The 54,727-nt window shown below is 46.8% G+C and carries 62 protein-coding genes and 8 tRNA genes (2 of these 70 only partly in view); 34 read left to right on the top strand and 36 right to left on the bottom strand.

From position 1 onward, the window contains the following. Positions 1–138 carry the end of a fatty acid metabolism transcriptional regulator FadR gene (gene fadR / locus ACN0UY_RS03880; RefSeq protein ID WP_339880032.1) on the top strand. It extends 573 nt beyond the left edge of the window, so the window shows 138 of its 711 coding nt (coding positions 574–711); its start codon lies beyond the left edge, outside the window; it ends in the stop codon at positions 136–138. Between the two features lie 37 nt (positions 139–175). Here the strand turns inward: fadR and ACN0UY_RS03875 are convergent, their stop codons facing one another. Continuing rightward, a complete protein-coding gene (locus ACN0UY_RS03875) occupies positions 176–1,252 on the bottom strand; it encodes an NADH:flavin oxidoreductase (RefSeq protein ID WP_417665450.1) in 1,077 nt (358 codons plus the stop codon). A 135-nt stretch (positions 1,253–1,387) separates the two neighbouring features. Next, positions 1,388–1,969 (bottom strand): superoxide dismutase [Fe], encoded by a 582-nt coding sequence (gene sodB, locus ACN0UY_RS03870; protein WP_417665449.1) that lies wholly within the window; start codon positions 1,967–1,969, stop codon positions 1,388–1,390. A 235-nt stretch (positions 1,970–2,204) separates the two neighbouring features. On the opposite strand from sodB, the gene grxD reads away from it, so the two are divergent. Both grxD and ACN0UY_RS03860 read left to right on the top strand, forming a co-directional pair. Then, positions 2,205–2,543, top strand: a complete 339-nt coding sequence (gene grxD, locus ACN0UY_RS03865) for a Grx4 family monothiol glutaredoxin (protein WP_417665448.1) — start codon at positions 2,205–2,207, stop codon at positions 2,541–2,543. A 27-nt stretch (positions 2,544–2,570) separates the two neighbouring features. Further along, positions 2,571–3,176: a peroxiredoxin gene (locus ACN0UY_RS03860; protein ID WP_417665447.1), complete on the top strand. Its 606-nt coding sequence runs from the start codon at positions 2,571–2,573 to the stop codon at positions 3,174–3,176. A 93-nt stretch (positions 3,177–3,269) separates the two neighbouring features. On the opposite strand, the gene ACN0UY_RS03855 is transcribed toward ACN0UY_RS03860, so the two are convergent. Then, complete coding sequence (locus ACN0UY_RS03855; RefSeq protein ID WP_417665446.1) at positions 3,270–3,812, bottom strand: GNAT family N-acetyltransferase; 543 nt, start codon at positions 3,810–3,812, stop codon at positions 3,270–3,272. A 27-nt stretch (positions 3,813–3,839) separates the two neighbouring features. Here ACN0UY_RS03855 and ACN0UY_RS03850 point away from each other — a divergent pair, with 27 nt between their 5' ends. From ACN0UY_RS03850 to ACN0UY_RS03840, 3 genes are read left to right on the top strand one after another with little or no spacing between them, the layout of a single operon-like run. Further along, complete coding sequence (locus tag ACN0UY_RS03850) at positions 3,840–4,388, top strand: DUF924 family protein (protein WP_417665445.1); 549 nt, start codon at positions 3,840–3,842, stop codon at positions 4,386–4,388. Further along, positions 4,388–5,182: a DUF429 domain-containing protein gene (locus ACN0UY_RS03845; protein WP_417665444.1), complete on the top strand. Its 795-nt coding sequence runs from the start codon at positions 4,388–4,390 to the stop codon at positions 5,180–5,182. Before ACN0UY_RS03850 ends, ACN0UY_RS03845 begins: the two co-directional genes overlap by 1 nt. A gap of 12 nt (positions 5,183–5,194) precedes the next feature. Next, positions 5,195–5,485, top strand: coding sequence for a DUF6768 family protein (locus ACN0UY_RS03840; protein WP_417665443.1), 291 nt, complete (start codon positions 5,195–5,197; stop codon positions 5,483–5,485). A gap of 1 nt (position 5,486) precedes the next feature. Here ACN0UY_RS03840 and ACN0UY_RS03835 read toward each other — a convergent pair whose 3' ends face one another. Next, positions 5,487–6,185 carry an aspartate/glutamate racemase family protein gene (locus tag ACN0UY_RS03835; RefSeq protein WP_417665442.1) on the bottom strand — a complete coding sequence of 233 codons (699 nt, stop codon included), beginning with the start codon at positions 6,183–6,185 and terminating at the stop codon, positions 5,487–5,489. A 14-nt stretch (positions 6,186–6,199) separates the two neighbouring features. Then, positions 6,200–7,591, bottom strand: a complete 1,392-nt coding sequence (dbpA, locus tag ACN0UY_RS03830; protein ID WP_417665441.1) for an ATP-dependent RNA helicase DbpA — start codon at positions 7,589–7,591, stop codon at positions 6,200–6,202. A 188-nt stretch (positions 7,592–7,779) separates the two neighbouring features. Here dbpA and ACN0UY_RS03825 point away from each other — a divergent pair, with 188 nt between their 5' ends. From ACN0UY_RS03825 to ACN0UY_RS03810, 4 genes are all read left to right on the top strand, one after another. Further along, the gene (locus tag ACN0UY_RS03825) at positions 7,780–8,283 is read left to right on the top strand and encodes a GNAT family N-acetyltransferase (RefSeq protein ID WP_417665440.1); all 504 of its coding nucleotides are present in this window, start codon (positions 7,780–7,782) and stop codon (positions 8,281–8,283) included. A gap of 114 nt (positions 8,284–8,397) precedes the next feature. Continuing rightward, a complete protein-coding gene (locus ACN0UY_RS03820) occupies positions 8,398–8,994 on the top strand; it encodes a DUF1294 domain-containing protein (protein ID WP_417665439.1) in 597 nt (198 codons plus the stop codon). 429 nt (positions 8,995–9,423) lie between these two features. Further along, the gene (gene nadS, locus ACN0UY_RS03815) at positions 9,424–9,714 is read left to right on the top strand and encodes a NadS family protein (protein ID WP_417665438.1); all 291 of its coding nucleotides are present in this window, start codon (positions 9,424–9,426) and stop codon (positions 9,712–9,714) included. Positions 9,715–9,786: 72 nt separating this feature from the next. Then, entirely contained in the window at positions 9,787–11,058 is a 1,272-nt protein-coding gene (locus tag ACN0UY_RS03810) for a DEAD/DEAH box helicase (protein ID WP_417665437.1), read from the top strand. 60 nt (positions 11,059–11,118) lie between these two features. On the opposite strand, the gene ACN0UY_RS03805 is transcribed toward ACN0UY_RS03810, so the two are convergent. The 4 genes from ACN0UY_RS03805 to ACN0UY_RS03790 all read right to left on the bottom strand — a co-directional run bounded on the left by ACN0UY_RS03805 (position 11,119) and on the right by ACN0UY_RS03790 (position 14,066). Then, positions 11,119–11,496 (bottom strand): hypothetical protein, encoded by a 378-nt coding sequence (locus tag ACN0UY_RS03805; RefSeq protein WP_417665436.1) that lies wholly within the window; start codon positions 11,494–11,496, stop codon positions 11,119–11,121. A 28-nt stretch (positions 11,497–11,524) separates the two neighbouring features. Beyond that, positions 11,525–12,364, bottom strand: a complete 840-nt coding sequence (locus ACN0UY_RS03800) for an alpha/beta hydrolase (RefSeq protein WP_417665435.1) — start codon at positions 12,362–12,364, stop codon at positions 11,525–11,527. Between the two features lie 177 nt (positions 12,365–12,541). Beyond that, positions 12,542–13,174, bottom strand: coding sequence for a hypothetical protein (locus ACN0UY_RS03795; protein ID WP_417665434.1), 633 nt, complete (start codon positions 13,172–13,174; stop codon positions 12,542–12,544). Beyond that, entirely contained in the window at positions 13,167–14,066 is a 900-nt protein-coding gene (locus ACN0UY_RS03790) for a DUF4747 family protein (protein ID WP_417665433.1), read from the bottom strand. The genes ACN0UY_RS03795 and ACN0UY_RS03790 overlap by 8 nt, the downstream gene beginning before the upstream one ends. A gap of 433 nt (positions 14,067–14,499) precedes the next feature. Here ACN0UY_RS03790 and ACN0UY_RS03785 point away from each other — a divergent pair, with 433 nt between their 5' ends. Together ACN0UY_RS03785 and ACN0UY_RS03780 are read left to right on the top strand one after the other, a co-directional pair. Then, on the top strand, positions 14,500–15,549 hold the full coding sequence (locus tag ACN0UY_RS03785) for a hypothetical protein (RefSeq protein WP_417665432.1): 1,050 nt from the start codon (positions 14,500–14,502) through the stop codon (positions 15,547–15,549). A 341-nt stretch (positions 15,550–15,890) separates the two neighbouring features. Beyond that, positions 15,891–16,439: a hypothetical protein gene (locus ACN0UY_RS03780; RefSeq protein WP_417665431.1), complete on the top strand. Its 549-nt coding sequence runs from the start codon at positions 15,891–15,893 to the stop codon at positions 16,437–16,439. A gap of 125 nt (positions 16,440–16,564) precedes the next feature. Here ACN0UY_RS03780 and ACN0UY_RS03775 read toward each other — a convergent pair whose 3' ends face one another. Next, positions 16,565–16,720, bottom strand: coding sequence for a hypothetical protein (locus ACN0UY_RS03775; protein WP_153827366.1), 156 nt, complete (start codon positions 16,718–16,720; stop codon positions 16,565–16,567). A 138-nt stretch (positions 16,721–16,858) separates the two neighbouring features. On the opposite strand from ACN0UY_RS03775, the gene ACN0UY_RS03770 reads away from it, so the two are divergent. The 7 genes from ACN0UY_RS03770 (at position 16,859) to ACN0UY_RS03740 (ending at position 22,338) form a co-directional block, all read left to right on the top strand. Next, the gene (locus ACN0UY_RS03770) at positions 16,859–17,416 is read left to right on the top strand and encodes a hypothetical protein (RefSeq protein WP_417665430.1); all 558 of its coding nucleotides are present in this window, start codon (positions 16,859–16,861) and stop codon (positions 17,414–17,416) included. Positions 17,417–17,521: 105 nt separating this feature from the next. Then, positions 17,522–18,193, top strand: coding sequence for a DUF4328 domain-containing protein (locus ACN0UY_RS03765; RefSeq protein ID WP_417665429.1), 672 nt, complete (start codon positions 17,522–17,524; stop codon positions 18,191–18,193). A gap of 82 nt (positions 18,194–18,275) precedes the next feature. After that, entirely contained in the window at positions 18,276–18,578 is a 303-nt protein-coding gene (locus ACN0UY_RS03760) for a hypothetical protein (protein WP_417665428.1), read from the top strand. Positions 18,579–18,594: 16 nt separating this feature from the next. Then, on the top strand, positions 18,595–19,602 hold the full coding sequence (locus ACN0UY_RS03755) for a hypothetical protein (RefSeq protein WP_417665427.1): 1,008 nt from the start codon (positions 18,595–18,597) through the stop codon (positions 19,600–19,602). A gap of 1,067 nt (positions 19,603–20,669) precedes the next feature. Further along, a complete protein-coding gene (locus ACN0UY_RS03750) occupies positions 20,670–21,284 on the top strand; it encodes a dual OB domain-containing protein (protein WP_417665426.1) in 615 nt (204 codons plus the stop codon). An 8-nt stretch (positions 21,285–21,292) separates the two neighbouring features. After that, positions 21,293–21,733, top strand: a complete 441-nt coding sequence (locus tag ACN0UY_RS03745) for a DUF488 family protein (protein WP_417665425.1) — start codon at positions 21,293–21,295, stop codon at positions 21,731–21,733. Further along, positions 21,733–22,338 (top strand): DUF4326 domain-containing protein, encoded by a 606-nt coding sequence (locus ACN0UY_RS03740; RefSeq protein WP_417665424.1) that lies wholly within the window; start codon positions 21,733–21,735, stop codon positions 22,336–22,338. Before ACN0UY_RS03745 ends, ACN0UY_RS03740 begins: the two co-directional genes overlap by 1 nt. A 97-nt stretch (positions 22,339–22,435) precedes the next feature. Here ACN0UY_RS03740 and ACN0UY_RS03735 read toward each other — a convergent pair whose 3' ends face one another. The 4 genes from ACN0UY_RS03735 to ACN0UY_RS03720 all read right to left on the bottom strand — a co-directional run bounded on the left by ACN0UY_RS03735 (position 22,436) and on the right by ACN0UY_RS03720 (position 26,647). Next, positions 22,436–22,789: a VOC family protein gene (locus ACN0UY_RS03735; RefSeq protein WP_417665423.1), complete on the bottom strand. Its 354-nt coding sequence runs from the start codon at positions 22,787–22,789 to the stop codon at positions 22,436–22,438. Further along, positions 22,789–24,036: a hypothetical protein gene (locus ACN0UY_RS03730; RefSeq protein WP_417665422.1), complete on the bottom strand. Its 1,248-nt coding sequence runs from the start codon at positions 24,034–24,036 to the stop codon at positions 22,789–22,791. Before ACN0UY_RS03730 ends, ACN0UY_RS03735 begins: the two co-directional genes overlap by 1 nt. A gap of 60 nt (positions 24,037–24,096) precedes the next feature. Next, positions 24,097–24,492 (bottom strand): HNH endonuclease, encoded by a 396-nt coding sequence (locus ACN0UY_RS03725; protein ID WP_417665421.1) that lies wholly within the window; start codon positions 24,490–24,492, stop codon positions 24,097–24,099. A 223-nt stretch (positions 24,493–24,715) separates the two neighbouring features. Further along, entirely contained in the window at positions 24,716–26,647 is a 1,932-nt protein-coding gene (locus ACN0UY_RS03720; RefSeq protein WP_417665420.1) for a serine hydrolase, read from the bottom strand. Between the two features lie 118 nt (positions 26,648–26,765). Between ACN0UY_RS03720 and ACN0UY_RS03715 the strand changes: the two genes are divergently transcribed. Next, positions 26,766–27,203 (top strand): nucleoside deaminase, encoded by a 438-nt coding sequence (locus tag ACN0UY_RS03715; protein ID WP_417665419.1) that lies wholly within the window; start codon positions 26,766–26,768, stop codon positions 27,201–27,203. 7 nt (positions 27,204–27,210) lie between these two features. Here ACN0UY_RS03715 and ACN0UY_RS03710 read toward each other — a convergent pair whose 3' ends face one another. The 11 genes from ACN0UY_RS03710 to rsxA form a co-directional block, all read right to left on the bottom strand. Further along, positions 27,211–27,807 carry a DUF2238 domain-containing protein gene (locus ACN0UY_RS03710; RefSeq protein ID WP_417665418.1) on the bottom strand — a complete coding sequence of 199 codons (597 nt, stop codon included), beginning with the start codon at positions 27,805–27,807 and terminating at the stop codon, positions 27,211–27,213. A 24-nt stretch (positions 27,808–27,831) separates the two neighbouring features. Next, entirely contained in the window at positions 27,832–28,527 is a 696-nt protein-coding gene (locus ACN0UY_RS03705) for a hypothetical protein (protein ID WP_417665417.1), read from the bottom strand. Between the two features lie 101 nt (positions 28,528–28,628). Next, complete coding sequence (gene rnt / locus ACN0UY_RS03700) at positions 28,629–29,261, bottom strand: ribonuclease T (protein WP_417665416.1); 633 nt, start codon at positions 29,259–29,261, stop codon at positions 28,629–28,631. Further along, positions 29,258–29,662, bottom strand: coding sequence for a lactoylglutathione lyase (gene gloA, locus ACN0UY_RS03695; protein WP_417665415.1), 405 nt, complete (start codon positions 29,660–29,662; stop codon positions 29,258–29,260). The genes rnt and gloA overlap by 4 nt, the downstream gene beginning before the upstream one ends. A 9-nt stretch (positions 29,663–29,671) precedes the next feature. Further along, positions 29,672–30,310 (bottom strand): endonuclease III, encoded by a 639-nt coding sequence (gene nth / locus ACN0UY_RS03690; protein WP_128351749.1) that lies wholly within the window; start codon positions 30,308–30,310, stop codon positions 29,672–29,674. A 14-nt stretch (positions 30,311–30,324) separates the two neighbouring features. Further along, on the bottom strand, positions 30,325–31,014 hold the full coding sequence (locus ACN0UY_RS03685) for an electron transport complex subunit E (RefSeq protein ID WP_339880245.1): 690 nt from the start codon (positions 31,012–31,014) through the stop codon (positions 30,325–30,327). Between the two features lie 4 nt (positions 31,015–31,018). Further along, on the bottom strand, positions 31,019–31,672 hold the full coding sequence (gene rsxG / locus ACN0UY_RS03680; protein ID WP_417665414.1) for an electron transport complex subunit RsxG: 654 nt from the start codon (positions 31,670–31,672) through the stop codon (positions 31,019–31,021). Next, a complete protein-coding gene (rsxD, locus tag ACN0UY_RS03675) occupies positions 31,669–32,727 on the bottom strand; it encodes an electron transport complex subunit RsxD (RefSeq protein WP_417665413.1) in 1,059 nt (352 codons plus the stop codon). Before rsxD ends, rsxG begins: the two co-directional genes overlap by 4 nt. Further along, positions 32,724–34,322 (bottom strand): electron transport complex subunit RsxC, encoded by a 1,599-nt coding sequence (gene rsxC / locus ACN0UY_RS03670; protein ID WP_417665412.1) that lies wholly within the window; start codon positions 34,320–34,322, stop codon positions 32,724–32,726. The genes rsxD and rsxC overlap by 4 nt, the downstream gene beginning before the upstream one ends. Next, positions 34,322–34,885: an electron transport complex subunit RsxB gene (gene rsxB / locus ACN0UY_RS03665; protein ID WP_417665411.1), complete on the bottom strand. Its 564-nt coding sequence runs from the start codon at positions 34,883–34,885 to the stop codon at positions 34,322–34,324. The genes rsxC and rsxB overlap by 1 nt, the downstream gene beginning before the upstream one ends. Further along, on the bottom strand, positions 34,882–35,466 hold the full coding sequence (rsxA, locus tag ACN0UY_RS03660) for an electron transport complex subunit RsxA (RefSeq protein ID WP_128351744.1): 585 nt from the start codon (positions 35,464–35,466) through the stop codon (positions 34,882–34,884). The genes rsxB and rsxA overlap by 4 nt, the downstream gene beginning before the upstream one ends. A gap of 187 nt (positions 35,467–35,653) precedes the next feature. Here rsxA and ACN0UY_RS03655 point away from each other — a divergent pair, with 187 nt between their 5' ends. Continuing rightward, positions 35,654–36,193, top strand: a complete 540-nt coding sequence (locus ACN0UY_RS03655) for a phosphatase PAP2 family protein (protein ID WP_417665410.1) — start codon at positions 35,654–35,656, stop codon at positions 36,191–36,193. 38 nt (positions 36,194–36,231) lie between these two features. Then, positions 36,232–37,290, top strand: coding sequence for an MJ1255/VC2487 family glycosyltransferase (locus ACN0UY_RS03650; RefSeq protein ID WP_417665409.1), 1,059 nt, complete (start codon positions 36,232–36,234; stop codon positions 37,288–37,290). Between the two features lie 16 nt (positions 37,291–37,306). On the opposite strand, the gene ACN0UY_RS03645 is transcribed toward ACN0UY_RS03650, so the two are convergent. The 3 genes from ACN0UY_RS03645 to ACN0UY_RS03635 all read right to left on the bottom strand — a co-directional run bounded on the left by ACN0UY_RS03645 (position 37,307) and on the right by ACN0UY_RS03635 (position 39,268). Further along, positions 37,307–37,383: transfer RNA gene (locus tag ACN0UY_RS03645), tRNA-Asn, on the bottom strand. A gap of 49 nt (positions 37,384–37,432) precedes the next feature. Further along, positions 37,433–37,509 (bottom strand) — tRNA-Asn (locus ACN0UY_RS03640). A 574-nt stretch (positions 37,510–38,083) separates the two neighbouring features. Beyond that, positions 38,084–39,268, bottom strand: coding sequence for a pyridoxal phosphate-dependent aminotransferase (locus ACN0UY_RS03635; protein ID WP_417665408.1), 1,185 nt, complete (start codon positions 39,266–39,268; stop codon positions 38,084–38,086). Between the two features lie 153 nt (positions 39,269–39,421). Here ACN0UY_RS03635 and ACN0UY_RS03630 point away from each other — a divergent pair, with 153 nt between their 5' ends. From ACN0UY_RS03630 to ACN0UY_RS03620, 3 genes are all read left to right on the top strand, one after another. Next, positions 39,422–40,804: an MATE family efflux transporter gene (locus ACN0UY_RS03630; RefSeq protein WP_417665407.1), complete on the top strand. Its 1,383-nt coding sequence runs from the start codon at positions 39,422–39,424 to the stop codon at positions 40,802–40,804. After that, complete coding sequence (uvrB, locus tag ACN0UY_RS03625; protein WP_417665406.1) at positions 40,788–42,806, top strand: excinuclease ABC subunit UvrB; 2,019 nt, start codon at positions 40,788–40,790, stop codon at positions 42,804–42,806. Before ACN0UY_RS03630 ends, uvrB begins: the two co-directional genes overlap by 17 nt. Positions 42,807–42,926: 120 nt before the next feature. Further along, positions 42,927–43,397 (top strand): DUF2919 family protein, encoded by a 471-nt coding sequence (locus tag ACN0UY_RS03620; RefSeq protein WP_417665405.1) that lies wholly within the window; start codon positions 42,927–42,929, stop codon positions 43,395–43,397. An 87-nt stretch (positions 43,398–43,484) separates the two neighbouring features. Here ACN0UY_RS03620 and ACN0UY_RS03615 read toward each other — a convergent pair. Both ACN0UY_RS03615 and ACN0UY_RS03610 read right to left on the bottom strand, forming a co-directional pair. Beyond that, positions 43,485–43,560: transfer RNA gene (locus ACN0UY_RS03615), tRNA-Val, on the bottom strand. A 30-nt stretch (positions 43,561–43,590) separates the two neighbouring features. Further along, positions 43,591–43,666 (bottom strand) — tRNA-Val (locus tag ACN0UY_RS03610). A gap of 237 nt (positions 43,667–43,903) precedes the next feature. Between ACN0UY_RS03610 and gltX the strand changes: the two genes are divergently transcribed. From gltX to ACN0UY_RS03580, 6 genes are all read left to right on the top strand, one after another. Further along, positions 43,904–45,313 carry a glutamate--tRNA ligase gene (gltX, locus tag ACN0UY_RS03605; protein WP_417665404.1) on the top strand — a complete coding sequence of 470 codons (1,410 nt, stop codon included), beginning with the start codon at positions 43,904–43,906 and terminating at the stop codon, positions 45,311–45,313. A gap of 86 nt (positions 45,314–45,399) precedes the next feature. Further along, the gene (can, locus tag ACN0UY_RS03600; RefSeq protein ID WP_128351735.1) at positions 45,400–46,032 is read left to right on the top strand and encodes a carbonate dehydratase; all 633 of its coding nucleotides are present in this window, start codon (positions 45,400–45,402) and stop codon (positions 46,030–46,032) included. A gap of 176 nt (positions 46,033–46,208) precedes the next feature. Further along, a tRNA-Ala gene (locus ACN0UY_RS03595) sits at positions 46,209–46,284 on the top strand. 48 nt (positions 46,285–46,332) lie between these two features. Then, positions 46,333–46,408, top strand: a tRNA-Glu gene (locus ACN0UY_RS03590). Positions 46,409–46,450: 42 nt separating this feature from the next. Beyond that, positions 46,451–46,526: transfer RNA gene (locus ACN0UY_RS03585), tRNA-Glu, on the top strand. A 99-nt stretch (positions 46,527–46,625) separates the two neighbouring features. Beyond that, positions 46,626–46,701 (top strand) — tRNA-Glu (locus ACN0UY_RS03580). 106 nt (positions 46,702–46,807) lie between these two features. Here the strand turns inward: ACN0UY_RS03580 and ACN0UY_RS03575 are convergent. Then, positions 46,808–47,431, bottom strand: a complete 624-nt coding sequence (locus ACN0UY_RS03575) for an arylesterase (RefSeq protein WP_417665403.1) — start codon at positions 47,429–47,431, stop codon at positions 46,808–46,810. A gap of 2 nt (positions 47,432–47,433) precedes the next feature. On the opposite strand from ACN0UY_RS03575, the gene ACN0UY_RS03570 reads away from it, so the two are divergent. Together ACN0UY_RS03570 and ACN0UY_RS03565 are read left to right on the top strand one after the other, a co-directional pair. After that, positions 47,434–48,114, top strand: a complete 681-nt coding sequence (locus tag ACN0UY_RS03570) for an ABC transporter ATP-binding protein (RefSeq protein WP_417665402.1) — start codon at positions 47,434–47,436, stop codon at positions 48,112–48,114. Further along, the gene (locus tag ACN0UY_RS03565) at positions 48,104–50,626 is read left to right on the top strand and encodes an ABC transporter permease (RefSeq protein ID WP_417665401.1); all 2,523 of its coding nucleotides are present in this window, start codon (positions 48,104–48,106) and stop codon (positions 50,624–50,626) included. The genes ACN0UY_RS03570 and ACN0UY_RS03565 overlap by 11 nt, the downstream gene beginning before the upstream one ends. Before the next feature lie 7 nt (positions 50,627–50,633). On the opposite strand, the gene ACN0UY_RS03560 is transcribed toward ACN0UY_RS03565, so the two are convergent. The 3 genes from ACN0UY_RS03560 to ACN0UY_RS03550 are packed head-to-tail and all read right to left on the bottom strand — an operon-like array spanning position 50,634 to position 52,346. After that, positions 50,634–51,491, bottom strand: a complete 858-nt coding sequence (locus ACN0UY_RS03560) for a serine aminopeptidase domain-containing protein (RefSeq protein WP_417665400.1) — start codon at positions 51,489–51,491, stop codon at positions 50,634–50,636. A gap of 1 nt (position 51,492) precedes the next feature. After that, on the bottom strand, positions 51,493–51,792 hold the full coding sequence (locus tag ACN0UY_RS03555) for a YciI family protein (protein ID WP_128351730.1): 300 nt from the start codon (positions 51,790–51,792) through the stop codon (positions 51,493–51,495). Continuing rightward, the gene (locus tag ACN0UY_RS03550) at positions 51,792–52,346 is read right to left on the bottom strand and encodes an inner membrane-spanning protein YciB (RefSeq protein ID WP_417665399.1); all 555 of its coding nucleotides are present in this window, start codon (positions 52,344–52,346) and stop codon (positions 51,792–51,794) included. Before ACN0UY_RS03550 ends, ACN0UY_RS03555 begins: the two co-directional genes overlap by 1 nt. A gap of 117 nt (positions 52,347–52,463) precedes the next feature. Between ACN0UY_RS03550 and ACN0UY_RS03545 the strand changes: the two genes are divergently transcribed. Further along, complete coding sequence (locus ACN0UY_RS03545; RefSeq protein WP_417665398.1) at positions 52,464–53,369, top strand: TIGR01777 family oxidoreductase; 906 nt, start codon at positions 52,464–52,466, stop codon at positions 53,367–53,369. Here the strand turns inward: ACN0UY_RS03545 and trpA are convergent. Further along, a complete protein-coding gene (trpA, locus tag ACN0UY_RS03540; protein WP_417665397.1) occupies positions 53,341–54,150 on the bottom strand; it encodes a tryptophan synthase subunit alpha in 810 nt (269 codons plus the stop codon). The two genes, ACN0UY_RS03545 and trpA, sit on opposite strands and share 29 nt — an antisense overlap. Then, positions 54,147–54,727: the 3' end of a tryptophan synthase subunit beta gene (gene trpB, locus ACN0UY_RS03535; protein WP_417665396.1), read on the bottom strand. Its footprint extends 625 nt past the window's final position; 581 of the gene's 1,206 nt are visible here — the last part of the coding sequence; its start codon lies off the right edge, out of view — the gene reads right to left on this strand; the stop codon is at positions 54,147–54,149. The genes trpA and trpB overlap by 4 nt, the downstream gene beginning before the upstream one ends.

The raw sequence follows: 54,727 nt of genomic DNA, 5'->3' as shown, positions 1-54,727 counted from the left end.
TACTACGCTGACTTAGGTGAAATGGCGGCAGATTCGCGCCGTGATGATGCTGTTATGTTAGTGCGTGAATACGGTTACCAGTCTGGCCGTATCTGGCACAGTATGCGTGGTGATATTCCGGATAACCTGGTCGAATAACCGCAGTTATTCGCGCCAAGCTATCCGGCATTTAGTGTTATTCGACGCCTTGTTCAGCGCGCCATTTCCACTCGTTTTCTAAAGTGGCTTTTGGCAGCAACATTTGAAAGTCTAAATCGGCCAAGGTGTCGCCCGCCTTAAAGCGCTCTGGGAAGTCAGGGTTCGCTAATGCTTTTTTACCTAACGCCAGTAACGCATTCGGGAACTGCGCCGCATAGTCCGCGTAATTGTTTTCATCAATACCACCATTAATGATCAAGCCGACGTTCGTTTCGGCTGCAACCACTTCAGCTAGCGTTTTTTCACTGCCGTCGGCAAAAGGCTTGCGGTCAACTGAAGTGTCTGTGGTATGAATGAAGTCGATACCGGCTTCTGCAAGAACGCGCACCAGTTTCACTGCAGCAGCTTCGCCTTCAGGCCACTGATAGTCGTTGTCGGTTACGGTGATTTGACCAATACGGATGCCAACCAGAAAGTCATCGCTCACGGCCGCCCGAACTGCGCGAACCACTTGTTCAACGTAGGCAATGCGCTTGTCTAACGAGCCACCAAATTCATCGGAGCGTTGGTTAAAGTGGGTGCTAAGGAATTCATTCAGCAAGTAACCGTTGGCGGCATGCAACTCAACGCCGTCAAAGCCAATCTCTTGCGCTTTTTTAGCTGAGGCAACAAATCCGTTTAGCGCATGTTCAAGATCGCTTTGCGTGGCTTCTGTGGGCTCTAACCACCCTGGTACGTCGCCATATAGGTTTAACGGTTCGCCTTTCGGTTGCACAGTGCTCGGTGCAATCGGCTGATCAACATAGTTGTTGTGCTGCATTTGTGCACCAGCGTGCATCAATTGCATGATTGCTTTACTGCCAGCCTCATGAATGCGCTCGACAATACCGCGCCATGCGTCGGCTTGAACTGCGTTTATGATACCAGGTTGATTCATATAGCCTTGTGAGGCGCGGTCATCGGTGTAGACACCTTCGGTAATCACCAAACCGAAGCCACCCTTAGCGAAGCGTTCGTAGTAATCGCCCATTAATTCAGTTGGCACGCCATGCTCATCAGCGCTGGTGCGCGTCATTGGCGCTACGGTAAAACGATTGGGTACATCAATAAACATAAGCCCTCACTTGGTATTAGGTTGTACAACAGTAAGTGGGGATGATTACGGCGTTTACAAGGATATTGATCAGAGCGGGGGCAATAAAAAACGGCCAAAACCGCAAAGGCTTTGGCCGTTTTAGACGATTAAGACTTACGCGAAGTTTTTCGCAACAAAGTCCCAGTTCACCAAGTTCCAGAACGCGTTCAAGTAATTAGGGCGCGCGTTACGGTAATCGATGTAGTAGGCGTGTTCCCACACATCAACGGTTAAAATTGGTGTTACTGATGAGTCAGTAAGTGGGGTTTCAGCGTTGCTGGTGTTTACGATAGCTACTGAACCGTCAGCTTTTTTCACTAACCAAGTCCAGCCTGAACCGAAGTTGCCAGCAGCTTGCGCGCTGAATTCTTCTTTGAACTTATCAAACGAACCGAACGCAGCGTTGATTGCATCAGCTACTGCACCTGTTGGCTCGCCGCCGCCATTTGGGCTTAAGCAGTTCCAGTAAAAGGTGTGGTTCCAAACCTGAGCTGCGTTGTTGAATACGCCGCCTTTGGTTGTTTTGATGATGTCTTCGAGCGACTTGCCTTCCATGTCGGTGCCTTTCACCGCATCGTTCAGCTTGGTCACGTAGGTTTGATGATGCTTACCATAGTGATACTCGATGGTTTCAGCTGAGATGTGTGGCTCAAGTGCGTTTTTCTCATAAGGCAATGCTGGTAATTCAAATGCCATGTCGACTCTCCGTTGTTGTTGAGAATGGTATTTTTAGAAGCTGTTTCAAATAGACGAAACGTTTCGAAATCAATGGCATTTTACCATTGAATTAGAAACATGCCGTCACTATATAGTTAAATTGAGGCACAAAAGTTTATTTCAAGGGTGAATTTCACCCTTTTTGCCGACTGTTAAGTATAGACGATTATGGTAAAATACGTGCCGTTTCGAACGCTCAATACCTGAGGTAGTCATGGAAACTGTTGAAAAGATTAAGCAACAAATCGAAGAAAACCCAATTTTGTTGTACATGAAAGGTTCACCGAAGTTGCCAAGTTGCGGCTTCTCTTCGCAAGCGTCACAAGCATTAATGAGCTGTGGCCAAGCGTTTGCGTTCGTGGATATTCTGCAAAATCCAGAAATTCGCGCCGAATTACCGAAATATGCCGATTGGCCAACCTTCCCGCAGCTGTGGATTGAAGGCGAGTTGGTAGGCGGTTGTGATATCATTTTGGAAATGTTCCAAAAAGGCGAATTACAAGAATTAATTAACGAAGTGGCTGCGCGTCATCCGGCGCCAGAAGCTGACTAAACTTTAACAACTAGATGGAGATAAACCATGGGTGTATTAGTAGGCCGTAAGGCTCCTAACTTCACTGCAGCAGCAGTTTTGGGAACAGGCGAAATCGTTGAAAACTTTAACTTGCACGAGCAAATTAAAGGCAAAAAAGCGGTAGTATTCTTCTACCCACTAGATTTTACCTTTGTTTGCCCATCTGAGCTGATCGCATTTGATCACCGTTTAGAAGAATTCAAAAAGCGTGGCGTTGAAGTTATTGGCGTGAGCATTGACTCTCAGTTCACTCACAATGCATGGCGTAACACGAAAGAAGCAGACGGCGGCATCGGCGAAGTTAAGTATCCATTGGTTGCTGACGTTAAGCACTCTATCTGCCGTGCATACGACGTTGAGCATCCAGAAGCTGGCGTTGCATTCCGTGCGTCATTCTTGATTGATGAAGACGGCTTGGTTCGTCACCAAATCGTAAACGACCTACCTTTAGGCCGTAACATCGACGAAATGATTCGTTTAGTTGACGCGTTGAACTTCCACCAGAAACACGGCGATGTATGCCCAGCTGGTTGGAAAGAAGGCGACGAAGGCATGAAGGCTGACACGAAAGGTGTAGCTGACTACTTGTCTAAGAACGCTAGCAAGCTGTAAAGGCAGAAAGCGTTAGTCGTTATTCGTTGTTCGTTATTCGAAAAAGCGAAAAAGCGAAAGACTGAAAAAAAGGTCGCCTTCGGGCGGCTTTTTTTATTGGTTTAGATTGATCATCATTATGGTTGTTTTAATACCGAAATGGTCGGCTGTATGAAGTTTTTTGAAGCCATGTTTTTCGTAGAGTGCAATATTCATAGGTTCAGCTTGAAGATATAGGTTTTGTACATCAAGCGCTTCAGCCACTGTTTTGGCATTTTGAATGAGTTTAGAGGAAAGCCCTAAGCCACGAAATGTTGAAGCGATAAAAATACCTCCAAGCCAATGCGTATATTCCGGAAAATTTTTATTCTCGCGGTATTTTAGCTCAGCCACGCCAGCAAGTTTGTCATCAACAAATAACACAAAACTCAAGGGAATCTGGTCTTTATTGTCTATCTTTTGCAGCACCACTTCATGCATATCTTCAAGTGTAATATTTTCATCGTGCGCACCCCATTCATTGTAATACCACCCTGCAATTGCATGTGATACTTCGGGTACGTCAGCAAGATATTTTATGGTGATGTTCTGGTCTATAAGCATGATGAAGTTAATTGGTTTAGGTGAACTTGTGCGCTTGCTTATGAAGGGGTACATTCAGACAAGCACGTAGGAATTTATATCATGAAATTACACGACTTTGCTGATGTTTTAAATTTTTGGTTTAGCGAACTTACGCCGCAGCAGTGGTTCGCTAAAAGTGACGCGCTAGATGCAACCATTACTCAGAAGTTTGGTGACATGCTGGGCGCTGCAGTACAGGGTGAGCTATGGCAATGGCGCAGCAGCGCACGCGGGCGCTTAGCCGAAATTATTGTGCTAGACCAGTTCTCGCGCAATGTATATCGCGATACGGCTGCTGCATTCGCACAAGATGCGATGGCTTTAGTGCTCTCGCAAGAAGCTATTAGGCTGGGATGTGATAGTGATTTTAATGCCGCTGAAAAGGCTTTCTTATATATGCCTTATATGCACAGTGAGTCAGCGGTTATTCACCGGCAAGCTGTTGAGTTATTTAATCAACCAGGCTTAGAAAACAATTACGACTTTGAGTTAAAGCATAAGGAAATTATTGATAAGTTTGGTCGATACCCTCATCGAAACGCACTATTAGGGCGCGAATCAACTGCGGCCGAGCAGGCATTCTTGCAAGAGCCAGGGTCGTCGTTTTAATGAAACGTTCCGTTTTCATCGGTGTTGATGTTTCTTGTGCGGTGAAAAAGCGTATTCCGATTGTTTTCGCTGAGAAGCGCGAAGGGCGGTTGATTCCGTTGCCAGTGAAAGAGTCGCCGTTTCAGGCTCCGTATGGGCATGGGAATAAGCTGGTTATTGAGCATGACTTTAATGTGGACTATGCAAAGCGGGTGCGACAGTATGTTATTGACGTGTGTAACTATTATGAGGCAACCCCGCAGCGTATTGGTATAGACTCGCCGCTGCGCCCACGCGCTGAAAAGCTCGACTATCGCATCGCTGAGCGCGAGTTAAACCAAGCCGGTATCCGCTGCTATAAAACGCCTTCCAAAATTGAATTTGATGAAATTATAAACAAGGTGCGTCATCATTTGTCGCAGGGTGGCGCGGTTTCACGTATCCCTCATGCCATGCAACTGTGGATGCTAGCAGGATTCGAGATTTCCCGAGAATTGGCGAATGTTGCCCCGATTATTGAGACGTTCCCACAGGCTAATATTCGCAGGCTGATACCCAACGTGCCACACAAAAGCGGAAAGGGCATACCTCAACTACAATTAGAAGCGATAGCCCGCCACACCAACTGGCCCGCCACTCAAGCCGAATGGGCGCAGTTAAAACAGATTAGTGCGGGAGGCACCCACGATCAGGTGGATGCATATAGCGCCGCGTGGGTTGCAAGTTTAAGTGATGACGAAATTGATATTTTGGGCGATATTAAACAAGAAGACGCCATTTGGATGCCTTCTAAAACGTTGGTTGGGAATAAATAAGGACATAGTGTTATGAAAAGTAACAAGATTAGCCTTACCGAATACCTGAAAGGTGGCTTTGCGTCCGGCTTGGGCTGGCTGTTGGCCGTTGGCTATGTGTTGGCGTTTGTCTTTGCTGCTGTGCTGATTTACTGCGGCTACAAGTTTTTTACCGTGACCGCAGATCAGCAACTGTTTTGGGGCGTTTGTTTTATTGTGAGCTTAATCGTTCAAGTTGCTACGAAGTTGTGGATTTTTATGCAGACCAACCACAACCACGTGATGCACGAAATACAACAGCTGAAAAAGAACGTTAAGAAATAACTTACGAACTGAGCCCTAAGGCAAACTTAACGGCTTGTTCCGCATGAATTTCAGTGGTGTCGTAAAGCCGCACTTTGGTGTCGCTGCTGTTAATTAAGAGGCCTATTTCGGTGCAGCCGAGAATAACGCCTTCGGCACCACTGTGCGCTAACGAATCGATAATTTCTAAGTAGTCCGCTTTTGACTTCTTGTTGGTTTCGCCCAGGCATAACTCCTTAAAAATAACCGAATGTACGCGGTCACGCTGCTTAGCATCGGGCACCACAACACAAATGCCGTAGTCTTCAATCCGCTCGCGATAAAATTCTTGTTCCATCGTGAACTTGGTACCCAGCAAACCAACGGCCTTAATATCGTCGTGCTGCAGCGCTTTCGCAGTGGCGTCGGCAATGTGCAGCAGCGGAATATTCACGCCCAATTCAATTTCAGGGGCAACTTTGTGCATGGTGTTGGTGCACAACACAATAAAATCAGCACCGGCGGACTCCAATGCTTGTGCAGCTTCGGTGAGAATATCGGCAGTGCCAGCCCAATCGCCAGCATGCTGTAACGGTTCTATTTCGGCAAAATCAACGCTATAAAGAATAAGCTTCGCGGAATGCAAACCGCCGAGCTGTTCGCGCACTTTCTGATTGATAAGCCGATAATAGGTTTGCGTAGACTCCCAGCTCATTCCGCCGATTAAACCGATTGTTTTCATCCGACCCTCGCTTGCTACAAAGCACGAGCGCGAAAGCGCTTGCCTTTGATTTTATCGTTGTTGATGAGTGATAAAGCGTGCTTTGCTGCGGCGGTTTTAACAGCCACAAATGCCCAATTTGCTTGAACTTTGATCTTGCCAATGTCGGCCATGGTTAATTTGTTGTCGCGAGTCAGCGCGCCAACGATATCACCAGGGCGTAACTTGTCTTTTTTGCCGCCGCTTAATTGCAGGGTAACCAATTCAGATTGCAGTGGCTTGCGGTCTGCGGCCGGATGCGGAAGCGGCTGCAAACGAATCAAATCGTCAAAGCTGTCTTCTAGCAAGCGCATTTTATAATCGTCGTGCGCGCCGATTAAAGTCACCGCAAGGCCTTCAGCACCGGCGCGACCGGTACGCCCAATGCGGTGCGTGTGAGTGTCTAAATCATGCGCCATGTGCACGCTGATCACCAAATCCAATTCGGCAATATCGAGACCGCGTGCGGCAACGTCGGTTGCGACCAGAACGCGGGCGCTGCCATTACTAAATTGCACCATGGTTTGGTCGCGATCTTTTTGTTCTAAATCGCCATGTAAGGCAAGCGCACTAAACCCTTTCGCTTTTAACTTATCGGCAATACTCTGAGCTTCGGCTTTGGTATTACAGAACACCATGCAGTTGCTGGGCTGTTGGTCCAGCAAAATTTGTTGCACTGCCTGCGCTGCCGACGTATCGCCAAGGTCATAAAAGCGTTGCGTGATTTTAGGCTCAGCCTGTGCCGAAGCCACCTTTATATTGCTGGCGTCTTTGGTGATGCGCTGCGTAAGCTGGGCAATACTTTTCGGGTACGTTGCACTGAATAATAAGCTTTGGCGGGTTGCCGGTGTTTTCGTCACAATGGCGTTTAGATCGTCTTGAAAGCCCATTTCTAACATCCGATCGGCTTCATCTAAAACCAGTGTATGCAACTTTGAAAAATCGATGCGTGACTGACTCAAATGATCAAGAATTCGGCCCGGCGTGCCCACCAATACATGTGCGCCATGCTCTAACGATGCCACTTGCGCCCGCGCTGGTACCCCGCCGCAAAGCGTGAGCACCTTGACGTTAGCCATGGCCTTGGCTAGCCCGCGAATTGCCTCGGCGACCTGCTCAGCAAGCTCACGGGTAGGGCATAGCACGAGCGCTTGCGGCGCAAAATGGCTTAAATCCAGCTTCGAGAGAATACCAAGTGCAAACGCAGCCGTTTTACCTGAACCGGTTTCCGCTTGAACCACCACATCTTCGCCGCGCAATATAACCGGCAAACTAAGCGCTTGTACCGGTGTCATTTGCTGAAATCCAGCCTCTTGCAAGCTGCTTAACAAAGCGTCAGAAAGCTTGAGTTCAGTAAAATGGCGTAAAGCGGGTGTTGGTTCAGACATGTTTATAGGTCACTTTTAGGAGTAATTATCAGGAATATTAAGGACTTCAAAAATTAGTCCTGATTATAGCAGAGTTTTGGTGTTTACCTTTACAAGCCGATGATGGTATTTAACACCAAGCATGGTGTTTTTTCTTAACCTGTTAAATAATAAACAAATTGGATATAAACCGTATCAAGGAACGTGCAGTGCTCAAATTTATAATCCCGAATGCTCGCCTACAGGCTAGTTACATTGACTACATTGAAGAGCTTGGCAGTGAAGAACGCTATCCGTTTCCACTAGACTTTGATCATCGTGATTTTGCCGCGATGTTGGCGCGTGTTGAAGGCTTTCGTACAGGTGCCAGCGTGCCGCCCGGATTTGTCCAAAGCTCAACGTTTTGGTTGGTGGAAGGCGATGAAATACTGGGGTGTACCAATATTCGGCATCGACTAAACGCTCAAATTGAGCACTGTGGTGGACATATTGGATTGAGTATTCGCCCAGCGTTTCGTGGCAAAGGTTTGGGTAAAGCATTGCTAGAATTAAGCCTTGATAAGGCCCGCGAGCTAGGTATTACCAACATTCATATTCATTGCCATACGAATAATGCAGCTTCCCGCGCCATGATAGAAGCCTGTGGTGGCGTTTTAGATTCGCAAATTGAAGTTGATGGATGCCATGTAAGTCGCTATCTCATTGATTTGTAGGCATGCTTGTAAATAATGCATCAATGCTGAGCTTCACCGTCGATTTTTATGAAACTGAATTGTATTATTCAATTTGCTTCATAACAAAATGTCGAACTATAGGGACATAAAGACATGCGACTAAATGGCGTTTTGATCAAATGGAATGTTGATAAAGGCTATGGGTTTGTTCAACTAGCAAGCTCGAACCAACAAATGTTTGCGCATATCACTGAATTCGAGAATAGGCGCCGCACGCCCAAAGTTGGCGATGAGGTGAGTTTTAACCTGCAAAAACAATCTGATGGTAAGTTTCGCGCAATCGATGTTGCATACGTTCGTGAGACGATGGATTGGTTTTTATTGCCTATCATCGTGATTGCAATGGGCTATATTGCTGCTGTTGGTTATGCGAGTCTCGAAACCCAATTGCCAGTACAGGTATCCTGGACTTTCGCTCTGTTAAGCGCCATCACGTATTTATTTTATGCTGTTGATAAGCGTGCCGCTCAGAAAGGCAAGCAACGCACACCCGAAAGCGTTTTGCATTGGCTTTCAGTTCTTGGTGGCTGGCCAGGTGCACTTATTGCACAGCAGCAATTCCGCCACAAAACACGCAAAAATTCGTTTCGCGTGGTGTTTTATTTAACGGTTATAGTTAACGTTGCTGCGGTTAGCTATCTTGCGCTAGGCGGTCATGAATTCTGGAACGCACTGCCTTTATCTTATTAATCTAGCTGAATAATCTTTAGTCATTATCCTACCAACTTATGTGTTTGACCTATTAATACCTCAGTCGTACGCTTCGACACTAATTTACCTTTTCATTGTGAGTCAGTGGCGTATAATGCATTTCATTGAGTCTTCGATATTTACAAAACAAGTCAAAGCGTTTTTGAGCGATGACCAATATCGTTTATTGCAGCTAATGCTTGCTTCAAACCCAACATCGGGCGCTGTAATTGTAAATAGCGGCGGTATTAGGAAGGTTCGGTGGTCTAGCGCGTACCACGGTAAGCGCGGTGGCTATAGAGTCATGTATCACTATGCTGAGCAGTTGAATGAAATCAGAATGCTGTTTTTGTTCTCCAAAAGTGAGTGCAGTGATCTAAGCCCGAGCCAACTGAAAGTGCTACGTCAACTAGTGGAGAACTGGTAGCCATGAAAAACTCAGCGTTTAATGAATTGCTTCAAAGTGTTGAAGAAATGGATGCGATAGTTAAGGGAAAGCAAAAACCTAGTCGCGAGAATTTCATTGCGGCCATTGAAGTCAAACAAATACGCCAACAAACTAAGTTGAGTCAGGACAAGTTTGCAAAATTAATTGGTGTCGAAGTCAGTACGCTTCGTAATTGGGAGCAGGGGCGTCGCGAGCCAACAGGGCCAGCGAAAGTCCTTATTCGAGCAATAGCAAATGACCCTGAAAATGTCATAGAGGCGTGCCAAAAGTGAAATAAAATGCGGTATGCGTCGCTCTAGGGTAGAATGTACGTTCTTATCACAATTTGAGTAGCACATTTATACATGACTTTTTCTGAACTCGGACTTTGCCCTGAAATTTTAGCCGCCCTGACACGCCAAGGTTATACCGAACCAACACCCATTCAAGAACAAGCAATTCCAGCGGTACTTGCTGGTAACGACGTGATGGCCGCCGCACAAACCGGCACCGGTAAAACAGCAGGCTTTGCGTTACCGATTCTAGAAATGCTCAAAGGCAACGAACGTGCCAAGCCCAATACGGCGCGCGTACTTATTCTGACACCCACGCGTGAATTAGCCGCACAGGTTGCTGAAAGTGTTGCGACATACGGTACCGATTTACCCTTAAACTACGCGGTCGTTTTTGGTGGCGTGAAAATCAATCCGCAGATGATGAAGCTACGCAAAGGCGTTGATATTCTAATCGCCACGCCAGGGCGCTTGCTGGACCTTTACCAGCAGAACGCCATTCGTTTCCCGAAACTGGAAATTCTGGTGCTGGATGAAGCTGATCGTATGCTTGATATGGGCTTCATTCACGATATTAAAAAAATTATCAAAGTATTACCGGCGAAACGCCAAACGTTGATGTTCTCAGCGACGTTTTCTAGTGAAATTCGTACGCTTGCGAAAGGCTTGGTGAACAACCCGGTAGAAATCTCCGTGGCGCCACCAAATTCCACGGCAGAGCGCATTGAGCAAACCATGTATGCGGCGCAGAAAAGCCAAAAGCCGCGCATGCTCATGCAAATACTTCGTAACCTAAACTTACCGCAAGTGATTGTGTTCTCACGCACCAAGCACGGCGCGAATAAGCTTGTTAAGCAGCTTGATGCGGATGGGTTTTTGGCCATGGCGATTCATGGCAATAAAAGCCAAGGCGCTCGCACTAAAGCATTGGCCGACTTTAAAGCGGGCAAGGTGCAGGTGCTTGTAGCAACTGACATTGCTGCGCGAGGCCTCGACATTGAAAAACTGCCGTACGTTATCAACTACGATTTACCGCAAGTTGCTGAAGACTACGTGCACCGCATTGGCCGTACAGGTCGTGCAGGCCAAGTTGGCCATGCCATTTCTTTGGTCATGGACGAAGAGTTCAGAACGCTTAAAGCCATTGAAAAGCTGATAGGTCAGCCTATTGAACGCCATACGTTGGAAGGTTTTGCAGACGTTGTGCTTAACGGCAGAACACCTGCACCTGCGCAAGGGCAGCGCCAACCGCGTCAGCCACGTCGTCAAGGAAGTTCTCAGGGCCGTGGTGCAGCTAAACCTGCTGGTGGCAATAAGCGCCGCAGCGGTCGGGGTGACTCGTAAACTCAGATTGAAATAACGCGGCAGTGCCGGAATGCAGTTAAGTGTTGTGCATTTGTCGCGTTAATTGTCCGATAGCCCCATATCTATATGAGCCACAATATATCCATATTCTTTCTTTGAAAGATTCCCACTTTCGTATTCATTTTTAGCAAGTTCATGATCCCAAGTCATACCAGACGGCGCTTGAGGAATAGTCGTATCTAGTTCGAGTAGATACTCTTGCTCTGGTTCAAGGCTGTGGCCTTTTTCGACTGCACTTTTGGCGCAATGGCTCAAAGCATACTCAACGGCGAATTTATCGACGCTTGGCATGCCCACAAATTCCACATTGCAGCCCAAAACGCGATTGCCTGAACTGTTCTTGTAATAGAGCTTTCCAGTTGTGCACCCCGACAGCATAAGAATCGAAACGATCAAAACGAAATATTTGTAATTCAAACTCATTCCTTATTTATTCAACAATTCTTTAGCGCTGCTCTACCTTAGGCTTCCCATAAATCCAATCTAAACCTTGGATCAAGGTAGTGGGAAATGCGGTGGCATGCTTTGCATCTTCGATGATATTGAACTTGAGCGTGACAGATTCACCGGCTTCGGTAACAATTTTGTTCTTCAGTTTGGTAGCTCCGGCAACCATATCCTGCTTTTCTCCAAACTGCGGCCGCTCAAGGCTTCCAACTGAGATATAGACTTTAATGGGGCTGCGCGATTCAGTCGGTTTTAAGCTTAATAAATCTTGGTTATTAAACCAAACTGATGGACTACCAAGCACATAACTACTGAACATAGTCGGGTGTTTAAACAGTATATAAGCGCCAAACAACCCGCCTAAAGAGTTTCCCACGTAGGTGCGCTCAGTTGCGCTGACTCGATAATTATCCGCCATATATGGAAAAACTACTTCTCGTATGAAAAGCGCATGCCCCTCAGCATTACCAGTGGGCAAATTCCAATCATCTGCGCGGCTTGGAGTGTAGTCTCGAATTCGGCTCGATGCACCTTTCGACCCTTTGGAGTATGACAAGCTGACAATAAAGGCTTCTTCCATTGCTCCGCTATTCATCGGGAATCGTGTGGCACCAGACGCTATTTGAAAGCTATACATGCCATCGGTCAGGTAGACAACAGGATAGACCTTATCGGTATTAGACCGATATGAGCGTGGCGCCTTAATAAAAACTGGATAAATGAGTTTACTCGCGGGGTCGGTTAACTCAACTGTCTCGCTTCTTGGGATTTCGACGGCGTCCGTGGCGAAGGTTACTGGGCAGTAAATGAATAGGATGAGCACCCAAACTAACTTCATTATTGATTTCCTATCAGCTTGAGCAAGGCGCTCAGAATGGTTAACGTACTTAACCAGTTTTCACCGTTGCATTCAATAGCTTTTAGCTCGACCTCTATTACTCTATCAATGAATAACCTTTTGCTTGCGTTCGCTGAGAGCGAACAGCAGACGTTTACGTAAAAATCAACAGTAGCTTTAGCCGTCCGACTGCTTTTGATTGTTAGCTGGATTGTTGTCATCAGGTTTCTTCAACTGTTTAACATGATAAACTTCAAGCCATCCAGCAATCCTGAATATTGCCATTGTGGCTGCCAGTGCCGAAAACAAAGCATATATAAAAATAAAATAGCCAACAAAACTTCCCGTAGAGGAAATAACTATCGAAACATCGTGTAGCCATGGAGCAAGTTCTAATAGGAAACGCTGAATGAATAGAGGACTATTATTTATAGGTTGGGATTTTCCGACTAAAGCTATAACCAATGCCAATATTTGCAGGACAATAAAATGTACAAACGTTGCGTTTACAACTATAAACGGGGATTCTCCACCGTTATTGGCTTTACCGGATATGCTAGCACGGAATTTGTCGTCGCCTAATGCTAGCCATATAGCATAGCCGCCCAGAGAAAAACCAATAATATTGGGCAGTACCGAAATCGGAGTGTCTACCCAATCGTCATTTAACCAAGTTCCAGATGAAAACACAGTTACTAGAATAGATATATGCATATATGGTGAACCTAATATAGCATTCAGCCCTCCATAAGCCTTCCAGTAACGAAGAAATAATTTTCTAATGCCAGTATATTGCCTTTTACTAGCCATCTTGATTTCTCACTCTAGCCATATCTCGTATTTTATCAATGATCGAACTTGCCATCTCAAGTAAAAAGTCTTTAGCCGTTGTGTCACTTGGAGAATATTTTCCAGATTCAATAAAAGGATGCTGTTTAGTTGATTTTTGAGTGCGCCTACCGCTTTCATCGTATCCAGTAGTTTTAACCTCACCGTTAAGTTGTGCAATATGCCCCAACGCAATTGTTCGGTCGTCTGCTTCAATAGAGAGACCTTTCTGCGCTTTAAGAGTTATTATTTCCTCTTCAGCATTCTGTCGATTCAATCTTTCGAGAACTTCGTCTTCCAAATCTTCCAGACCATCGGTGTTAGGTCGGCGGATTATCAATTCCAAAGAGTTGACCTGCTTCAATGAGAGTACCGATTCAAGCTGATCTGTTCTCGGTACTAGCGTTAACTCAATAGTATTAAACTCGTTTACTATCTCTTCGGTATCAAGAAGATTGCGTAAGTAGATTTCTAATAATTTTGGACTAATTTGTCCAAACTTATCTTTGCATTCAATCACTAAGTAATGATTGTTTGGATAAAAAACAAAATTAAAGCTAGTAAAGTTAGGTCTTAAGGCATCTGGAATTTTAATTTTTTTTGTTTCATCTTCTTCTGCTTCTCGCAGTTTCTCAACATTGAACCATTTGCCAACGTCTATCTTAGTAAATTTCGCAATTTCCCCTGAAATTCCATTTACAAAGCTATCGTTGATTGGTTTTATTTGAGTCAAAATTCCGTATATATCCCCTCGCAAATTCACTTGCCTTCGAAGATCGAAGAGGCGTTCAAATAAATCGACATATTTTTGAGGCGAGTGCGGATGCATTCTTATGTTAAATGCCGTATAGAGAACAGTTCTCTTTCTTGCCATATTTATATCCCTAGGTTTAATTTGACTCAATTACCACGCACGGCTAATGCTTATTCTGCAGAAAAATCCGTGTATGAATATGGATAATTCGATTTTGTAAGTTTATTGTATTGATTAAAATATGCTCTTTTTATAACTTACAAAAAATTGGGTGTACAGCTTGTAATTATGTTTTGTTCCCACGTGCGGATTAGACTTCTTAACACGCGTTGGCAAAATCCAGATGCGAAGTGAATAATTTTACAATATTCAAAGTATAACGAAGGTTAATGATTTTCCCTTCCTTAAAGAACTCATCAACAAGACCGAGCTGGATGTCAAAATAGAGCGAAGAACTGACCTTTTTAAATTTGGATACTAATCAAGGCCACTTTCATTAAATAAAGAATAAGTATGCTAGATTAGATAAAACAACGATGCCGACTTAACAAATATGAGCGAAATAAGAAAAATTAAACAACAGCGCGGTTTGTGGTTATTTATAGTACCAATAACAGGTCTCGTACTCACGAAAGCTGTTGGTGAAGAATTTACCATCGACGGAATAACTTTCGTAAGCAAGGACAAACTACCTCGCATTCGTAAACGCCTTGGTTTTCCGAATAAAATAAGTGAGCTAGAAAAGAAAGGTGTTGCGGCAAACTTTTTTAAAAAATCAAAAGTCTACGCAATAGGTAAACTTGGCGGATATGGAGAAGAAAAAGAAAGCGAGTATCTAAGTAGAGTTCGAAAAGGCTTAGACGTTCTATCTTTATCGCAGCTTGGATATGGCAGAAGAAGAAATAACGCGTGTCTCTCAATCGGGAAAGAAATGCCCGTTGGCTCTTCGAGTCTTTGTATGTTCAACCTCACGACAACCTCATCTGTCTCGGAAATGCGTATAGTTGGAAGAGCTCAGGAGCTTGGATTAGAAAGCCGATGGCGACACTATCATAGAAATTGGGGCTTCGTATTGAAGTTGATTGAGGTTATTAATGGAGATTCAGAGATAGGTAGCGGCTGGAGGATGAATATTATTGACGCCGCTATTTTATCGGGACAAAGCCAGTCCTCAAGTAATTTACCCCATGCTTTTCTTTGGAATATGATAGCTATAGAAACACTACTTACTCAACAAGGAGATACATACTTAACTGAGCTACCCAACCGAGTTGAAGCGTTTATTGGTTGGACAACGGACTGGTCTATAGAGGAATTTAACCTAAAGATAAGTCAAGCATATAAAACTAGATCACAGTTCGTGCATGCAGGTAAGAGCGATCAGATCACCATAGAGCAGCTTCTTTTTACCGATACACTTATTCTCAATATTTTCATTAATATCCTTAGCCATTTGAATATTTTTTATTCGAAAGAGAGTTTGATTGAGTTCTCTAACAAAGTTCAGGCAGAGAGGCTTTTAGGCATAAAAACAACCGTAAGGCCGAAAACAATTAGGTACTTGAAGCCTCAATACTCGGACAAAGATTATGAGGCTGTTTAGGTTCTGTAACTCCTAGTTAATTAGAATAATCTATGCGTAAATCTTTTGATAAAATATGTGCTTCGTAGAAACAATTTCACCACGATTCCATCCCAACAACGTCCGCTCTTGGCACGAATCAAACCTGTTATATAAGGCTAAGGACTGGAATGAGCGAGCAGCGGACCTTTAAAAATATCAACCAAGAATTTGTTAGTAAGGTGACTCTGTTATTCCAATAATCATTTACTAACGCTAGGATAGTGGAAGTGATTCGAGAGTCCTACTTTGCCCTGATGTAAACAGTGGTATCGCAATGTTTAACTTTGCCGTGTTCAATAAGATTAAAGGATAAAGATATTATGGAATGGCAAGCGATTATTTCTACCGGAATTCAACATTTAGCTTGGCCCGCTACCGTTTTGACTATAGCGTTGCTCTTGAAGAGCAAGATTCCTGATATTTCAAAGTTTAGATTGAAAGATGTTGAGATCGAGTTCGAAAAGACTTTAAAAGAAATACGCAGGGATTCAGGAGAGTGGAAGGTTACTGCAACGGACTCATTGTTACCTAACATGTTTGAGCTAGCTGAAAAATCGCCGCTCGGAGTCATCTTACAATCATGGGATATAATGGAGCAAACAGTTTCAGACTGTGCAGCTGAAAAGGGCTTTAAGGAGGCTTATAATGCTGCAGCATCTATTCAGTTTCTGCACGATAAAAAATTTGTCAAAAAAGACAAAATAAACTTATTCTTTAGGCTTTATGCTCTCAACAAAAGATTCTCTAACTTCGAAAACGAAAAACTTCCAAAAGAGAGAGCAATTGAAACAGCGGACGCCACGTTAAAGATTGCCGCTGAAATTAAACAAGAGGTACGTGGTGAGCAAAAATTTTCGGAAGAGACTTAATAAAATTAAAATATATAATTTGAATTAAATACCTCTATGCGTCTACAGGTCTATAGACAGTTATGAGCGAACACCGGACCTTTTGACTTTCAGGTTACTGCAACTAGTGACTAGCCGTCGCGTTATTAGTAAGTGATGGTGTCGCCAGCGATGTACGGCACATTCACTTCGGCGATATTGCGTGTTTTGTTATTGTGTTGTGTGTTTAAGTCGTTTACTGTCAATGACATAACAAAAATAAAGGTTGGATATTGTGCGCTCGGTAGAGCGTAACTGAGCATGCTCAAATTGCCTTTGCTAACTCGGATTCTTTCAAGTTAGGAATGCCTGCTTGCTCAGTAAGTTAAGAGCTGAAAACCATCAATTGGACGAGCTGCTAAACGCGCACGCACAATATACAAATGTTAGGAAATAATACCATGAAGCCATTGTTCACAATTCACGCTGGCGAGTATGTTTTTGGTGAGTTTATTGAGAAAAACTTCCCATCTGCCCGCCTTTGGATTCCTGCGAAAGATACAGGAATTGATTTTTTAATAACTAAGGAGCCAGTGAAAGGCACTGTATCTATTCAGGTAAAAATGTCTAAAGACTACCGGCCAGCCTTTGCAGAATCTTCGTTTGAGAAAAACCTGATAGCGGGTGGCTGGTTTGTTTTTAGTCATTCCGCTCTTGAAAACTCTCCTGCTGATATCTGGAGCATAATTCTAATTTCACACGAGCGTAAATCGAAGCCTGTGTTCATTAATATCCCGCCAAAACAGCTATTGGCGATGTTGGTTGAAACTCACGGAGTGAGAAAAAGTTACCATATCTACCCGTGGCTTTTTGATAATGGGCATAATGAGCGTTGTATTGAGGGTCGGGGAATGAAGAAAAAGGATAAAGAGGCTTTCGCTAATAACCAATTTGATCTGGGAAGCAGAGACATAAGCCAGTTTTATGATAACTGGGAATTTATGAATATTTTGGAATAGGCTTGACCGCTCCTAACAAATGCAGGTTGTCGGACGAGTACTACGCTCCGCTTCGTACTCGCCGCAACTGCAAGCGTTAGCACTCTATGGATAGGAGCACGAAAAATGACTGATACAGAAAATAATTACAAAGATTCTACCAACCTTACCAAGTGGGTAAGGTACATGCTATATGCTCAAATTGTTGTAGCCCTAATTGCGATAGCCTCCAATTTTCTTGAATACCAACTGTTATCTGATTATCAAAATGGCGTTTATACGTCTCAAGAGAAAGCCGTTGCTGATGGCGAGGCAAGCGACCAAAGGCAGCAGATGGTTGGTCTTATCTATTTAGCGGTTTTCATTATTTCAGGCTTCCTGATTCTTCGATGGATTCACCGAGCAAACTATAATGCTCGCCAGCTTGGCGCTAAAGATATGAAATTCACGCCTGGCTGGTCGATTGGCTACTACTTCATTCCAATATTGACACTTTGGAAGCCGTTTCAAGCAATGAAAGAAATCTGGAAAGCAAGCCACTATCCAAATAACTGGTCAAATGAGAAGGCTGGCTCAATCCTTGGGCTTTGGTGGTTTCTTTGGATTGTGTCAAACATGCTCGGTCAAGCAGTCTTCCGTATGTCAACGGGTGCAGAGGAACTTCAAGAGCTAATGAACCTCAACATTATTACCCAAATATCAGATGCACTTGGCATTCCGCTTGCGCTGGTAACACTTTCTATAATAAATTCAATTTACAAGGCGCAGTGCGTCGCATATGAAAGTGCTAACAAGTAAAGGCACAGGACGCCAAAAACTCCGCTTCGCTATGGTTTTGGCGCCAATGCTTTAGGCATTAGCTGCACAAGGAGAAACGAAGATGATCGTAGATTGGATAGTTTATGGCCTGATAATTTGGGGGCTGGCAACGATACTGAATAAAACAGCATTTAAGAATGCGCCTGCCTCACGTGGCGTTGCTTGGGGACTGACGATATTGTTGTTTTTCGTCAATGTTGTCGCCTTGTCTGCTGCCAAATTCCTCAGATACCAAGTAATTTCGGAAGATATAGGCACAACAATCACGCCAAGCAACCCGCTTGATATGGGCGGCGCATTTGTGTTTGCGTACTTGTTTTTTTCATTTCTGAATAAGAAGGTAAAAGTGAAACCAGAGCAATAAATATAAGGAAATAACCATGAATAACGCAGTTCGCCTAATTTTAATGCTATTGGTTTTAATCGTATCGCCCCTCAATGCATATGCGGAAATCAAGCTCTCCAATGCATTGGCTAAAGATATTGGCCAAGCTTATGGCTTCTACTTAGGGCAAAACTATTCCTTGAGCGAAATTTCCAAGAAATATCCCTCATTATCAGGGTTGGCGCTAATAGCAGAGAAGGAATTTTCGGCAACTTTCAAATCATCTATTGAAGGCATGGATGCGTTAATGGCGAAATACGCCAAAAGCGAATGGAATAAAATCAAAAAACAACTTACCAGTCAGATCGCGAGTTCTATCAACATTGAACAAATATCAGAAACACAAGCTCGTCAGTTTGTTGAGCTAGTCCGAGAAAGAGCAAAAGGAAATATAGATTCTCCTGTTATTGAGACATTGCTTCTTTTCAAGTCTGGTTATGAACACAATCCAGAGCGAGAATTTCTTGATGGTTATAAATACATGTATTCAACAAATGGTGTTGGAAAAGCAAAGGGCGTAGCATTTTCCATTGAATCACCTAAAACTTGGGTTGCGAAAGAAGGTAATCGGCCAAATATCGTACAAAAATTTGTTAGTGAGAACGGCAGAGGGCTTGAGTTACTACTCATTCTAATCAAAGAAGTACCATTACAGCCCGGAGAGACAATAACAGAAAAGGATGTATTGGAAATCTTAAATCCGAAAGACATTCAAGATTTCATACCTGACGGAGGAGTTTATCTTAATAGCGGGACATTAACGTTAGAAAACCTGCCTGGTTTTTGGGTGCATTTCAAAATGGACATGGCGAGGGTGAGGAATACAGTGGGCATGGAAACAATCATGTACACCATCTTCTACAAAAACAAAATGATTCAAATTCAAGGCCAAGTGATGACATCTATAAATGGAGAGCCAGCAGAGCGAGGCGGGTTAAAAAAATACGAAAAGCTATTTGATCTTATGGCGAATAGCTTTGTAATTACCAGCATGTATAAATAGCAGCTAACAATCGCATGCACTCGGACAGCAAAAAGCGACGCTCGTACCTCGCTCTTCTTTTTGCTGCCGGTGATGCGGGGCGTTAACTGTCACGGAAGGCACCAGTGAAATTTGAAGTATCGAGTAATCTTAAAATCAGTCCGGAAGATATCGATGGATTGCTCACCATGAAGGGCGTGAATACGGAGTTGAACCCTTTCATCCGCATGACGGTTCCCTCAGAATGGTCAAGCAAGCCAATCTTTGAATGGCCTACGGGTAACGTGCTCTTCTCTAGCTGGATACTCCTTTTCGGCATTTTTCCCATTGATCGGCACACGTTCTTCTTTCAATCCATTGATCGCCAAAGTGGTTTTGCGGAGGCGTCGAGCTCTTTAACCAATAGGCTCTGGCACCATCGACGAGACATTAGTAGAAACGGAACATCATGCCGGGTCACCGATACCGTCGAATTTCAGTGTAGGTTGCCCGTGTTGGCATATGTTCTGGCACCTGTTTACCGGTTCATCTTTAAGCACCGTCATCAGGTGCTAAGGTCTTATTATGGTGGCAGCGCCAGTTAACCAGTCAATTAAGTTCGTTCCGGCCGGCGGCCTCCACCGGACGCCCCTGTCGGGCCGCCGCTTATTTCAGCGTCAACGTCCGCTCCTGGCACGAAGCCGCCTGACAGGGCAATTCTGTGGTCTGCTATGAGCGAGGAGCGGACCTTTTTATTTTCAGCCTACTCCAACTAGTGACTAGCTGTCCGGTTATTAGTAACTGTGGGTGTCGCTAGTGACGCATGGCACATTCACTTAGGCAATATGGCTCGTTTTGTTGTTGTGTTGTTTATTTAAGTCGTTTACTGTCAATGACATAACAAAAAAGAAGAAGTTGGATAATGTGCGCACGGCGGAGTGTGAGTGAGCATGCTCAAATTGCCTCTGCTAACTCGGAACCTTTAAAGTCAGGAATGCCGGCTTGATCAGTAAGTTAAAAACCGAAAACGATCAATTGTACGAATTTCTAAATGCGCACGCATAATATACGAAAGTTAAGTGCCAAGGAGCGCGTAGCAAGGACAATGTATGACTCAAGCAGAAATTGTTGTATTAGCTAATTCAGTAAAGCATGGTCAGCACTGTGTAGCGGGAAAGTGTCTTAATACGGGCAGATGGATTCGGCCAGTATCTAATGCACAAGGAGCTGAACTATCCCATGACCAAGCCAAGTATCAGAATCCATATGGAACATTCGGTGTAAAGCCGCTTCAAAAAATAAAAATGGGGTTTGCACAGCATGTACCACTTCCTCATCAGCCTGAAAACTATCTTATCGACGGAAATCTCTGGCAGCAGAACTACTCTATAGGGTTAGCTGAACTACCAAACCACCTGGATGGGCCAGCAGATCTATGGGGAGAGGGGAATAGAGTTTTGCACGCTCAAATCACGCAAGGGCTATATGTCGTCCCTCAGTCGCTGTACCTCGTACAAGTCGATAATTTGAGCCTTTATATTAACAACGATGATAGAAGAAGAGCATCCTTCACCTATAATGGCATTGATTATGACCTCGCTGTAACAGATCCCAAGTTTGACGAATTAGTAAGAGAGCAACGTGAAGTTACGGGTATCCTTTGCATAAGCCTCGGAGAAGAATATCAAGGATATTGCTACAAACTCGTTGCAACAATTTTTTAGGGTTTATTATGAAAATTTATACAATCGGTTTTACAAAAAAAAATGCTGAAACATTCTTTACGTTTCTACAAGAATCTAAGGTGAAAACACTTATTGATGTTCGCCTAAACAACGTATCCCAATTGGCAGGATTTGCAAAAAGAGATGACTTAAAGTTTTTTCTTAAAGAACTTTGCGGTGCAGAATATGTGCATTCTCCGGAGCTAGCACCGACCAAAGAAATTTTAAATGCCTATAAAAAAGGAGATATGCCCTGGGAAGCTTATGAGGACAAATTCCTTAATTTAATGAGTCAACGAAATATTGAAAAATCCGTAAAACCTGCATTGCTAGATCATGGCTGTTTGCTATGTAGCGAGCACGAGCCGCATTTATGCCATCGAAGATTGGTTGTTGAATATCTTAACGACCATTCTGATTTAGATCTAAAAGTGAAGCATTTGTACTAATGGCAAACGTATTAATACTTTACCCAAAGCTTTTTAATTGCTATTCAAAATTTTCTAGGAAAGTAGAAAAAATCACATCGTCTTTAAGTGAGGTATCGCTTTTATGCCCATCTGATCCAAATGGATTTATTAAGAATTACTGCAACGATAAGTGTATAGATTTTATAATTATTGAAAAAGCAGAGCTAGAAATTGACCAAATCACACATGCGATAATATTCGACGATGGCGAGGAGTTCATTGAAGAAACGGAGAAGCTAAAAATTAGTGGAAAACCTCTTAGAATTATAAATATTTTAATTACACGAGTTATTAATATAAAGACTGAGCCAGAGTTTCAATCAGAGAAAAGCACACCTACCTATGAATACATAGGTCGTGGCTCCTATTGGGGGAATCCTTACTCTATGTATGAGGATGGTGATGATCGTGAAGAAGTTATTAGAAAATATAAATATGACTTTGATTATGAAAAGTTTCCAAACAAGGATAAGTCAGAGGTCTATAAATTAGCGGGCAAACGCCTTGGTTGTTTTTGCAAGCCGCAGGCTTGCCATGGAGACGTTTTAGCAGATTTTTTAAATTCTTGGGATGACGGAAAGTAGGCACTTAGCAAGGCGCTGCTGTCGGACAACTTTTCCGCTGCGCTCCAAACCAGCCGCAAATGAGGCGCCACCGTCCGCTAATGGCACAAACCAGCCATCACCCCACATCCGACCAAACAGCATACTCATTGCCGCTGGGGCAGGTGAAATGGAAGCGTCGGCCGCCTGGGAAGTCAAAAATGGGTTTGATAATTTTGCCGCCAGTTTCTTCAACGCGTGTTTGGCTCGCTTCTAGTTCTTTGCTATAGAGCACCACTAAAGCACTACCGGTAGTTGTTGAGGCTACTAAGTCTGATCTGTAAAACCCACCGTCTAATCCAGCGTTTTCTATAGCCGCGTAATCTGGTCCGTAATCCACAAAGGTCCACCCGAAGGCTTCTGTAAAAAACGCCTTCGTGGCTTCAATATCGCGAGCAGGTAATTCAATATAATTGATTTTTTCGTGTGTCATCAATCAGACTCCTTTAGTGGAACCGTTACCGTATTTATTAGGTTACCCTGGCTATCGGTTACTTTAACCAACCGGCTGGATTCCGAGATAAAAATGCCGATTGGCGTGCTCGATTCGGTAATGATAATTCGGTCTGCGGGCACTTCTTCTTCCTCGCCCATGCGATAAACTTCAACCGCGCAGGGGAAATTCAGCTCACACCAATCAAGATTAACGGGTATTAATTCTTTGTCCAGCCGCGCCCAATTGGGTCGGTTTAAACTGTATTCAGTTCGTGGCCAAACCACAGTTATGTCGTATTCTTCCGGAGTGGGAGACCAAAAAACACCGTCGTTGTTAGTTAATACAACTGGGGTGTCGAAGTCATGGTTTTCAATAAGCCAAGTATAACTCTCAGGCTCGTGTCGCTTGTGGCTTCGTTCGGTAAAGTCGGTTTGATTAACGGTTAGCGGGTCAAGTTGTAGGGCTTCTTTTAGGTAATGTGCGAGCCATCCGTCTTCGTTGATATGACTATACCCGACATGAATAACCATCTTGGCATCGGGTTCATTATCGAATACTTTTTCACGAAGGTTCTTCACGGCACTGCGTTCACGAGCTTCGGTTCCGGTACCAATTTCAGCACCGTAATCATACGAAATGAGTTTAAATCCAAGATCTCTCGCATACAGCACTAAATTTGCGAATAGTGGTTCTTCGGTGTAAAAACCGGCTTTTTTATGAACATAGTTATTGGTAAGTTCCTGTTCGGCGTCTGGTGCTAGCGCCTCGAAGGCCAAATACCGATAACCGTTCTCCCATAAACCCTTTAGTAACCGATAGGTTAATACGCGATGCTGCGGCACGTGGTGAGCCTCATTGATCATCACCACTTGATAATCTGCCGAGGCGTCAAGAATGGCAGTAACAGCATCGCGCGTAACTAAATTCTTTACTGCAGTGTTCAATTCGTCAGGATTCGGGTCATGTTGGTCGAACGCGTGTAAAGCTTGTTGATGCCTGCCCATCAGTGAATACGCGGTGCCGCGTTCTTGCAGCAGTAAATCAGAGACAGGTTTATTGTCTTTATACTCAACAGAAAGCGCCTCCAGTGCGACGAGTTGGGCACTTAGGGTTTTCCCATTGGTTGCTTCATAGATTTTACTAAACGCCTTGTTTACTTCCTTTAAATAGTCCTCTTTAGATAACTCTTCGGCCGCAAGCGGCGCTGCAAGCATCAGTACAAGCGTGAAATAAAAAGGTTTCATGATTAATCTTCCTTGAAGTTTTCATGGTTAGCGTGAACTGAGCATACCAGCTGTTGATAACTAATTGCTAACATTCTTGTTGTGAGGGCTATTGTGAGAAAAGGTAAGTCGCTCCGCGAGTGAGTTTGGAAACCATTTATTTTTTGATACGCGCTTGGTGACTAAAGAACGATAGGCGTCAGGTGCTGGTGGAGCCGTATATTGGTGGCGTTTTTGGTTGCAATATCTGCAAGCTGCAACGATATTCTCTTGACGATTATCTCCGCCATCACATCGTGCGGTGAGATGTTCGGCGGTACACTGCAACCACTTAGCTTGCTTGGGTGTTAGGTTATAGCGTTGAATAAACTGTTGCTTATTTGTCTGATGCCATATTGGAAAATTGCAATAAAAGCATCTGTTTGATTGAATTTCTGCGGATTGTTTACGGTTTTTCTGAATCGTTTTCGAGCACATATGCGGCCCTCCATTGTAAGTTTGGAAAGTCCGCATTAGTCATGAACTAGAGGCGGTGGACGCAGCACTCAGCTAACATCATCACGAGATGCCGCACGGCGTACATCCCAAAAACTTAAAGGTAGTTATTTAAATTTATTTTTCAAGATTAAAATTAAAAAAATTGAAATGTAAACGGCTCTCACTGGCGCTTGCATGTTTTCTGGAAGGGCATTCGATGCCATTAATTTTCCTCTAATGCGTCAAACATAATCCCGATAATTTTGTATAGATCTTGCTGATCGAACTCATACTCGTTTTCGGTTTGTACTCTATGCACAAAGACTAGATCAGAGTCAGGATAAACGCCAAGCATATGAACGCCTAACCCAGTGTGGTAGAAAGAACGATTGGGGCGTTGTTCATTGGGATTGATTACGAACCAAAGGAGGCCGTAGCCGAAATCCATGTAGGTATTTGTAACAGAGTAGGAGGTGGTGCTCTGTTCTATCCATTCTCGAGATAAAAGATGCTCGCCATTCCATACACCGTAATTCTCGTACAGTTGACCAAATAGCGCCATATCATAAGCTGACATGCGGAAGTGGTACGCGGGATATTGTGATTTATCATGTTCATATTGATAAAAGCCATCTTCCGTCAGTTTCGAAATATCGGTGTTATCGTCAATTGTTGTGAACTTACCCTTAAAATCTTTCATCCCCAATGGTTGAGCTATTTCACGATAAAACGCATCGTAAATCGTTTCACCAGTTATCTTTTCAAATATCGCTCCTGCGACGTTAAAGTCCCAATTATTGTATACATAGCGTTCTCCAGGGCTGGAAGAACCGCGCTCAGGCATGCCTGCTAGCATTCCTTCAGAAGTTGCTGCCGAGGGCAAATAAATACCTGAACGTGATTGCAATAACTGTCGAACCGTTGCTTGCTTCTCAATGCTTTTTAGTGGAGTAATGTCATCAATCTTCAACTCTTTTAAGTTCGCATCGAGATTAATGACACCGCGGTCAACGTAGATGCCGTAAAGCGCGTTGAGCATAGGCTTACGGATAGAGTGTATGGTGTGTTTCTGGTGTATATCACCAAACTCGAAAACAACGTCACCTGCGCGCATCAGAGCGACTGACGACGAGTTTGTTTGAGTTAAAAACTCAGAAAGTTCCGCCAATTTATCACGATTAAAACTCGCCTGACTGTCAAAGCAAATTGGGTTTCTAATGGCCTCAATGGTGCGTTTTAATATGTCGTCTTGTGCTGCTTTGTTCGCAGTGGCGTCACCACCTAACATGATGATTTGCTCATTGTTAATGTTTGCTTTAATCATTCCGCTCGGTGCGCCAGGAGCAATCACATGTCCTGCGTTTGAATAAATATGAGAACTGATACGGGAGCTATGCTCAAAGCGTTCGGCCTGTCTTTGCAAATGTTGAGTCATCACATCGGCAGGCCACAGCAAGTCATTGTCGCCTGCAAATAACAGCACTTGCGAGTTTATATTTGATACATCAATTTCAGCTTTTCGCGCATCATCATGCTGTAAATCGCGACTGAAATAATCACGACCGACGAATTCCTCGACAGTGTAGTCGGGTTTTGAATGACGAGGTACGAAGGGTAACGGTTGACCGTTTAGGGTCCACGCAGGTTGCTCATTATTACCTACGGCGCCCCAGATGTGTGAACTTGGAGATGTAGCGATGATTGGACCGTAATGGTCGAAGTGACGACCAAGTAGTAATGCAAGTTCAGCACCACGCGAGTGACCAATAACGGGAATTTGTTTGCATTGATTACGATTTAATTTGGTTGATTCATCAATGTATTGAACTGCAGCATTAAAGTATTCGAGCGGGATATTCTCAAGAGTTGTTGGTAAGCCGGACATGCCGAAGTAGCCAATTGCTAATGCCGCCACACCATTTTCAGCTAAAGCTTGAGCAGTTCTTTGTGCGCCACTGATACCTCCTTCAGAACCGCCCAAAACAATGACTGTTGGAGTCGGGCCATTGTGTGTTTTTGGGCTAATCAAAAGTGCTTGTAGGTCAGGTTGGTTAATTCTTCTTACGTCTAAGTGCTCGGGAAAACCTGGCTCATTGCAACCGCTTAACAACAGAACGAATACGGCTGAAAATATAATTTTCAATCTAATGTTCATGATTTATCTCGTTTTTGTTTATTAAACGCGCATTAGATACAGTTCGCAAATAGCATTTGTAAATGGATATTTCGCGTGCGATATTTCTGAATAAATAAGGAACAATAGGGAATAAAAAATGGATGAATTTATGCAGGCGGCAATTGAGGAAGCGAAAAAAGGCATGGATGAGGGCGGTGTGCCAATCGGTTCGGTGATTGTGCACAAAGGTAAGATTATAGGTCGTGGACATAACCGTCGTGTGCAAAGTGGCAGCCCGATTTTACACGGTGAAATGGATGCCTTTGAAAACGCTGGTCGCCAACCGGCGAAGGTTTACCGTGAGTGCACCATTTATACAACGTTGTCGCCGTGTTGTATGTGTTCAGGCGCGATTGAGCTGTACGGTATTCCCCATGTGGTGGTTGGCGAAAACCAAACCTTTATGGGGGCCGAAGAGCGTTTACGTCAGGCTGGTGTGAAGGTTGATGTGCTGCAAGACCCAACCTGTATTGAATTAATGAACACTTTTATCGCAAACAGCCCCGAGCTCTGGAATGAAGATATCGGCGAATAAATATAAATCAGGGCTGGCGTCTGTATTTGGAGAACCAGAACAGCACCAGTGCGGCCAAGGCGCCTAGCGTGTCAGCTAGCATGTCTTTTTGCGCGTCCCATTCATCGCCTTGCGAGCCAAGGAATTCAATGCCTGCGTCACCGCCTTCTAAAACGGCGAAGGCCCATTCAATGATTTCATAACCGGCAGCAACGGCCATGACTAAAAATAACCCAAATAGCATGGCAGTAACGGGGCGCGCCCAGTTTTTGCGTACTAAGAGTTCTGCGGCAGGGTAGGCATAAAAGCCAACGCTGAAGTGTGCAATACGGTCGTAGTGGTTGCGTTCAAAGTTGCCAAGCTCGGTAAACCATTCAAATGGCACGTTGGCAAAAGTGTAGTGCGCGCCAATGGTGTGCAATATCAGTAACACGCTCATGCACAGGTAGCTGGTGTTGCTGAACTGGAACTTGCGGAAGGTGGCAGCAAGGCCAATAAAGATAGCCAAAATGGGAGTCATTTCAGCCCACCAAACGCGCATGTCTTTCGGGTCGATAAATGACCACACCATGGTGGCAACAATGATTACAGCAAGTATGTGTGGAATGCGTTGTTGCCAAGCCATGGTGAAATTCCTTTTTTGTTATTATTAAAGGTGAATCTTCACTAATAAATTTAGGTTACGTTCGTCAATTCCGCTAATGCCAAATTTGTTGTTCCAGTGGGCGTATTCAACACCTACGTACAAGCGGTTGTCGTAGCCGACCATTGGGCCAATGTTGTACTTCAGCTGCGAGGTGAAGTTCATTTCTGCAGCGTGACCTTCGCTGGCCGATGACCAGTCTAAGAAACCATCGTAGTAAAAGTTTTCAGCGAAAGGAATGCCCCAAGCAGCGGTTAACTGGTAGTTACTTTCGTAAAATTCGTTGCTGCGACGGTATGCATTTAGCTGAATGTAATCGAATCCGGTTACATTTAGGTCGGTTCCGACGCCAACTAGGTAATTATCGAAGCCTTGACCAACTTCCCAGGTGGTGGCCACATAGGCAGCTTTAATCAAGCTGTCTTCGGCAAAGTCGTACACTTTAAAACGTGGCGAAATTTCTGCGTAGGTTTCGGTGAAGCCATTGTCTGAATCAAGACGGTCAACAAACAAGAACGAATCACCCCAGCTGTAACCCCCGGCATGTTCAAAGGTGAACACTTGACGGTCGCTGTCACCAACTTCGTAGTTGCTGCCGTTTAAGTAGGTTGCGCTAATGTCTTGCCAGAAGATTTCCGCTTGCGCAGTTGCAGAAAATAAAAAGCTGCCAGCAATAGCAGCGTTTAATAAAGTCTTAGTCATTGTCATCTCGTTTCTAAAAATTGGATATTAGATATTAGATATTAGATATTAGAAAAACCTGAAACATCAGCGCTAATATCAAATAGCTAATATCGTTCTTGCTATTTAAGTGGCCAGCCGCCGAGGGTTTTGTACCGATTAACCATGTAACAAAACAGCTCGGCCGTGCGTTCGGTGTCGTAAATTGCCGAGTGCGCTTGGTTGTTGTCAAACTCAATGCCTGCGGCCTGGCAGGCTTTTATCAACACCGTTTGGCCTAAAAACACAGCGGCGAGTGCGGCAGTGTCGAAGGTAACAAACGGGTGAAAGGGGTTGCGCTTCAGGTTAGCCCGTTCGGCGGCAGCCATAACAAAACCGTGATCAAAGGTGGCGTTGTGGCCCACTAAGATACAGCGCTGGCAGCCGGCGTCTTTTTGTGCCTTACGAATGGGTTTGAACATTTCCTTTAGGGCAGCACCTTCATCAATGGCACCGCGTAACGGCGAATGCGGGTCGATGCCATTAAAGTCAATTGCGGCTTGCTCTATATTGGCGCCTTCAAATGGCTCAATATGGTAGTGCAGGGTTTCATCTGGCACTAAATCGCCGTCTTCGTTAAAACGTAGCGTTACCGCGGCAATTTCAAGCAAGGCATCAGTTTTTGAGTTAAAACCTGCGGTTTCAACATCAATGACCACCGGCATGTAGCCGCGGAAGCGTTTTTTCATGAGCTCTTGTGCTGTTTCGCTGCTCATAAATCTCCAGGGTTTTTGGCGCTGCGTTCAATCAGCTCAATGGCGTAACCGTCTGGGTCACGCACAAAGGCGATAATGGTTTTACCGCCTTTTACCGGGCCGGGTTCGCGGTATACGTCAGCACCGGCTTTTTTCAGCACATCACAGGTGGTGTAAATGTCTTCAACGCCAATGGCGATATGGCCAAAGGCGCCGCCGTGTTCGTATTCGCTGACGTCCCAGTTGTAGGTGAGTTCAAGCACCGTATGGTCCGCTTCGTCGCCATAGCCAACAAACGCCAGTGAGTATTTGTATTCTTCGTTATCCGCGGTGCGTAGCAGTTTCATACCCAAGTTTTTGGTATAAAAATCAATTGAACGCTGCATGTCGCCGACGCGCAGCATGGTGTGTAGTAAACGCATTAGACGCTCCTAATCATCGGATGTTTTTTCTTTAAATTCACACAGGTCTTCAATAATACAGCTGCCACACCGTGGTTTGCGTGCAATGCAGGTGTAGCGGCCGTGTAAAATGAACCAGTGGTGTGCATCAACTTTAAACTCTGCTGGAATAACTTTTTCTAAGCGGTCTTCCACAGCACGTACGGTTTTGCCGGGGGCAAACTTGGTGCGATTGCTGACCCGGAAAATATGGGTATCCACTGCGATGGTTGGCCAACCGAATGCGGTGTTCAGCACCACGTTCGCTGTTTTACGCCCTACACCGGGTAGGGCTTCCAACGCGGGCCTGTCTTCAGGCACTTCACCATTGTAGTCGCGTACCAGTATTTCGCAGGTTTTGATGACGTTTTCGGCTTTCGCATTGAACAAGCCGATGGTTTTAATGTGCTCCTTTACCCCATCAACGCCTAAATCAAGCATGGCTTGCGGGGTAGGTGCTGCTGGGAACAGTTTACGCGTTGCCTTATTGACGCCGACATCGGTGGCCTGTGCCGATAGCAACACAGCTATTAACAACTCGAAGGTTGAGTTGTATTCCAACTCGGTGGTTGGGTTAGGGTTGTTGGCCCGCAGGCGTTCTAAAATTTCAATGCGTTTTTGTTTGTTCATGGTCTCGTTTTAATTTATTGCGACGTGACGCGCGCACGGGTTACGTGTTTCTCAGGCTTCTCGGCGTGGGCAGCGCGATAATTGTCGACCCAGTTTTTGCCGGCAATGATAAAGCCCATAACAATAAAGGCACCCGGCGGCAATATGGCCAGCAACAGCGGGTAGTCCACGCTAAACAGCTCAATGCGTAAACTGGCAGCCCAGTCGCCCAGCAGTAAGTTGGCGCCGTCAAACAAAGTACCGTTACCGAGCACTTCGCGAATGCCGCCTAACAGCACCAGCACCAAGGTAAAACCAATACCCATCATCAAACCATCAAATGCCGAGTGATGCCACGGGTTTTTCGAGGCATAAGCCTCGGCGCGGCCAATAATGGCGCAGTTGGTCACAATCAGCGGAATAAAGATGCCCAGCGATTGATACAAGCCATACACGTAGGCGTTCATCAGCAATTGAATCACGGTAACAAAGGTGGCGATAACCATCACGAACACTGGGATACGGATTTCTTTCGGGACAAAATCACGCACTAAACTTACCGTAATGTTCGAACCAACCAACACCAATAAGGTGGCCAGGCCAAGGCCTAAGGCGTTGGTGACGGTGGCGGTAACGGCCAGCAGTGGGCATAGGCCCAACAGCTGCACCAGCGCGGGGTTGTTGTTCCACAGGCCTTGCCATGTGAGCTCTTTATAAGTGTTCACGGGGTTACTCATAATTGCTGCCTCCCGACTGGTCTGCGTGGCAGTTTTCAGGCGCGTTAAACCATTGCTGCTGATTCTTTTCGAACACCAGCGCGGCACGTTTTACTGCTTGCACCACGGCGCGTGGAGTAATGGTGGCGCCGGTAAATTGATCAAACATGCCGCCATCGCGTTTTACCGCCCAACGTTGATCGTCTTCACCGTTCACACGTTGGCCATTAAAGCTGGTTATCCAGTCGTTTTTACGAATTTCAATTTTGTCGCCAAGCCCCGGAGTTTCTTGATGTTTCAGTGTGCGCACCCCAGCAATGGATGCATCAGCATTCAGGGCAACCAATAAATGAATGGCACCGCTGTAGCCATTTGGCGCGGTTACTTCAACGGCAGCAGCGGTTGGCTGATTGTTCACATAGGCGCGGTATACACGGCGCGGCTGTGAGCCTAGCTCGCTATTGCTTATTAAAGTGCAGCTTTGATACAGGTCGTTGTCGTGCAATTCAGGTGGAATAACCTGATTCAGCACGCGCAGCAGCTCTTGTTCCTGTTGGCGGGCAATGGGCTCTTTGGTGAGCATAGAGGTCACCACGACCAGCAAGGTCGCGACGATAGCAAAGGCAGCTAGAATCAAGCCGTTGCGCTGCATACTTTTGAACATCATGAGCGACCTCCGTGGCCATAGGCAACCGGTTGGGTGTATTTATCAATTACTGGCACGGTCATGTTGGCCAGCAATACCGCGAAGGCAACCGCATCTGGGTAACCACCCCAGGTGCGTATTACAAACACGAGGAAACCAATGAATAAACCAAATACCCAGCGGCCTTTATTTGAGGTGGCTGCAGTAACGGGGTCGGTGGCGATGAAAAATGCTCCGAGCATGGTTGCGCCGCTCAGTGCATGCAGCATTGGGGTAATGGCTTGATCGGGGTTAAACATCCAATACACGGCGGCTGGTACCAGCAAGCCAACCAACATACCACCCGGAATGTGCCAGCTGATAATTTTCTGTTTGATCAAGACTAAGCCGCCCAGTAAGAAGGCGATGTTGATCCACGCCCAGCCAATACCGGCTAACCCACCGAAAATAGGCTTGTTGAGCGCCTCGGTTAGGGTGAGTTGGTGATTTAAGTCATTGCGTAAGCTATCCAGCGGGGTTGCCATGGTTACGCCATCAACGCCCATGCGCAGCTGCTCAAGGTTGTAACCGCTATTGGTAAAGCCGCTAAAAATAAGCTGCGCGGTATCGCTTATGGTTACCTGCAATTGCGCCAGTTCATTCGGTACCGGCCAACTCGTCATTTGTACAGGGAACGACACCAGCAGCAATACATAGCCGGCCATGGCTGGGTTAAACAGGTTTTGCCCAACGCCGCCGTACACGTGTTTCACCACAATAATGGCAAATGCGGTGCCAATAACGATAATCCACCACGGGGCCAGTGCCGGAATACTAATTGCCAGCAATACGGCGGTAACAATGGCGGTATGGTCTTGCCACGCATGGCCAATCGGGCGGCCACGCATGCGCATGGCGAGACCTTCGGCAACCCATGCGGTAAGTAGCGCTAGCGCTAGCTGTATATAAACTCCCACGCCAAAAAAGTAGGTTTGTAGCAACACGCCGGGTATCAAGGCTAAGTACACCCAGCGCATGACTTGCTGTGTGGTACGGCGCTGATGAGCGTGGGGCGAGGCGGCTATTTTAAAGGTCATGCGTCGTCACCTTCGGTTTTTTTGTCAGCCGCTGCTGCGGCTTGTGCTGCTTTACGCGCTTTGGCACGGGCAATGGCTGCTTGCACCGCGTCTTGCGGATTGTCGCCACCTTTTTCAACGGCTGCGGCTTGCGCTTTTTTGCGCGCTTCAGCGGCTTTACGATGGCGTTCTAAGCGCTCTTCTTTTTCACGTTCTAAACGTTCTTGGCGCGCTTCAAAACGCTCCCGCGCCACTTCTGCTTTGGCTTTTTCGCGGGCAATATTACGAATCTCTGCTTTGGCTTTGCGATAGTAGTGCACTAACGGGATTTCGCTTGGGCACACGTAAGCACAGGCTCCGCATTCAATGCAGTCAAACAGGTTTTGTTTTTCTAAGCCATCGTAGTCTTTGGCTTTGGCCAGCCATACCATTTGTTGGGGTAGGAGTTGCGCAGGGCATACATCCGCGCACGCACCGCAACGAATGCAGGCCATTTCGTCTTGCGCAGGGGCCAGTTCTTGACCGCTGGGTACTAAAATACAGTTGGTGATTTTCACCACGGGCACAGTAAGGTCCGCCAGTGTGAAGCCCATCATTGGGCCACCCATAATGACCCGTTGCTCAGGTTCAGGTTTAAAGCCGCATTGTTCTAACAAGTAGTCGACAGGCGTACCAAGGCGCACCCAATAGTTGCCGGGTTGCGCAACGTTCTCGCCAGTTACGGTTACCACGCGCTCAATGAGTGGTTTGCCTTGCACCACGGCTTGCGCGACGGCGTAGGCGGTTCCCACGTTTTGCATGACTAAGCCCACATCAATGGGTAAGCCACGGCTTGGCACTTGACGACCGGTGAGCAACTGAATCAGCTGCTTTTCGCCCCCAGAAGGGTATTTAACCGGCACCACGCGTAGCGCAAGTTTGGGATGTTCGTTCAGCAAGGCTTCAAATGCGCTAATGGCTTCCGGCTTATTGGCTTCAATGGCTATCAGGGCTTTTTCGCAACCGGCCAAATGCAGCAGAATTTCGGTGCCGTCAATAATGGTTTGTGCGTGTTCGCGCATGAGGCGGTCATCGGCACTAATATAAGGTTCGCATTCCACGCCATTGATGATCAGGTAATCCAGTGGCCGTTGCAGCGCAAGTTTCTGTGCGGTAGGGAAGCCAGCGCCACCCAAACCAGCGATACCGGCTTGTTTAATGCGCTCTAAAAGATCAGCACGGCTCACTGCGGTGTAATCAGCAATGGGCGCTAAGGTTATGGCGTTATCGTCACCGTCTGCGGCGATGGTAATGATGGTGTCGGCTAGCCCTGATGGGTGAGCAATAATGCCTTCGCCAATGGCCGTGATTGTACCTGAGGTGGGGGCATGTACGGGCAGGCCGTTGTTAACGCCAACTTGGGTAAGCGCTTGGCCTGCTTTTACTTTATCGCCCACTTGCACCAGCAAGTCGCCGGGGGCGCCAGAGTGCTGTTTAACCGGTACATTATAGTGTGGTGCTAATGGCAACTTACGAATTGCCGATTGATTGGACAGCTCTTTACGCTCCGGCGGGTGGATGCCGCCCGGGAATGTCCAAATGTGGCCCGCTTCTATTGCTTTGGTTGCTGCTGACATTAGTTTGACGACTCCACCACACGGACTGGAATTTGTTGTAAATCCCACTGCCAATTTTCAGGTCGCACAGGCACTGGCACCATGTCGATGCAGTCAACCGGGCATGGCTCTACGCACAAATCACAGCCGGTACATTCATGCGCAATAACGGTGTGCATCTGTTTGGCAGCGCCAAGAATGGCATCCACTGGGCAGGCTTGAATGCATTTGGTGCAGCCAATGCATTCGTCTTCACGAATCACCGCTACTTTTTTAACGTCTTCTTGGCCATGCGCAGCGTCAAGCGGCTTGGCTTCAACACCCATGAGCTCAGACAAATTCTTAATGGTGGTTTCACCGCCGGGCGGGCACTTATTGATGTCATCGCCGTTCGCAATAGCCTCAGCGTATGGCCGACAGCCGGGATAGCCACATTGGCCACATTGTGTTTGCGGCAGCAGGGCGTCTATCTGATCAACGATGGGATTGCTTTCCACGCGAAAACGTACCGCGGCAAAGCCGAGTATTAAGCCAAATATTAGGGCAAGTACGCCCAATACGCTCAGTGCGGTAATTAAAGTCATGCTGTTGTCACCAGCCCGCTAAAGCCCATAAAGGCTAATGACATGAGGCCTGCAGTGATCATTGCCACTGCCGCGCCCTTAAATGGAATGGGTACATCGGCGGCGGCAAGGCGTTCGCGTAAGGCTGAGAATAAAATCAATACCAGCGAGAAGCCGATAGCCGCGCCGAACCCGTACACAATGGATTCAACGAAATTATGTTGTTCATTAATGTTTAGCAGGGCAACACCGAGAACCGCGCAATTGGTGGTGATTAAGGGTAAGAAAATACCCAGCAAGCGATACAGCGTTGGGCTGGTTTTATGCACCACCATTTCGGTGAATTGCACCACCACGGCGATAACCAGAATAAAGCTCAGCGTTTGCAGCGCCATGAGATCCAGCGGTGCCAAAATATATTGATTAACCAAGTAGCTGGATACGGATGCCAGCGTAAGCACAAAAGTTGTTGCCGCAGACATGCCAATAGCCGTCTCGAGCTTGTTCGAAACGCCCATAAACGGGCACAGCCCGAGAAACTTAACCAATACAAAATTGTTGACTAATACCGTTGCCACCAACAGCAGCAAGTAGTCACCCATGGGAATATCCGTCCAATTGCGTTTGATGGGTACTATTATCGAATGTTTAGCGCTTTGAAACAACCGATGAACTGTAGTGTTATTCAAGTTTGTCACTGAATATTCATAAATCTGTCATGTCGCTGTTACGCCTGTTGGCTAAATTTCAACCAAGCCAGCACCGGCAAGCCACGTGAGGCACCGAGTTATGACAGCTTTTATGGCCAGATGGTTGTTTAAAGTAAGTCAATTTGATCAGCTTACATTTAGTTGGTTGAATCGGCGTCTGCAACGGTTATGCAGGCATAAAGTGGTGCGGTGGGTATCACGCTCGGGCGATGGCTACAGTTATGCCGTTATAGCCCTGCTGATTGCGAGTATGCATGGCTCTGAAAGCGTACCGCTGATAACCACCTTAGTGGTTGGCTTCGCGCTGGAAATACCTTTATTTACACTGCTGAAGCGATTGCTTAAACGGCAACGGCCATATCAAAAAAATCCGCATTTTAATTCAATTATTCTCGCGCACGATCAATTTAGCTTCCCGTCTGGACACACCACGGCTGCGTTTTTGTTTGCCGGAATTATGAGCGCGTTTTTCCCCAACTGGGCGTTGCTGTTGTTCGGTTGGGCGGGCGCAGTTGGTGTTTCACGGGTGTTACTGGGCGTGCATTATCCTGGCGATATTTTCGCTGGAGCCACGTTGGGATTGGGTATTAGTTGGTATGCGTTAGCGGTAACTGGCTAACAGCTGCTGTTTATACAGAAGATAGTAATGGAGGACGTATGCGTATTCTAATTGGCGTACAAGGTACCGGGAATGGTCATTTAAGCCGCTGTTCAGCGTTAGCTGAGGCACTTTCAATGTACCCAGATGTTCACACGCAGTTTTTAATTTCTGGCCGCGATCGCAATCAACTGTTTGATATGGATGCGTTCGGCGAATGGGAATGGCGTCAGGGCCTCTCGTTTGTGGTGGAACAAGGCCGCGTGAATGTGCCGGAAACCTTGCGGAGAAATCAGTGGGGGCAGTTTTGGCATGACGTGAAGGCGCTCGATCTGAATGATTACGACTTGGTGGTAAGCGACTATGAGCCCATTACTGCATGGGCAGGGCGTTTACAGCGCAAGCAGGTGATTGGGTTAGGGCGTCAGTATGCATTTTACAAACCCACCCCAAGCTTGCCTATTTCGTTGGCGCAACGGCAAATGCTGCGTTGGTTTGCGCCAACGGACAGACCGGTGGGTATGCATTGGTTTGATGATGCGTCGCATATTTTGCCACCCATTATTCATCAACGAGGCCGCACGCAAACCATGCAGCCAGGGCATTACGTGGTGTACTTGCCGTTCGAGCCGCTGGCAGCGATTCACGAGCTGTTAAAGCCATTTGATAGCGTTACCTTTCATGTGTTTCATCCCCAAGCTGAGCGGCAGCAGATTGGCCACATTCATTATCGTGCGCCGTCGCGAATTGGTTTTGCCGAAGCTGTAGCACGCGCAGAAGGTATTATCAGTAATGCTGGGTTTGAAACGTCCAGCGAAGCACTGGCTGCGGGTAAAAAGATTCTCGTTAAGCCGTTAACTGGGCAGTTTGAGCAAGCAGCGAATGCGCAATGTCTGCACCGTTCACGTTTAGCTCAAGTCATGTGGACGTTAGATCAAGAAGCGGTTGCTGAATTTCTGGAGCACGGCATGGCAAACACCTGTCATTGGCCTAACGTTGCCCAAGCAGTGGCGGAATGGTTGCGTGATGGTGCGCAGGAACCGGTGCACGAGCTAAGCGCCAGATTGTGGCAGCGTTCTGAGTTTGAAGACTATATGGAATGCTTACGAAGTTACTAGGAGCGTTTCTATAGAATGGCTCCCCAGGTTGGATTCGAACCAACGACACATGGATTAACAGTCCACCGCTCTAACCAACTGAGCTACTGGGGAATTCTATGAAGTATAACCGTATATAAAAAGGGAACGTTGTTGGATGTCTTGGCTCCCCAGGTTGGATTCGAACCAACGACACATGGATTAACAGTCCACCGCTCTAACCAACTGAGCTACTGGGGAACACATCCGACAACGGGTGCGAATGTTAAAGGCGGTTGGGGCCTCTGTCAATACTAAAAAATGCTGTTTGCTTGTTTTGTGCTCAAACCGTTGAAAAAAATTAAAGTCAAGTATTTGGAATGAATGCAAGTATTACATTTGATATACAGCTGATTGGTCCTTGGTTATCCACATGCCCCCTGATCCACGTGTTTCAATGGCTAGACAATCTTATCCACTAAATCTGTGGATAACCTTGTGGGGAACTGTGTGAGTTATCTTTAATGGTGGGCTATTCGGGCTGATTTAGAGATTGCTTAAAAATTGACTCTAATTTTAAATATCCAATAAAAACATATAGTTAAATAGTTGGTTTACAGGGCGTGTAAAGTTTTTAAGGTGCGCATGTCGTTCGTCGCATTTTGCATCGGTAATTGTGCATTTCTTACCTGATTTGTTCACAAAAGCGACGTTCAGAAAGGTCAAGTAACTTCGTGTAAATACGAACATTAATTTTTTGTGACGAATAAATTTTAAACGGCTGTTTTAATATTTTTGTCACAGCCGTGTCACAAAAGGAACTCCGCCCAATAAATTATGCTTGGGCGAATTCTTTAATACGACGTACAGCTTCTTTCAGGGTGTCGAGGCTGCACGCAAAAGAGAAGCGGCAGTGGCCTGGTGCGCCAAATGCTGAACCTGGCACTAAAGCTACTTTGGCTTCATTCAGAATCATTTCGCACAACTCAACGTCTGAGCTGGCGCCTTTCATGGCCATTAACGCATCAATATTGGCAAAGGTGTAGAAGGTACCGTCGCCCGCAATGCACCGCATACCCGGAATAGCATTTAAGGCGTCGACTAAGTAGTCGTGACGCTGTTTAAATGCTTTTACCATGTCGGTAATGCAGCTCTGGTCGCCTTCAAGTGCCGCAAGGGCAGCCCATTGACTAATACTGGTAGGGTTCGAGGTGCTTTGTGATTGAATCTTCTTCATGGCAGCAATCAAAGGTTTCGGACCCGCCGCGTAGCCGATGCGCCAACCTGTCATTGCGTATGCCTTAGAAACACCGGAAAGAATGACGATGCGATCTTTCAAGTCAGGCGCAACCATAGCGATGTTGTGGAAGCTTTCTTCGCTCCACAAGATATGCTCGTACATGTCGTCAGTTGCGATCAGAATTTGTGGGTGTTGACGTAACACATCGGCCAAACCTTCCAATTCAGCTTTGGTGTAAGCCGTGCCAGTTGGGTTTGACGGACTATTTAAAAACATTAACCGTGTTTTCGGCGTGATGGCGGCTTGTAATTGCGCTGGCGTTATTTTGTAGCGCTGCTCAATACCGGCTTCAATAAAAATTGGCTCAGCGCCAACCAGTTTGGCCATGTCTGGGTAAGACACCCAATACGGCGCAGGAATCAATACTTCATCACCTGGGTTGAGCCAAGCGCTCAATAAATTAAAAATGCTGTGCTTACCACCGGCTGAAATCAGAATTTCGTTGAGCTCATAGCTCAAGCCGTTATCCCGTTTAAATTTATCAATCACAGCTTGTTTCAGTTGCGGAATGCCGTCAACTGCGGTGTAACGGGTGTGACCAGCATCAATTGCAGCCTTAGCTGCATTTTTGACAAATTCTGGTGTATCAAAATCAGGTTCACCCACACCTAAACCAATCACGTTATGGCCAGCGGCTTTCATTTCAGCGGCTTTTTGAGAAACAGCCAAGGTTGGTGATGGTTGTATAGCATTAACGCGGTCGGATAATTGGTATTTCACGGTGCGATCCTAAACATAGAAGGGGTGAAAAAGTTGCAGCTACTATAACGTTTTCACTGAATTTTGTCTATTCGATAGCGGCTTATAACATAGCGAAAAAGCTTAAAATTCGTTACACTACGGCTTCTTTTTTCAACACCGGTTACGTAACACATGAGCCAAGCTGTAGCGGCAAAATCTCTACTTCACGATCCAATCCAACCCACGCTCTGGCGGATGACCTGGCCAGTGATCATAGGCGTGATGACGTTAATCAGCTTTAACGTGGTTGATACGTTTTTTGTTGGCATGCTCGGCACAGACCCGCTGGCGGCGGTAAGTTTTACCTTTCCGGTAACCTTTACTGTGGTGAGTTTGGCGATTGGCTTAGGCATTGGCACATCGGCAGTGATAGCTCGTAAGCGTGGTTCCGGCCGAGAGGAGCATGCTCGCTTTGATGGCACCACTGCATTAACGGTGTCGGCATTATTGGTGATGGCACTGGCGCTAATTGGCTACCTGCTCATGGACCCAATTTTCAGCTTGCTACGTGCTCAAGAACGTCTGTTGCCCTACATTCATGACTATATGACCATTTGGTTTATTGGTTCAGTGCTGCTGGTGACGCCAATGGTGGGCAACGCCGTGTTGCGGGCGTCAGGGGATACGCGTACCCCGTCACTGATTATGGCTTCGGGCGGTTTGTTGAATGCTATTTTTGACCCTATTTTTATCTTTGGCTTGGGCCCAATTCCGGCCATGGGTGTGCAGGGCGCTGCACTGGCGAGTTTAGTGTCATGGATAATCGGAACGTTTCTGGTGCTCTGGTACCTCAAATATAAAAAGCTACTGGCTTTTCGTGCACCGGCTGATGCCAGTTGGCTGCGTTCGGCGCGTCAGATTCTAAGCATTGGTGTACCCGCTGCGGGTGCGAACATGCTTACGCCATTGGCAATGGCTGTTATTACCGCAATTATAGCCGCCTACGGTGCGCCGGCGGTGGCTGCGTTTGGGGTGGGCTCACGATTGGAGTCGCTGGCAAGCGTAATTATTCTGGCGTTATCGATGTCGTTGCCACCGTTGATTAGCCAAAACTTTGGTGCGCAATCATTTGACCGTGTGGGGGCTGCGTATCGCGTTGCCATTCGTAGTGTGCTTATCGTACAGCTGATTATTTATGGGCTATTGATTGCAACGGCACCGTGGGTTGCGGCAGCCTTTACCGATGACCCTGAAGTAGCGCGCTTAATTCGACTGTTTATTTATATTATGCCGCTGGGCTACGGCTTACAGGGCGTTATTATTTTAACGAACTCAAGTTTGAACGCATTGCACCGGCCAATGAACGCTTTGGCGCTTAGCGTCGTACGTTTATTTGTGATGTTTGTGCCGCTTAGCTGGATAGGTGCGGTGCTGTACGATATTCCTGGATTATTTATTGGCGGTGTTATCGCTAACATATTTACGGCAATTATTGCCTGGTTCTGGTTCCAACGGGGCCTAAAAAGCGAAATATCTCGCGAACGCGATGGAGGTCATCATGAGTCGCGCATTTGAGCTCAAGTCTGACTATCAACCGGCTGGTGATCAACCCCAAGCGATTGAGAAGTTGGTTGACAATTTAGAAGCGGGATTAGCGCATCAAACGCTGCTTGGCGTAACCGGTTCAGGTAAAACCTTTACCATGGCCAATGTGATTGAAAAAGTGCAACGGCCAACCTTAATACTGGCGCACAACAAAACCTTGGCGGCGCAATTGTATGGCGAAATGAAAGAATTCTTCCCCAATAACGCGGTGGAGTACTTCGTTTCGTATTACGATTATTATCAGCCGGAAGCTTATGTTCCCACCACCGATACGTTTATTGAAAAAGACGCATCCATAAACGAGCACATTGAACAGATGCGTTTGTCGGCAACCAAAGCATTAATGGAACGCCGTGATGTTGTGTTGGTTGCTTCGGTGTCATGTATTTATGGTTTGGGTGACCCTGAATCCTATATGAAAATGATGCTGCATTTGCGTCGTGGCGACATCATTGATCAACGCGACGTTTTGCGCCGTCTGGCGCAGTTGCAGTACAAACGTAATGATGCAGCATTTGAGCGCGGCACCTACCGTGTTCGCGGTGAGGTGATTGATATTTTCCCGGCTGAATCGGAGCAACTGGCCATTCGGTTGGAACTGTTTGATGATGAAATTGATCGCATCAGTTTCTTTGAACCGCTGACAGGGCAGGTGACTGAAGCCGACGTGGCGCGTGCAACCGTGTATCCAAAAACGCACTATGTAACGCCGCGCGAAACCATTTTAGGCGCCATTGAAGAAATTAAAGAAGAGCTGAAAGATCGTAAACATCAGTTGTTGGATATGAACAAGTTAGTTGAAGAGCAGCGCCTGAGTCAGCGGGTTCAATACGACATCGAAATGATGCTGGAGCTTGGTTACTGTTCGGGCATTGAGAACTACTCACGGTATCTTTCTGGCCGTTCGCCAGGCGAGCCGCCGCCAACGTTGCTGGACTATTTACCGGACGATGCCTTGCTGATCATTGATGAGTCGCACGTAACAGTTTCGCAAATTGGTGCGATGTATAAAGGCGACCGTTCGCGTAAAGAAAACTTGGTGAATTACGGCTTCCGATTGCCGTCAGCGCTGGATAACCGGCCATTAAAATTTGATGAATTTGAAGCCATTGCGCCACAAACCATTTATGTGTCTGCAACGCCGGGCAAATACGAGATTGAAAAGTGTGCCGGCGAAGTGGTGGAGCAGGTGGTGCGGCCGACAGGACTGATTGACCCGACCATTGAGATTCGTCCGGTGGCAACGCAGGTTGATGATTTGATGTCTGAGGTGCGTATGCGCGTGGAGTTAAATGAGCGCGTATTGGCCACCACGCTGACCAAGAAAATGGCCGAGGATTTGTCGGATTATTTGGACGAGCATGGTATCCGTGTGCGTTACCTGCACTCTGATATCGACACCGTTGAGCGGATGGAAATCATCCGTGATTTGCGTCTGGGTAAGTTTGATGTTTTGGTGGGCATAAACTTGCTACGTGAAGGTTTGGACATGCCAGAGGTTTCTTTGGTGGCGATTCTTGATGCTGATAAAGAAGGCTTCTTGCGTTCTGACCGCTCGCTGATACAAACCATTGGTCGTGCGGCACGTAACCTTAACGGGCGGGCGATATTGTATGCTGATCGTATCACCGGCTCGATGCAGCGCGCGATTGATGAAACTGATCGTCGCCGTGCGAAGCAAGTGAGTTACAACGAAGAGCATGGCATCACGCCGAAAGGGCTGGTTAAGCGTGTAACCGATGTGATGGATCTTGGTGGTGGCGGTATTCGCGCGCCACGTAAAGAGAAACAGCGCACCGCTGAACCGGAGCCAGTTTACGATGCGGCGATGTTTGATCCGAAAGTGGTGATGCAGAAAATTGTGCAAACCGAAAAAGAGATGTATCAGGCGGCAAAAGATCTGGAATTCGAGAAGGCTGCGGCGCTGCGCGATGATTTAACCAAGCTGCGCGAGCAACTTAAAAGACTTTAATAGCGCGATTAGAGGAAACAGCGGCAGCAAGGTCGACAAACCGAGACTGTCGACGTAGCATAACCGCACAAAATTATCCCCGCTGGGCTATTTTGCTCCAGCTTAATGCAGAGACACGCAGTGCAGTTAGAACCAGGTGATGAACGCTATGTAACGCTCGACGGTGTGTTAAAAACGCCGTGGAGCTTGCTGTTTATGTTGTTGTTTTTCATGCGTGGCTACGCAGCCTGGATAATTTCGCTGACCTTTATTGAAGACCCCAATCGTTTATTGAAATTCTTCTATACCAGCACCGAGCAATTCGGTTTGGCGTTGCTTGTAGGTGCACCTGCGATGCTCATTTTTGTGCTGCTAACGCAAATCAAAGCCGAAATGGCTGAATGGGTGCGCCAAGCATTCCGCATCATGCCTTTATTATTGTGGTTCAGTTGGATAGTCGACGGCGCCTTACTGTTGAGTTTGGTCAGCAATTTATGGCCAGCGTTTTCAGTGGTGAAAGCGTTGTTGTTGTTTGGTTGGCTGATGGCCGGATGGATGTTGCTGTTCTCAAGGCATCTAAAGCGTTTCAACGCTTTGATCGTTGTTCGTTAGTCGTTATTCGTGAAATACGTTTGGGGGTTTTTTGCTTTCCGAATAGCGAGTAACCAATAACGATTAACGCTTTTCGTACTAAGGAATTGGTGGATGGTACTGGGCTCGAACCAGTGACCCCCGCCTTGTAAGGGCGGTGCTCTCCCAGCTGAGCTAACCATCCATCAGGGAGACACAGAGAAAAATGAAGTAGTGGTGGATGGTACTGGGCTCGAACCAGTGACCCCCGCCTTGTAAGGGCGGTGCTCTCCCAGCTGAGCTAACCATCCTTTTCTCTGCGTTGCGGGGCGTATTATAGGGAGCTTGACGATACTGTCAACAGGAAATATCACTCGATTTGTTCGACTGCTTGGTTTTTCACCATTTCGCCGGAAAAATCAACATCCTGCCTAGTAAAAAGACAATATTCTGTCATTTCGCCTAATGCGCCTACCGCTGCTTCTTGGTAGAATGCTTGGGTAATCTAAGTGCAAAATAACCCGAATAATGCGGAGAATGCAAGAATTATGACAGTAGTCACTCGATTTGCCCCTAGCCCAACCGGCTATCTTCATGTTGGCGGCGCGCGAACGGCCTTATATTCTTGGTTGGTTGCTAAAGCAGCTGGCGGGAAATTTGTGTTACGTATTGAAGATACTGACCGCGAACGCTCAACCCAACCAGCAATTGATGCCATTTTAGAAGGCATGGAATGGTTAGGGTTAACGTGGGACGAGGGCCCGTATTATCAAACCAAACGCTTTGACCGTTATGAGCACTTTATTAATAAGCTGCTGGACGAAGATAAAGCGTATAAATGCTATTGCTCGACCGAGCGTCTTGAGCAAATGCGTGAAGCACAAATGGAAAAAGGCGAGAAGCCACGTTATGACGGGCATTGCCGTGATAACCCGAATGTTTCAGGCGATAAGTACGTGGTGCGTTTTCGTAACCCACAAGAAGGCAGCGTGAAATTTGACGACCACATTCGTGGCCATATTGAATTTGCTAACACCGAGTTGGACGATTTGATTATTGCCCGCAGTGACGGCACGCCGACCTATAATTTCTGTGTGGTTATTGATGACTGGGAAATGAATATCACGCACGTTGTTCGTGGTGAAGACCATATCAACAATACGCCGCGCCAAATTAATATCCTCAAAGCTTTGGGTGCGCCAGTGCCTGAGTACGCGCATGTGTCGATGATTTTGGGTGACGACGGCAAGAAGCTTTCGAAACGCCACGGTGCGGTGAGCGTTATGCAATATCGCGATGACGGCTATTTGCCAGAAGCGGTGCTGAACTATTTGGTACGTTTAGGTTGGTCGCATGGCGATCAAGAAATCTTCAGTGTTGAAGAGATGACCAAGTTGTTTAGTTTGGATGACGTGAACAAGGCCGCGTCAGCATTTAACACCGAAAAGTTAAATTGGCTGAACCAGCATTACATGAAAAGTCTTCCGGTTGAGCACGTGATTCCTTATTTGCAGTGGCATTTCACCGACCAAGCCATTGACGTGAGCAAAGGGCCTGCGCTCGAAAAACTGATTCCGCTGATGGCTGACCGCGTTAAAACTTTGAAAGACATGGCCACGCAAAGCCGATTTTTCTACGAAGAGTACGAAAACTTTGACGAAGCGGCTGCGAAAAAACATTTACGCCCAGTTGCACGAGAAGCGCTTGAAGCGGTGCAAGATAGATTAGCGTCGCTAACCGAATGGAACGCACAAACCATTCAGGCTGCTATTCAGCAAACCGCTGATGACTTGGAAGTTGGCATGGGTAAAGTAGGTATGCCGCTGCGCGTTGCGGTGTCTGGCTCAGGTAATTCACCGTCGTTAGACGTGACGCTGGAGCTGATTCCACAAGAACAAGTGGTAGGACGTATTGCACGCGCAATTTCGTTTATACTTGAGCGTGAACAAGCGCAGTAACTGTCTGTTACGTAGAGGCGCCCACGGGCGCCTTTTTTATGCATAGATGAGTTGTCGTGAAAGTCTTCTAAGAAAGAGAGCGTTAAATGCCAAAAATTCGTCAGTTAATTGCTAATAATTCAGCTTGGGCAAAACGTATGCTCGAGCAAGATCCTGATTTTTTTAATAATCTGGTGGCGCAACAAACGCCGGAATACTTGTGGATTGGCTGTTCAGACAGCCGAGTGCCGGCAAACCAAGTGGTCGGTATGGCGCCGGGTGAACTTTTTGTCCATCGCAATGTTGCCAACCAAGTGATTCAAACCGATTTTAATTGTTTGTCAGTGGTTCAATACGCTGTTGAAACGCTCAAGGTGAAACACATTTTAGTGGTGGGGCATTATGGGTGCGGTGGTGTGCGCGCTGCGACTGAAAGTTGCTGTCATGGTTTAGTTGATCATTGGTTGTTCCCAATTAAAGATATTTATCGCGAGCATCACAAAGAACTTGAAGCGATAACCGATGAGAAAGATCGCATTGATCGTCTGTGCGAACTGAACGTGATAGAGCAGGTGGGTAACCTTGCTAAAACAACCATTGTTCAGCAAGCGTGGGATCGTGGTCAAGACTTAGCAATTCACGGTTGGGTGTATAGCATTGAGGACGGTCTAGTGCGCGATATGGAAGTAACGGTGCGCGATAGGGCGTCATTAGAACGCATTTATCACTTCGACGATTAAAACCCAGAAGTGGTGAGAGTTTAGGCAGAATTGATCGTGATTTGTTCGAACTGTCTTATTTTTCGGCAAACGATTCATTTTACCAAAAAAAAGGTTGACGGTGGTGCGCGAATTACCCTAGAATTCGCCCCGCTGTCAGGGTACTGATGCAGCACACGAATGTTTAGTGTTGGTGTGGGGCTATAGCTCAGCTGGGAGAGCGCTTGCATGGCATGCAAGAGGTCAGCGGTTCGATCCCGCTTAGCTCCACCAAAGCTGCAGCTCAGTAGTGAAAATCTGATAGTGTTTTAATTCTGGTGCGTCCCCTTCGTCTAGAGGCCTAGGACACCGCCCTTTCACGGCGGTAACAGGGGTTCGAATCCCCTAGGGGACGCCACTCTTTATGAACAATAACGAGTAACCAGAATGTTTGTCCGGGGTCCCCTTCGTCTAGAGGCCTAGGACACCGCCCTTTCACGGCGGTAACAGGGGTTCGAATCCCCTAGGGGACGCCACTTCTTTAAAACCGTTATTCGTTGGTCGTTATTCGTTACTCGCAAGAGCTAAACCAATAACGAATAACCAGTAACGTGTAGCTAGCACTGCAAGTCCTTGTCCCCTTCGTCTAGAGGCCTAGGACACCGCCCTTTCACGGCGGTAACAGGGGTTCGAATCCCCTAGGGGACGCCACTTCTTTAAAGCAAAAGCGATGTTAGCTATTTGATATTAGATATCAGATCTGATGTCTTGAGCTTTTTCTAATATCCAATATCCAATATCCAATATCCAATATCTGTTATCGTTTTTGCACTAATTCCAGTAAGTGCTCTTCCATGATATCTGCGATAAGCGGTTGTGCTTCGCGATTCGGATGAATACCGTCACCTTGCATTAAACTTTCATTTTCAATAATGCTTTCCATAAAGAACGGAATAAGCGGCACGTTATGCTGTTCAGCGACCTGTGGAAAAATGTTTGCGAACATTTCACTGTAGCGCTGGCCGTAGTTCGGCGGAATTCTCACCTGACTTAACGCAACTTTAGCGTCCTGCTGTTGCAATTGCATGATAATCTGTACCAAATTGTCTGAGATAGCAGCTGGAGTGAATCCGCGCAGGCCATCATTGCCGCCAAGTTCAACAAATACTGCATCGGGCTGATGGCGTTCGATAACTCCAGCTAAACGATTTAATGCACCTTGGGTGGTGTCGCCACTAATACTGGCATTAATGAGCGTAATGTCAGGATATTTTTCGGCCCAACGATCTTGCAGCACGCCAACCCATGACTCGCTTTGCGCCATGCCGTAACCGGCACTGAGGCTGTCTCCTAAAACAACAAGTGAGACATTTGCCGAAACTGGACGTATAACAACCAACAGTGCGACGATAACCAACAATTTAGCTAGGAAGTTTTTCATAAATGCTTATTCAAACCACTCAGTTAGAGAAAAAAGTTACAACTCAAGACGGTATTCTACACATATTACAGCCGATTGACCTCTCCATAAAGGCAGGTGAGACGGTGGCTATTGTAGGTGCCTCCGGTTCTGGTAAATCAACTTTGCTCGCGTTACTTGCCGGATTAGACCTCGCAAGTGGCGGAGATGTTTCTATAGATAACGTAAAGTTGAGCGATTTGGATGAGGAGCAGCGTGCAAAAGTGCGCGCCGACAAAATTGGCTTTATTTTTCAGTCATTTTTATTGATCCCAAGTTTGACTGCGTTAGAGAACGTCATGCTTCCGGCTGAGCTGGCCGGGCATAAAAATGCTGAGCAACAGGCGCGTGATTTGCTAACCAAAGTTGGTCTTGGCGAACGTTTGACCCATTATCCGAATCAATTGTCTGGCGGCGAGCAACAGCGCGTTGCTATTGCACGGGCGTTTATTGGTACACCTAAAATTTTATTTGCCGATGAACCAACCGGTAATTTAGACGCTACCACAGGGCATAAAGTTGAAGACTTACTGTTTCAAATGAACGAAGAGTCGGGCACCACCCTGGTGATGGTTACTCATGATGCGGAGTTGGCCAATCGATGCCAGCGTGTGTTGCGCATGGAAGCAGGGCGACTAGCTGAGGTGACGCGCGATGTGGCATAAGATTTCATGGCGCTTATTGCGTCACGAGCTTAAGCGGGGCGAATTAACCATTATGGCGGCAGCCATTGTGCTGTCGGTTACTGCCGTGCTGTCGTTGTCGTTATTTACCGAGCGCTTGCAAACGGGCTTGTTGGCGCGTAGCGCAGAATTTTTGGCGGCTGATCGGGTGTTGAGCTCACGCCGCGCTATTGATAATCAATGGGTAGAGCAAGCGCAGGAATACGGCTTACGAACCGCGAATCGTGTGGTATTCAACAGCATGGCGTTCGCAAACGACGAACTGGCCTTGGTGGATATAAAAGCGGTTAGCGATGGCTACCCGCTGCGCGGTGAGCTGCGCACAGCACTTGAGCCTTTTGGTGAAGAAAGTACTGCGGAGGGTTTACCTGGGGCTGGCGAAGCCTGGGTTGCTGCAGCCTTGTTTCAAGAGCTAAATTTACAAGTTGGCGACCAGATTGAAATTGGCGAAACCAGTTTCAATGTAACCCGCGTACTAACTTATGAACCCGATGTTGGTTTCTCAGTATTTACCGACAGCCCCAATGTATTGATTAATTACGACGAACTTGAGCAAACGGGCTTGATTCAGCCTGGCTCGCGCGTGCGTTACAACATCTTATATGCGGGTGACGTGGGGCAATTGGAAAGTTACTACGAGTGGCTATTACCACAGCTAAACGATGACACCCACAACTGGCGCAGCATTGAAGATGGAGACAGTCCATTGGCACGTAGTTTAAAGCGTGCTGAGCGGTTCATGTTGCTAGCTAGCCTACTTGGTGTGGTACTTGCCGCAACAGCGGTGGCGGTGGCAGCACAGCGCTACTGTCAGCGCAATTATGACGTGGTCGCGATTTTCAAAACCCTGGGTGCCGACAAAGCACAGATTCAGCGTATTTTTATTTTGCATTTGTTGTTACTTACGGTTATTAGCATCGCGGTCGGCTTGCTGCTGGGCTGGGTGCTGCAGGCTCAAGTTATTGAGTTTGTGGCGGCGCAACTTGGTGCAGAATTACCTGCTGCCGGGATAAAACCATACATATTAGCCTCAGCAACAGGCTTAGTCAGTGCGGTAATGTTTACGTTGTATCCATTGCTGCGCTTGATTTCGATTCCGCCGTTACGTGTGCTGAACCGGCAATTGACCGGGACCGATAAACTGCGCTGGCTGCATTGGGTGGCCTCAGCAGGCACTATTTATGCATTACTACTGATATATAGCCAGCAATGGTTGCTGTCGACCGCCTTGTTCGCGGGTGGCTCGGTGGCGGCGGTGTTGTTGTTATTGGTTGGGCGGGTATTTATTCGCGCAAGCCGACAAGCAGGTATGCAGGCGGGTAGTTCATGGCGTTTGGCTATGGCTGGTTTGCAGCGCCGCGCGCAAGAAAATAGTGTGCAAATGCTGAGCTTTTCAACGGCAATTATGTTGCTGCTGTTGGTGTTGGCACTGCGTAACGAGCTTCTTGCTGATTGGGAACGCCAATTACCCGATGATGCTCCGAATTACTTTATTGTGAACGTGGCGCCTGACGACGTGGGTGAGCTACGCAAGCGCTTTGACGAACGCGATATTGTGTCAAATGACATGTATCCGGTAGTGCCAGGCCGGATGACCGCCGTTAATGGTGTGCCGGTACGCGATGAAGTGACTAAAGAAGCTGGCGGCGACGAAGCGAATACTCAAACCAACAACGCGGAACAGCGCGAAGGTTTTGGTCGCGAACTGTCGTTGACGTGGCGCGATGACTTGCCACCAAACAATACGATTGTGGCTGGTGACTGGTGGGGCGAAGCGCCACAACCGCAAGTTTCAGTTGAAGCTGAAGTTGCTGAGCGGATGAACTTGAGTGTGGGGGACCAGCTTGAATTTAACATTGGTGGGAATACCTTCGAGGTGCCTGTAACCAGTATTCGCGAAGTAAATTGGGGTACCTTGCAGCCGAATTTCTTTATGATTTTCAATACGGCGACTTTGGAAGATTTTCCAGCGACATTTATCTCGAGCTTTAATTTGCCGCGCGAGCGTCAAAGCGAGCTGTATGAGTTGTTCAAACCATTCCCACAAGTGTCGCTGATTGATCTTGATGCCATTATGGACCAACTGCGCGAAGTGATTGAGCAAGTCAGCATTGCGATTGCGTTCGTGCTGGTGTTGGTGCTGATTGCTGGAATATTGGTGTTGCTTGCCCAAGTTCAGGCTTCCATGGAGGAGCGTCAAAAAGAACTGGTGATTTTGCGAACCTTAGGTGCACCGGCCAAGTTATTGAGTCGCAGTGTTACCTACGAGTTTGTTATTTTGGGCGCAATTAGCGGGCTTATCGCGACCCTTGCAATGGAGTTGTCGCTATGGATATTGCAAACCCAAGTATTTGAAATGGGCGCAACTTTGCATTGGCGCTTCTGGTTAGTTGGTCCGGTAGCAGGTGCGCTTGTAGTGGGCACACTTGGGCGCTTGGCGTGTAACCGGTTGGTACGCAGAAACACGGCGCAGTTAATTCGTAAGCTCGCGTAATGCGAGCTTAGGCTTTGAAAGCCGCTTGAATGTGTGCTGAGAATAATGCTGGCCAATGTTGGTCGTAGCTTTTGCGAAACACCGCAAAATGGCCAATACGGCTGGCATTTATATCCGCTGGTGCTATCACATGACGCTGTTGCGGCGCGTTGGCATAGAAGTCATGCATGGCGTTGATGTTATGCGCGGTCAGCATTTCATCGTCGGTAAAGCTCAGTGACGTGATGGGGGTGGTGATGTCGGCGTAGCGTTGATAGTGCTGCTCGGCGCCAACCAAATAATCTGGGTGCAAACACCAACTGCGCCATTGTTGCATGGCTGCTGCCGGCACATCGCCAACAATCCCAAGTTTGCGACCAGGGAAATATCCGGCTAATGGAATGAGCCATGGCGTAATAGCACGCCACAAAACCCACGACTTATATTTCAATTGTGGCTTGGTGTCTTTCCAATAGCCTGTGCCTGTGGCGACAGTGATCATGTGCTTTACGTGCTGATTATTTGGCACCATGCCGAACAGTTGTCCGCCAATGCTATGGGCGAACCACAATAAAGGTAACTCAGGATGCTGGCTTACTGCGTAATCAATGACTGCGGCAGCATCATAGGTTGCCCAGTCGGTTACTGTGGTGGAAACCTGAGCGAGTGGTTTGTCAATTGACGCACCAATGCCGTAATAGTCGAAACTTAATACATGGTAGCCTTGCTGACATAGCCATTCGCAAAAGGATTGGTAAAAAGCCTGTGGCACCGCCATGGCAGGAGCCAGAATTATTACCCCTTGGGCATGCTGAGCACGCCACTCATAGGCAACCACCTGACGCTCCGGTGCCGCCTGAAGCGTAATACGATGTGGGTTGGTCATGTTATGGCAAAGCTTTGATATAAGGCTTAACGGTTACTTGATGGTAGACGCCTGCGGCAATATAAGGGTCGGCATCGGCCCATGCTTGCGCGGCCGCTAAACTGTCAAACTCCGCCACGACCATGGAGCCGGTAAAACCCGCTTCACCGGGATCAGAACTGGCGATAGCTGGGCATGGGCCAGCAACCAGCAGGCGGCCATCGGCTTGCAGTTGCTTGAGGCGCTCCAAATGAGCAGGGCGGGTTGCGCGGCGCGCAGCTAAACTGTTGGGTGCATCTTCAGCCCAAATCACAAACCACATTATTCAATTTCCTCTGCATCTTTTTCACGATCGGTGTGATGTTTAAACATGTAAGCGCCAGAAAATACGCTAAATACCAAGGTGGCACCCAAAATTCCGAACACTTTAAAATTAACCCATGCGTCAAGGCTCATGGCTTCGGCAATGTAAACATTAATTACGGCAAGACTGAGGGCGAAAATTACCCACGCATAGGTAAGCCGGTGCCACGCAAAAACGGGTAAGTTAATTTCGCTACCAAGCATACTCTGTAACGGACTTTTCTTTTTCCACCACAAGCCAATCAGCAGAAATAGTGCGATAGCGACATAAATTACGGTTACTTTGATCTTAACGAACCACTCATCGTGTAAAAAGAGTGTGATGCTGCCAAATATCAGCACCGCCCACATGACAATCCAATGGCGTGGGGTAACCGGTTCGCGCATAAATTTCATGCCAATAATCTGCATCACAGTGGCGATCATCAATACCCCGGTGGCAATAAAGATGTCACCGAGCAGATAAAAAATGAAGAATAAAATTAACGGCAAATATTCGAGCACTAACAGCATGATGAATTCCGGTTTACGATAGTTAGAGCAGTGTGCCAGAAAAGTTTGTGACGTACTAGATTCAATGACTACACTGTAACATGATCAATTATAGAAATTACTCAGCAAGAGGCCAGCATGAAATTATTAATAACGGGTGGAACAGGGCTCATCGGCTCGGCGCTGATCCCTCATCTTTTGGGTGATTACCAGGTGACGGTCATTAGCCGCAATCCGCAACGGGCGCTTGAGCGCTTGGGTAATCGCGTTCATGTGGTCAAAAGCTTAGATGAAATATCTGAATTAAGTGACTTTTATGGCGTGATTAATCTGCAAGGCGAAGGGATTGCGGATAAGCGCTGGAGTTCGCGTCAAAAGTTACGTATTGAGCAAAGCCGTTGGAATATTACCCGCAAGCTTACTGAGCGTATACAAAATGCCGCGCAGCCACCCCAGGTGTTCATCAGTGGCTCGGCAATTGGCTATTATGGCGCACAGGGTAAGACCCCGGTCACCGAAGCAACTAAGGTAGACGCCGATGATTTTGCGCATCATTTGTGTGCTGAATGGGAGCGCTTAGCGCTTGCGGCACAGTCAGAAAAAACGCGCGTGTGTGTATTACGTACGGGCGTGGTATTAGCGCCTGAAGGCGGCGCATTGAAAAAGATGTTACCGCCGTACCTGTTAGGATTAGGTGGCCCGCTAGGGCACGGTAAACAAGGTTTCAGCTGGGTTCACTTGGATGACATGGTCGGCATAATTCTATTTTTACTGCAGCACGAGCAGGCGCAGGGCATTTTCAATGCCACCGCACCGCAACCGGTGGCGCAAGAAGAATTCAGTAAAACCTTAGCGCGAGTTCTGCGTAAATCACATTTTATGCGGGTACCTGCGTGGGCCTTGAAATTGATGCTGGGCGAGATGTCCCAGATGCTACTAACCGGCCAGCTGGTGCTACCTGAGCGTTTGCAGCAGGCCGGTTATCAGTTTAAGTATCCAAAGCTTGAGGCGGCACTTAAGGATTGTTTGTTGCCTTCTTCATAGTACTCACAAAACGTTCCAGGTGCGCAGTGAGCTCGGCTTCGTTGTGTTGATATTGTTCAATAATACGTACAATGGCCGAGCCACAAATTGCCCCGGCGGCACCTGATTCAATTGCTGCGCGAACGTGTTCTGGCGTGGCAATACCAAAACCGAGCAGCGGCGGAGCACTATGGTGTGCCTTCAGCAGCTTGATAACCTCGGTGGCAGGTGCTTGCATTTGCGTGTCAGCACCGGTTACTCCGGCACGACTCAACAAATACACATAGCCTTGGCTATTCGCAGCAACCCGCTCGAGGGTTGTTTCCGAAGCGTCAGGCGGGGCGATGTAAATGGGTGCAATGCCATGCTTTTTGGCAGCTTCACCAAAAGGAATGCCTTCGCGAACTGGAACATCGGCAATCAGTACCGAGTCGACGCCAGCTTTTGCACAGCGTTGATAAAAATTATCCGAGCCCTTACTCACCACTAGATTTGCATAAACCAGTAAACCTATCGGCAGATCAGGGTGTCGAGCACGGATTGTTTCGATAATGTCGAACGCATCACTGATACGGGTACCGGCGGTCAATGCGCGAATGTTTGCTTGTTGAATGGTGGGGCCATCCGCTACAGGGTCAGAGAAAGGCAAACCCAGTTCAAGTGCATCGGCGCCGCCAGCAATTAATGCTTCAATAACTTTTAGGCTCAACTCAGGCGTTGGATCGCCGAGCGTCACGAAAGGTACAAATGCGCCTTGATTGGCTTGCTGCAAGCTATTGAAAAGGTTTTCGTAACGGCTCATGCTTGCTCTCCCTGTGCGAAGATACGGCGTACGTGATCAATGTCTTTATCGCCACGCCCAGATAAATTTAGCAATATCACTTCTGGCGCATCCGGCTCGGCTGCTCGGCGCAGCGCATAAGCCAATGCGTGGGCGGACTCAAGCGCCGGAATAATGCCTTCATGTTGAGCCAGCAGTTTAAATGCTTCAAGCGCCTCGGTATCAGTAACTGACTCGTAACGGGCGCGGCCAATTTCACGTAAATGGGCGTGTTGTGGGCCCACACCGGGGTAATCCAGCCCGGCTGAAACCGAATAGCTTTCTTCAATTTGACCTTCGTCGGTTTGCATTAAGAACGAACGGCAACCGTGCAATATACCTGGTTTACCAGCGGCTAAGGTGGCGCCGTGTTCATGGGTGTGAACCCCTTTACCAGCCGGCTCAACGCCGACCAATTCTACGCCGGTTTCGTCAATAAACTCGGCAAACATACCAATGGCATTGGAGCCGCCACCGACACAGGCAACAACTTCGTCGGGCAGACGGCCAATGCGTTCAAGAATTTGCGCCTTAGCTTCGGCCCCAATCATACGGTGAA

Source organism: Pseudidiomarina sp. (genome assembly GCF_048268165.1).
Classification (GTDB): Bacteria; Pseudomonadota; Gammaproteobacteria; order Enterobacterales; family Alteromonadaceae; genus Pseudidiomarina.
The sequence above is the reverse complement of the archived record's forward strand: the minus strand, read 5'-3'. Positions and strand labels throughout refer to the sequence as shown.

Bases quoted from the DNA above. Each gene is read 5' to 3' on its own strand.
- ACN0UY_RS03545 (WP_417665398.1), top strand. From the start codon at position 52,464: ATGAAATTATTAATAACGGGTGGAACAGGGCTCATCGGCTCGGCGCTG.
- ACN0UY_RS03770 (WP_417665430.1), top strand. From the start codon at position 16,859: ATGAAGCCATTGTTCACAATTCACGCTGGCGAGTATGTTTTTGGTGAG.
- rsxC (WP_417665412.1), bottom strand. From the start codon at position 34,322: ATGTCAGCAGCAACCAAAGCAATAGAAGCGGGCCACATTTGGACATTC.
- gltX (WP_417665404.1), top strand. From the start codon at position 43,904: ATGACAGTAGTCACTCGATTTGCCCCTAGCCCAACCGGCTATCTTCAT.
- ACN0UY_RS03820 (WP_417665439.1), top strand. From the start codon at position 8,398: ATGCGACTAAATGGCGTTTTGATCAAATGGAATGTTGATAAAGGCTAT.
- ACN0UY_RS03785 (WP_417665432.1), top strand. From the start codon at position 14,500: ATGAGCGAAATAAGAAAAATTAAACAACAGCGCGGTTTGTGGTTATTT.
- ACN0UY_RS03715 (WP_417665419.1), top strand. From the start codon at position 26,766: ATGGATGAATTTATGCAGGCGGCAATTGAGGAAGCGAAAAAAGGCATG.
- ACN0UY_RS03780 (WP_417665431.1), top strand. From the start codon at position 15,891: ATGGAATGGCAAGCGATTATTTCTACCGGAATTCAACATTTAGCTTGG.
- nadS (WP_417665438.1), top strand. From the start codon at position 9,424: ATGAAAAACTCAGCGTTTAATGAATTGCTTCAAAGTGTTGAAGAAATG.
- grxD (WP_417665448.1), top strand. From the start codon at position 2,205: ATGGAAACTGTTGAAAAGATTAAGCAACAAATCGAAGAAAACCCAATT.
- ACN0UY_RS03750 (WP_417665426.1), top strand. From the start codon at position 20,670: ATGACTCAAGCAGAAATTGTTGTATTAGCTAATTCAGTAAAGCATGGT.
- rsxG (WP_417665414.1), bottom strand. From the start codon at position 31,672: ATGATGTTCAAAAGTATGCAGCGCAACGGCTTGATTCTAGCTGCCTTT.
- ACN0UY_RS03740 (WP_417665424.1), top strand. From the start codon at position 21,733: ATGGCAAACGTATTAATACTTTACCCAAAGCTTTTTAATTGCTATTCA.
- ACN0UY_RS03835 (WP_417665442.1), bottom strand. From the start codon at position 6,185: ATGAAAACAATCGGTTTAATCGGCGGAATGAGCTGGGAGTCTACGCAA.
- ACN0UY_RS03650 (WP_417665409.1), top strand. From the start codon at position 36,232: ATGCGTATTCTAATTGGCGTACAAGGTACCGGGAATGGTCATTTAAGC.
- gloA (WP_417665415.1), bottom strand. From the start codon at position 29,662: ATGCGTTTACTACACACCATGCTGCGCGTCGGCGACATGCAGCGTTCA.
- ACN0UY_RS03855 (WP_417665446.1), bottom strand. From the start codon at position 3,812: ATGTACCCCTTCATAAGCAAGCGCACAAGTTCACCTAAACCAATTAAC.
- ACN0UY_RS03765 (WP_417665429.1), top strand. From the start codon at position 17,522: ATGACTGATACAGAAAATAATTACAAAGATTCTACCAACCTTACCAAG.
- ACN0UY_RS03570 (WP_417665402.1), top strand. From the start codon at position 47,434: ATGCTTATTCAAACCACTCAGTTAGAGAAAAAAGTTACAACTCAAGAC.
- ACN0UY_RS03755 (WP_417665427.1), top strand. From the start codon at position 18,595: ATGAATAACGCAGTTCGCCTAATTTTAATGCTATTGGTTTTAATCGTA.
- ACN0UY_RS03745 (WP_417665425.1), top strand. From the start codon at position 21,293: ATGAAAATTTATACAATCGGTTTTACAAAAAAAAATGCTGAAACATTC.
- ACN0UY_RS03735 (WP_417665423.1), bottom strand. From the start codon at position 22,789: ATGACACACGAAAAAATCAATTATATTGAATTACCTGCTCGCGATATT.
- ACN0UY_RS03550 (WP_417665399.1), bottom strand. From the start codon at position 52,346: ATGCTGTTAGTGCTCGAATATTTGCCGTTAATTTTATTCTTCATTTTT.
- rsxD (WP_417665413.1), bottom strand. From the start codon at position 32,727: ATGACCTTTAAAATAGCCGCCTCGCCCCACGCTCATCAGCGCCGTACC.
- ACN0UY_RS03730 (WP_417665422.1), bottom strand. From the start codon at position 24,036: ATGAAACCTTTTTATTTCACGCTTGTACTGATGCTTGCAGCGCCGCTT.
- dbpA (WP_417665441.1), bottom strand. From the start codon at position 7,591: ATGTCTGAACCAACACCCGCTTTACGCCATTTTACTGAACTCAAGCTT.
- ACN0UY_RS03555 (WP_128351730.1), bottom strand. From the start codon at position 51,792: ATGTGGTTTGTGATTTGGGCTGAAGATGCACCCAACAGTTTAGCTGCG.
- ACN0UY_RS03860 (WP_417665447.1), top strand. From the start codon at position 2,571: ATGGGTGTATTAGTAGGCCGTAAGGCTCCTAACTTCACTGCAGCAGCA.
- sodB (WP_417665449.1), bottom strand. From the start codon at position 1,969: ATGGCATTTGAATTACCAGCATTGCCTTATGAGAAAAACGCACTTGAG.
- ACN0UY_RS03875 (WP_417665450.1), bottom strand. From the start codon at position 1,252: ATGTTTATTGATGTACCCAATCGTTTTACCGTAGCGCCAATGACGCGC.
- ACN0UY_RS03725 (WP_417665421.1), bottom strand. From the start codon at position 24,492: ATGTGCTCGAAAACGATTCAGAAAAACCGTAAACAATCCGCAGAAATT.
- ACN0UY_RS03630 (WP_417665407.1), top strand. From the start codon at position 39,422: ATGAGCCAAGCTGTAGCGGCAAAATCTCTACTTCACGATCCAATCCAA.
- ACN0UY_RS03775 (WP_153827366.1), bottom strand. From the start codon at position 16,720: ATGCTCAGTTACGCTCTACCGAGCGCACAATATCCAACCTTTATTTTT.
- ACN0UY_RS03810 (WP_417665437.1), top strand. From the start codon at position 9,787: ATGACTTTTTCTGAACTCGGACTTTGCCCTGAAATTTTAGCCGCCCTG.
- ACN0UY_RS03850 (WP_417665445.1), top strand. From the start codon at position 3,840: ATGAAATTACACGACTTTGCTGATGTTTTAAATTTTTGGTTTAGCGAA.
- ACN0UY_RS03565 (WP_417665401.1), top strand. From the start codon at position 48,104: ATGTGGCATAAGATTTCATGGCGCTTATTGCGTCACGAGCTTAAGCGG.
- ACN0UY_RS03655 (WP_417665410.1), top strand. From the start codon at position 35,654: ATGACAGCTTTTATGGCCAGATGGTTGTTTAAAGTAAGTCAATTTGAT.
- ACN0UY_RS03710 (WP_417665418.1), bottom strand. From the start codon at position 27,807: ATGGCTTGGCAACAACGCATTCCACACATACTTGCTGTAATCATTGTT.
- trpA (WP_417665397.1), bottom strand. From the start codon at position 54,150: ATGAGCCGTTACGAAAACCTTTTCAATAGCTTGCAGCAAGCCAATCAA.
- rsxB (WP_417665411.1), bottom strand. From the start codon at position 34,885: ATGACTTTAATTACCGCACTGAGCGTATTGGGCGTACTTGCCCTAATA.
- ACN0UY_RS03795 (WP_417665434.1), bottom strand. From the start codon at position 13,174: ATGGCTAGTAAAAGGCAATATACTGGCATTAGAAAATTATTTCTTCGT.
- ACN0UY_RS03705 (WP_417665417.1), bottom strand. From the start codon at position 28,527: ATGACTAAGACTTTATTAAACGCTGCTATTGCTGGCAGCTTTTTATTT.
- uvrB (WP_417665406.1), top strand. From the start codon at position 40,788: ATGAGTCGCGCATTTGAGCTCAAGTCTGACTATCAACCGGCTGGTGAT.
- ACN0UY_RS03560 (WP_417665400.1), bottom strand. From the start codon at position 51,491: ATGACCAACCCACATCGTATTACGCTTCAGGCGGCACCGGAGCGTCAG.
- ACN0UY_RS03790 (WP_417665433.1), bottom strand. From the start codon at position 14,066: ATGGCAAGAAAGAGAACTGTTCTCTATACGGCATTTAACATAAGAATG.
- ACN0UY_RS03845 (WP_417665444.1), top strand. From the start codon at position 4,388: ATGAAACGTTCCGTTTTCATCGGTGTTGATGTTTCTTGTGCGGTGAAA.
- ACN0UY_RS03840 (WP_417665443.1), top strand. From the start codon at position 5,195: ATGAAAAGTAACAAGATTAGCCTTACCGAATACCTGAAAGGTGGCTTT.
- ACN0UY_RS03800 (WP_417665435.1), bottom strand. From the start codon at position 12,364: ATGAAGTTAGTTTGGGTGCTCATCCTATTCATTTACTGCCCAGTAACC.
- ACN0UY_RS03760 (WP_417665428.1), top strand. From the start codon at position 18,276: ATGATCGTAGATTGGATAGTTTATGGCCTGATAATTTGGGGGCTGGCA.
- rsxA (WP_128351744.1), bottom strand. From the start codon at position 35,466: ATGGGTGACTACTTGCTGCTGTTGGTGGCAACGGTATTAGTCAACAAT.
- can (WP_128351735.1), top strand. From the start codon at position 45,400: ATGCCAAAAATTCGTCAGTTAATTGCTAATAATTCAGCTTGGGCAAAA.
- ACN0UY_RS03720 (WP_417665420.1), bottom strand. From the start codon at position 26,647: ATGAACATTAGATTGAAAATTATATTTTCAGCCGTATTCGTTCTGTTG.
- nth (WP_128351749.1), bottom strand. From the start codon at position 30,310: ATGAACAAACAAAAACGCATTGAAATTTTAGAACGCCTGCGGGCCAAC.
- ACN0UY_RS03575 (WP_417665403.1), bottom strand. From the start codon at position 47,431: ATGAAAAACTTCCTAGCTAAATTGTTGGTTATCGTCGCACTGTTGGTT.
- rnt (WP_417665416.1), bottom strand. From the start codon at position 29,261: ATGAGCAGCGAAACAGCACAAGAGCTCATGAAAAAACGCTTCCGCGGC.